The sequence below is a fragment of the Burkholderia sp. ABCPW 14 genome (assembly GCF_001523835.1).
In the GTDB taxonomy this organism is placed as follows: Bacteria; Pseudomonadota; Gammaproteobacteria; order Burkholderiales; family Burkholderiaceae; genus Burkholderia; species Burkholderia mayonis.
This window is the reverse complement of the sequence record NZ_LOVS01000167.1, coordinates 1-55707: the sequence shown is the minus strand read 5'-3', so window position 1 is coordinate 55707 and position 55707 is coordinate 1. Positions and strand designations below refer to the sequence as shown.

Below are 55707 nucleotides of genomic sequence, written 5' to 3'. Positions count from 1 at the left end.
GCTTGCGCGATGCCGAACGCGAACGCGCGGCGTTGGCGATCGGGCGCGCCGAGCCGCGCGCGCGGACGGTCGACCTGTTCGACGCACTGCAGCGGATGCGCTATGACGGCGTGCGGCTGCGTTCGATCCGCTGCGACGGGCGCGAGGCGCGGCTCGAAGCGAGCGCGCTCGATCACGCGTCGGCCGAGCGCTGGCTGCGCGAGCTCGAGGCTGCGCAGCGCGGCTGGACGATGGAGGTCGCGGGCCTGCAGGCCGCGCGGACAGTATGGGGGCGCGAAGCGGACGGTGGCCGGTCGCTTACTTTCTCGGTGCGGATTCGCTGGTCCGGGGGCCGGCAGGGCCGTGTCGCTGGCGTCGCGGCACGCGCGCGGGCGGGCGTATGGGAGGGCGCGTGAATATGCCGGATGGACGATCGGCGGCCTGGCTCGCCTGGATGCGACTCGCTGATTTTCGCCGGATCTCGGGTGCCGGTTGGCGGGCCGCGGCGGGCGCGGCGCTCGCCGGCGGCGTGTTCGCGTGCGGTGTGCACGCGGGCCGCGACGCGGACTGGGGCGGCGTCGAGCAAAGCAGAATGGCGCTCGAGGCCGTTGCTTCGCGCGAAGCCCGTGCGCGGCGACTCCTTGCCGCGCCGCCGGCATCGTTTGCAGGCCACGGCCGCTCGCTGGACGAACGGCAGACGCCCGCGGATCTCGCGCTGCGAATTGCCGGCCACGCGGACGCGAGCGGGCTGCGGATGCGCAAGCTCGAACGGCTCGAAGGCGAGCGCACCGACGATCGGCGTGACGACGGCGGTGTTTACGCGTTCGCAATGAGTGCGGAAGGCGACTTGGGTGCGCTGTACCGCTTTTTATCGGGGCTTGCTGCGTTGCCTGCGCTCATCGTGCCTATCGCGACGAACGTGAAGCGCGACGGCGGCGCCACCGTGCTCGACGCCCGGCTCGATGTGTGGCCGGCGCTGCCGGCCGGTGCAGGACAGCGGCCCGCGAGCGTGCGCGAGGCGCCGTTCGCCGATCCTTTTTCAACGATACCGATGCTTGCCGTCGAAGACGCCGCCGACGGGGCGCGGCTCGTCGGCGTGCTGCGCGACCGGCGCAGTGGGCTCGCGCTGTTCGAGCGCGGCGACGACGCATGGTCCGCCGCGCCGGGGCAAATGATCGGCGGCGATCGCCTCGCGCGGATCGAAGCCGGCGGCGTCACGCTCGCGACGCACGACGGCGGGCGTCGCGTAATGACATTGGGGGGAGCGACAGGATGATGCGCGGATTCGCTCGATTATTGATAGGGTGCGCGATGGGGGCGGCGGGCGGGGCCGCGGCGTCGCTGCCGCCTTTGCCCGCGGGGGCGCCCGTCGGGTGGGCGGCGGGCGCATCGGTCGGGGCGGCGGGCCGCGCGCCACTGCCGGCAGTGGCTTGGCGAGCCGATTCCGCGCGCGCTTCGGTTGCGGAACGGCTGCAAGACGCGGGCGACGAGGGCGGTGCAGCCGAACACGCAGGCGACGTGGCACAGGCGGCGAACGGCGTGGCGGCGGCAGCCGGGGTGTCTGTCGATTCGGCGTCGGCCGGCGTCGCATCGGCAGGCGGCATGGCGTCGGGGCTCGCGCAAGCGGCGAACGCCGCGCTGGAAGGGCCGCCCGTCCCGCTCGCGCCTGAGCAGCGAATGAGCGACGAGCCTCGCTCGCTGCCGCCGGACACCGTCTCCGACACCGCCACGGCCATCGCCCCCGCCACCGTCGCCGAATCCGACGACGACCGCCCGATCTCCCTCAACCTGCAGCAGGCGAGCCTCGCCGCGGTCTTCGACGCGTTCGCGCGCTTCACGGGCCTCAATATAGTTGTCAGCGAGCGCGTGCACGGCACCGTGTCGTTGCGTCTGAACCATGTTCGCTGGCGCAGCGCATTCGACGCGCTGCTGGAAGCGCACGGTCTCGCGATGGCGCGGCGCGGCAGCGTGATTTGGATCGCGCCCGTCGCCGAACTTGCGGAGCGCGAGCGCCTGCGTTTCGACGCGCACGCACGCGCAGCGGAGCTCGAGCCGCTCGCGAGCCGCAGCTTCATGCTCCGCTACGCGCGTGCGGCCGACGTGCAGCGCCTCCTCGCCGGCTCGGCCGGACAGCGGACCCTGTCGAAGCGCGGCTCGGTGCTCGCCGATCCTCGGACGAATCTGCTGTTCGTCACCGACCTGTCCGGGCGTCTTGCTCAGATCGCCGATCTGATCGGCAAGCTCGATACGCCGTCACGGCAAGTGTTGATCGAAGCGCGGATCGTCGAGGGCGACCGCGGGTTCTCGCGCAATCTCGGCGCGCGCCTCGCGCTGCGTGCGCCCGATGCGGGCGACCGCGCGACGGGCGTCGTCGCCGGCCGCAACGGCACGCTGGCCGACCTCACCGCACGGCCGATCGGCGGCTTCGACGCGGCGACCGCCGGTCTGACGCTGTTTGCCGCGCGTGCGAGCCGCTTGCTCGACGTCGAGCTGAGCGCGCTCGAGTCGGAGGGCCGGGGACAGATCGTGTCGAGCCCGCGGGTCGTGACGGCTGACCGGACGAAGGCCGTCGTCGAGCAGGGCGCCGAGCTGCCGTATCAGGCGAAGGTCGGCAACGGCGTATCCGGCGTCCAGTTCCGACGCGCAACCCTCAAGCTCGAAGTCGAGCCGCAGATCACGCCCGACGGGCGCGTGATTCTCGATCTCGATGTCGCGAAGGACAGCGTCGGCGAGGAAACCGCATCCGGCCCCGCGATCCATACGAAGCACGTGCAGACGCGCGTCGAGGTCGAAAACGGCGGAACCGTGTCGATCGGCGGGATTTTCGAGAGCGACGACCGCGACGATGTGACTCGCGTGCCGCTCTTGGGCAAAATACCAGTGTTGGGCGCGCTTTTCAGGCACCGGGCGTTGCGCGCGCAGCGCAGCGAACTCGTCGTCTACATCACGCCGACCGTCGTGATCGGGCCCTGAACCCCGTGGGAGCCAGGCTCGACAAGGCGGGCGCTTTGCCAGTAAGCTGCGCGACACACTCACTGAAGCAGAGGAAGCCGTTGCAAGCGCGGGACCCACACGTGAACGTAATTTTCGTCGGACTCATGGGGGCGGGTAAAACCACCGTGGGCCGGGCGGTCGCGCGCCGGCTCGACAGACCGTTCTTCGATTCGGATCACGAGATCGAGGCGCGCACGGGTGCGCGCATTCCGGTCATCTTCGAACTCGAAGGCGAGGCCGGCTTCCGCGACCGCGAGGCGCAGATGATCGCCGAGCTCACGCAGCGCGAGAACATCGTGCTGGCGACGGGCGGCGGCGCGATCCTGCGTCCCGAAAACCGCGAACGCCTGCATTCGCGCGGCCTTGTCGTCTATCTGCGCGCGAATCCGCACGACCTCTGGCTGCGCACGCGCAAGGACAAGAACCGCCCGCTGTTGCAAACCGACGATCCGAAAGCCAAGCTCGAAGCGCTGTACGAGGCGCGCGATCCGCTCTATCGCGAATGCGCGCACTTCGTCATCGAGACCGGCCGGCCGTCCGTCAACGGGCTCGTCAACATGGTGCTGATGCAGCTCGAGATGGCGGGCATCGTCGCCAAGCCAATACAAGCATGATTACCGTCAACGTCGACCTGGGCGAGCGCGCCTATCCGATTCACATCGGCGCCGATCTGATCGGCCGCACCGAACGCTTCGCGCCGCATATCGCGGGTGCGTCCGTCACGATCGTCACGAACACGACCGTCGATCCGCTCTACGGCGACAAGCTGCGCGCGGCACTCGCGCCGCTCGGCAAGCGTGTGTCGACCGTCGTCTTGCCCGACGGCGAAGCGTACAAGAATTGGGAAACCCTCAATCTGATCTTCGACGGCCTGCTCGAGCAGCACGCCGATCGCAAGACGACGCTGATCGCGCTCGGCGGCGGCGTGATCGGTGACATGACGGGCTTTGCCGCCGCGTGCTACATGCGCGGCGTGCCGTTCATCCAGGTGCCGACGACGCTCCTGTCGCAGGTCGATTCGTCGGTCGGCGGCAAGACGGGCATCAACCACCCGCTCGGCAAGAACATGATCGGCGCGTTTTACCAGCCGCAAGCGGTGATCGCCGATATCGGCGCGCTGTCGACGCTGCCCGATCGCGAGCTCGCGGCGGGTGTCGCCGAGATCATCAAGACGGGCGCGATCGCCGACGCCGAATTCTTCGACTGGATCGAAGCGAACGTCGATTCGCTGAATCGCCGCGATCCGGGTGCGCTCGCGCACGCGGTCAAGCGCTCGTGCGAGATCAAGGCGAGCGTCGTCGCCGCGGACGAGCGCGAAGGCGGCCTGCGCGCGATCCTGAACTTCGGCCATACGTTCGGGCACGCAATCGAAGCGGGTCTCGGCTACGGCGAATGGCTGCACGGCGAAGCGGTCGGCTGCGGGATGGTGATGGCGGCCGATTTGTCGGTGCGCGTCGGCCATCTCGACGAAGCGTCGCGCGCGCGGCTGCGCAAGGTCGTCGAGGCCGCGCATCTGCCGACGCGCGCGCCGAGCCTGGGCGATGCGCGCTACGTCGAGCTGATGCGCGTCGACAAGAAGGCGGAAGCGGGCGCAATCAAGTTCATTTTGCTAAAACGCTTCGGCGAGACGATCATTAGCCAGGCGCCGGACGACGCCGTTTTCGCGACGCTGGCGGCAAGCACCCAGTAACGCGACGCGGGCCGATCCGGCGCATTTGACGTGGAGGACACGACACGGTGAGCGAAATACCCGGCGGCATCCCACGCGAAACGCGCGACGCGCAACCCGCGCGCGCGCGCGGCGAGCAGACGATCCCTGTCGCTGCGCCGACCACCGCCGCGCTCGAAGCGCATCTTGCGCCGTATGCGGCGCACGCGTCGCAATCGCGCGGCCGGCGCTATCCCGAGGCGCCGCCCGCCGCGCGCACCGAGTTCCAGCGCGATCGCGACCGCATCGTGCACTCAACCGCGTTCAGACGACTCGAATACAAGACGCAGGTCTTTGTGAACCACGAAGGCGATCTGTTCCGCACGCGTCTCACGCACAGTCTCGAAGTCGCGCAGATCGCCCGCTCCGTCGCGCGCAACCTGCGCCTGAACGAAGATCTCGTCGAAGCAATCTCGCTCGCGCACGATCTCGGCCACACACCGTTCGGCCACGCGGGGCAGGACGCGCTCAACGCGTGCATGCGCGACTACGGCGGCTTCGAGCACAATCTGCAGAGCCTTGCCGTCGTCGACGAGCTCGAGGAGCACTACGGCGCGTTCAACGGGCTGAATCTGTGCTTCGAGACCCGCGAAGGGATTCTCAAGCACTGCTCGCGCGAGAACGCGCGCAAGCTCGGCGAACTCGGCGAGCGGTTCCTGCAGGGCTGGCAGCCGTCGCTCGAAGCGCAGCTCGCGAACATCGCGGACGAAATCGCGTACAACAATCACGACGTCGACGACGGCCTGCGCTCGGGTCTCATCACGATCGAGCAACTCGCGGAAGTCGAGCTGTGGCAAGGCCATTACGAGGCGGCGCTCGCCGAGTACCCGCATCTCGAAGGCCGCCGCCTCGTGCACGAGACGGTGCGCCGGATCATCAACACGCTGATCGTCGATCTGATCGACGCGACGACGCACAATCTCGCGCGCCACGCCCCGGCGTCGCTCGACGACGTGCGCGCGGCGCCGCCCCTCGTCGCGCACGGCGAGCGGATCGCCGCGCAGGCGGCGGCGCTCAAGCGCTTCCTGTTCAAGAACCTGTACCGTCACTACCGCGTGATGCGGATGGCGAGCAAGGCGCAACGGGTCGTCACCGGCCTCTTCAACGCGTTCACCGGCGACCCGCGCCTGCTGCCGCCCGACTATCAGGCGGCGGACGCCGCGCAGCAGCCGCGCCTCGTCGCGCACTACATCGCCGGCATGACCGATCGCTTTGCGCTGAAAGAGTATCAACGCTTGTTTGTCATGGACGAAAACTAAACTGTCCGGCTCGCCGCGTCCGGCGCGGACGGGCGGCGGTGCGGCGCGTGTTGCCCGGACCGAGGAGAAAAGGAGAGAGGTCGATGAAATACAAGACGCTGGTTCGTTCGCTCGCGCTCGGGAGCGTGCTTTGGTTCGGCGCGCAGCAGGCGGCGTGCGCTGCCACCGAGATCCAGTTCTGGCATGCGATGGAGGCGGCGCTCGGCGAGCGCGTGAACGACATCGCCGCGCAATTCAACGCATCGCAAACTGACTACAAGATCGTGCCGGTCTTCAAGGGAGCCTACGACCAGGCGCTCGCGGCGGGCATCGCCGCATATCGCAGCGGCAACGCGCCGGCGATCCTGCAGGTGTACGAAGTGGGCACGGCGACGATGATGCAGGCGAAGAAGGCGGTGCTGCCCGTGTCCGACGTGTTTCGCCAGGCGGGTGTGCCGCTCGACGAAAAGGCGTTCGTGCCGACCGTCGCGAGCTATTACAGCGATGCGACGACGGGGCATCTCGTGTCGATGCCGTTCAACAGCTCGACGCCCGTGTTGTATTACAACAAGGACGCGTTCAAGAAGGCGGGGCTCGATCCGAACCAGCCGCCGAAGACGTGGGCCGACGTGAAGGCCGACGCGGAAAAGCTGAAGAAAGCGGGCTACGCGTGCGGCTACACGACGGGCTGGCAGGGCTGGATTCAGCTCGAGAACTACAGCGCGTGGCACGGCCTGCCGTTCGCGACGCGCAACAACGGCTTCGACGGCGCCGACGCGACGCTTGACTTCAACAAGCCGCAGCAGATCGCGCACATCCAGTTCCTGCAGGACATGGCGAAGGACGGCACGTTCACGTACGTCGGCCGTAAGGACGAGGCGACCGCGAAGTTCTACAGCGGCGACTGCGCGATCATGACGACGTCGTCGGGCGCGCTCGCGACGATCCACAAGTACGCGAAGTTCGACTTCGGCACTGGGATGATGCCGTACGACGCGAACGTGAAGGGCGCGCCGCAGAACGCGATCATCGGCGGCGCGAGCCTGTGGGTGCTTGCGGGCAAGGACCCGGCCACGTACAAGGGCGTCGCGAAATTTCTCGCGTATCTGAGCTCGCCCGCCGTCGCCGCGAAGTGGCACGAAGACACGGGCTACCTGCCCGTGACGACCGCCGCGTACGATCTCGCGCGCGAGCAGGGCTTCTACGCGAAGCATCCGGGCGCGGACACCGCGATCAAGCAGATGATGAACAAGCCGCCGCTGCCGTACACGAAGGGGCTGCGGCTCGGCAACATGCCGCAGATCCGCACGATCGTCGACGAGGAGCTCGAGCAGGTGTGGGCGCAGAAGAAGACGCCGAAGGCGGCGCTCGATTCGGCCGCCGCGCGCGGCGACGAGCTGCTGCGCCGCTTCGAGAAGTCGGGCGGTTGAGCGCCCGCCGCCGCGCGTCGCGGCCGCCGTCGCAGTCCGCCCGCCCCGCTTCGCGCGCGAGCGGGCCGCGCTGGCGGCCGCGGGCGGCGGCATTCGTCTGACATCTGTTCGGAATCCTGTCGATGACACCTCGTTCCCGTTTCGGCGCGAGCGCCTTGCCGTACATGCTCGTCGCGCCGCAGCTCGCGATCACCGCGATCTTTTTCCTATGGCCGGCGGGCGTCGCGCTCTGGCAGTCGACGCAGATGCAGGATGCGTTCGGCACGTCGAGCGCGTTCGTCGGCTTCGGCAACTTCGCGCACCTGTTCGCCGATCCGCTCTACGTCGAGTCGTTCAAGACGACGCTCGCGTTCAGCGCGAGCGTGACCGTCTGCGGGCTCGTCGTGGCGCTGCTGCTTGCCGCGTGCGCCGATCGCGTGATTCGCGGCGGGCGCGCGTACCGGACGCTCCTCATCTGGCCGTACGCGGTCGCGCCGATGATCGCCGCCGTGCTGTGGGCGTTCCTGTTCAACCCGAGCATCGGCGTGATCACGTATGCGCTCGCGTACTTCGGCGTCGTCTGGAATCACGCGCTGAACGGCGGCCAGGCGATGCTGCTCGTCGTGATCGCGTCGGTGTGGAAGCAGGTCAGCTACAACTTCCTGTTCTTCTACGCAGGACTGCAGGCGATTCCGCGCTCGCTGATCGAGGCGGCGGCGATCGACGGCGCGGGCCCCGTGCGGCGCTTCTTCCACATCGCGCTGCCGCTGCTGTCGCCGACGAGCTTTTTCCTGCTCGTCGTCAATCTCGTCTACGCGTTCTTCGACACGTTCCCGGTGATCGACGCCGCCACCGCGGGCGGCCCGGGGCAGAGCACGAAGACGCTGATCTACAAGATCTACGCGGAAGGTTTTCAGGGGCTCGACATCGGCAGCTCGGGTGCGCAATCGGTCGTGCTGATGGCGATCGTCGTCGTGCTGACGGTCGTCCAGTTCCGCTTCGTCGAGCGCAGGGTGCAATACGCATGATCGAGAATCGCAAGGGCTTCGACCTGTTCTGCCACGCGGTGCTGATCGCCGGGATCGCGGTCATCGTGTTCCCGGTGTACGTCGGCTTCTGCGCGGCGACGATGAACGCGCACGAAGTGTTCACGGTGCCGCTGCGGCTCGTGCCGAGCACGCATCTCGTCGAGAACGTCGCCGCCGTCTGGCAGCGCGGCAGCGGCGGGATGACGACGCCGTTCGGCACGCTGCTCATGAACAGCATCGTGATGGCGCTCGTGATCGCGGTAGGCAAGATCGCGGTATCGATCCTGTCCGCGTACGCGATCGTCTATTTTCGCTTTCCGCTGCGCAATGCCGCGTTCTGGCTGATCTTCGTCACGCTGATGCTGCCCGTCGAGGTGCGGATCTTTCCGACCGTGCAGGTCGTATCGACGCTGCATCTGACGAACAGCTACGCGGGCCTGACGCTGCCCCTCATCGCATCGGCGACGGCGACGTTCCTGTTCCGGCAGTTCTTCATGACGCTGCCGGACGAGCTCGTCGATGCCGCGCGCATCGACGGCGCGGGGCCGCTGCGTTTCTTCTGGGACGTCGTGCTGCCGCTGTCGAAGACGAGCATCGCGGCGCTTTTCGTGATCACGTTCATTTATGGCTGGAATCAATATCTGTGGCCGATCCTGATCACGACCGACGCGTCGCTGACGACGGCCGTCGTCGGCATCAAATCGATGATCGCGAGCGGAGACGCCGCGACCGAGTGGCATCTCGTGATGGCGGCGACGCTCGTCGCGATGCTGCCGCCGCTCGTCGTCGTGCTCGCGATGCAGCGCTGGTTCGTGCGCGGTCTCGTCGATTCGGAAAAATGAAACGCAATCTGGAGGATGTCGAAGCATGGCCGCGCTGAGCTTGAAGGGCGTCAGGAAAAGTTACGACGGCGCGCAATACGTGCTGCACGGGATCGACGTCGACATCGCCGACGGCGAGTTCGTCGTGCTCGTCGGGCCGTCGGGCTGCGGGAAGTCGACGCTGCTGCGGATGATCGCCGGCCTCGAGACGGTGACGGAAGGCGAGATCGAGATCGGCGGCCGCGTCGTCAACGCGCTCGAGCCGAAGGATCGCGACATCGCGATGGTGTTCCAGAACTACGCGCTGTATCCGCATATGACGGTCACGCAGAACATGGGCTACGGGCTCAAGATCCGCGGCGTCGACCGCGCGCTGATCGACGCGCGCGTTCAGGCGGCCGCGCAGATTCTCGAGCTCGGGCCGCTCTTGTCGCGGCGGCCGCGCGAGCTGTCGGGCGGGCAGCGGCAGCGCGTCGCGATGGGGCGCGCAATCGTGCGCGAGCCGTCGGTGTTCCTGTTCGACGAGCCGCTGTCGAACCTCGACGCGAAGCTGCGGGTGCAGATGCGTCTCGAGATCCAGCGCCTGCACGCGCGCCTCGCGACGACGAGCGTCTACGTGACGCACGACCAGATCGAAGCGATGACGCTCGCGCAGCGTGTGATTGTGATGAATCGCGGCAATGCGGAGCAGATCGGCGCGCCCGTCGACGTGTACGAGAAACCGGCGACGACGTTCGTCGCGAGCTTCATCGGCTCGCCGGCGATGAACCTGCTGCACGGGCTGCTGTCCGAAGACGGCGCGACGTTCGACGTCGCGGACGGCGGCCCCAGGCTGCCGGTCGCGGGCGCGGCGGGCGTCGGCCGCGAGATCGCGCGCGGGTGCGAATGGATACTCGGCGTGCGCCCAGAGCACATGACGCCGCAGCCGGGCGCGGCGCCCGCGTCGCTCGCGGTCGATTCGTGCGAACTGCTTGGCGCGGACAACCTCGCGCACGGCCGCTGGGGCACGCACGACGTCGCGGTGCGGCTGCCGCACGCGATGCGTCCGGCGCGCGGCGAGACGCTGCCCGTTGCGCTGCCCGCGCAGCATCTGCATTTCTTCGATCCGGCGACGGGCAAGCGCGCCGGTTGATTCGACCCACCGCTTCCGACGAGACTGCGATGACGATCCTGCAAACCTGGCCTTATCCGCGCGTGGTCGCGCACCGCGGCGGCGGCGCGCTCGCGCCGGAAAACACGCTGGCCGCGCTCGACGCGGGCGCGCGCTACGGACATACGATGGTCGAATTCGACGCGAAGCTGTCGGCGGACGGCGTCGCGTTCCTGCTGCACGACGACACGGTCGAGCGCACGTCGAGCGGAACGGGGCTCGCGCGCGAGATGCGCTACGCGGCACTCGAGGCGCTCGACGCCGGCGCGTGGTTCGACGCGCGCTTTTCGGGCGAGCGGATGCCGACGCTTGCGCAGGCGGCGGCGCGCTGCCTTGCGCTCGGGCTGGCGGTGAACGTCGAGATCAAGCCGTGCCCGGAGCGCGACGAAGAAACGGGCCGCGTCGTCGCGGCGGAAGCGGCCGCGCTGTGGCGCGCCGCCGCCGTGCCGCCGCTGCTGTCGTCGTTCTCGGCGGCGGCGCTCGGCGCTGCGCGCGCGGCGGCGCCGGACCTGCCGCGCGGGATGCTGTACGAGGAGATTCCGGCCGATTGGTTGGAGGAGACACAAAGGCTCGGCTGCGTGTCGCTGCACGCGCATCACGCGCAATTCAACGAGGCGCTCGTGCGCGACGTGAAAGCGGCGGGGCTGCGCATTCTCGCGTACACGGTGAACGACCTTGCACGGGCCCGCGAGCTCGTGCAGTGGGGCGTGGACGTCATTTGCACGGACCGGATCGACCTGATCGGGCCGGGCTTCGCCGATCGCGAAGGATGAAATCGGCGGTTTGCGTGCAATGCGCGAACGAAACCGCTCCGACGGAACCCCGCTGGAGCAAGAGGCGATGGCCGCCTCGTAACCTCAAGAAAATTCCGCTACAAATTGCAGCGGAATTAACCATTCCCCAAATATTCGACTACGCTTAGAAACGGTAGCCGATGTTCAGGTAGGTCACGATCGGATTCAGCGTGATCTTCGCTTGCGAGGTCTGCGTGAGCGTGCCGATCGGCGTCGGGCGCTGCGTCGTCAGCGTGGCCGTCAGGCTGACGGGGATGTACGACACCGACAGCCCGCCGAACCAGCGATCGGTGAAATTGTAAGTAAAGCCTGCATTGATGACGGGCGCCCACTGATTGCTGGTCGTCACGCTCGTCGGACCGCCGAGCGCGCCACGCTCGAATGCAGTGTTGGTGATCTTCGCGCCGGTGAACCAGATGTACGAAGCGCCGATGCCGACGTAAGGCCGGAACTTCGCCTTCGCGTCGTTGAAGTAATACTTGAGGAGGATTGCCGGGCTCCATTGGTAAGCATGACCGAGCACGCCGAACTGTTCGAGCGAGCCTTTGCCGTTCAGATTGAACCTTGGCGGGATCCCGGCGACCAATTCAGTGACGATATGATCCGTCACGAAGTAGCCGGCGGCCAAGCCGATGGTATCGGCATTATCGATGCCGGCTCCCGTGTTGGGCACCGATTGGTTGACGGGCGTGCCGCCGACGTTCATGACTTTCAGCGGATCGCTGCTGTCCTGAGGGGCAAGGTGGAACCAGCCGGTCGTGACGTAGAAGCTACCTGCGGATTGTGCGTGCGCTGCGGTCGTGGCTGCCGCGAAAGCGAGCGCAACGGCCCCCGTAATGGCCATTTTTTGTTTCATCCTTTGTCTCCTCCGATAAAAGGGCGTGCTCATTATGACGACGGCGTTTCAAACAGAACAGAGTTGTAAGCTAGAGCATTTTCCCTAGAATTCGCACGACCGTGCGCATTCCCGCACCGCGACGGGCTTTGACGCGGACGCACTTATACGAGCCTTCGGGTATTTCCTAACGCGATCAAACGGACATTCAGCATGGCACGGCTAGCACGACTTTACGTTCCCGATCAGCCGCAGCACGTGATTCTACGCGGCCTGGATCAGCAACCGGCGTTCGTCGACGACCAGGATTACGAATTATTCATCGATTGCCTGAAGGCGGCGGCGCGCGATCATCATCTGGCGGTGCATGCATACGTGCTGCTGCCGCGCCAGGTCCAGCTTCTTGTCACGCCGAGCGACGAGGCCAGCCTGCCGAAAGCGATGCAGGCGGTCGGCCGCCGCTACGTCGCGCATTTCAACCGGCGCTACTCGCGGCGCGGCACGTTGTGGGAAGGGCGCTATCGCGCGACCGTGATCGAGGGCGAGCGCTACTTCCTGCTCGCGAGCCGCGTCGTCGAGATGAGCCCCCTGCGCGCGCAGCTCGTGACGAGCCCCGAAGCGTACCGCTGGTCGAGCTATCGGCATCACGTCGGCCTCACCGTCGACAGCCTGATCACCGACCATCCGCTGTACTGGGCGCTCGGCAACACGCCGTTCGAGCGGCAGCGCGCGTACAAGGAGCTGTGCGAGCAGCCGCTCGACGAGCGCCAGGCCGATCAGCTTCAGCAGGCGACGTTGAAGGGCTGGGTGCTGGGCGGCGAGACCTACCGCGAATGGGCGGCGCGCACGGCGAACCGGCGCGTGTCGCCGCTGCCGCGCGGGCGGCCCCGCAAGGTGCGCGAGAATACGCCGCCCATCCAGCAGTGAGCGCGTTGGCGGTGGCGCGCGAGGCGGCACCCGAGGGTGCCGCTTATTTTTGCCCCATTTTAATGCGGCCCTAATAAAACAGCGTGATCGCGCACCAAGATGATAATTGGGGGCGTATCATCGGCATTAATTTGCTATTCCATTGATTCGTCGCGTATATTCCGAATTCCGGCGGTCCGGGCGCGCTGCGCTCTGTCCCGGCCGGCCGCGTTGCGCTCCACCGGGAGGCGGGGGCGACGGGCAACAAGCAAATGGTTCAACGGCCGTTAGGCCCATTACAGACGGTGTCCCCATGATCGACCACCAGCAGCCGCAGAGCGCGATTCCCGCCGCGCAAGGTCTGTACGACCCGCAAAACGAGCACGATGCCTGTGGCGTCGGCTTCGTCGCTCACATCAAGGGCAAGAAGACCCACGAAATCGTCGAGCAGGGTCTGAAGATCCTCGAGAATCTCGATCACCGCGGCGCGGTCGGTGCCGATCCGCTGATGGGCGACGGCGCGGGCATCCTGATCCAGATCCCGAACGCGTTCTATCGCGAGGAGATGGCGAAGCAGAGCGTGACGCTGCCGCCCGCCGGCGAATATGGGGTAGGCATGATCTTCCTGCCGAAGGAGAGCGCGTCGCGGATCGCGTGCGAGCAGGAGCTCGAGCGCACGGTGAAGGCGGAAGGCCAGGTCGTGCTCGGCTGGCGCGATGTGCCGGTCGATCATGCGATGCCGATCTCGCCCGCGGTGAAGGCGAGCGAGCCCGTGATCCGCCAGATCTTCATCGGCCGCGGCAAGGACGTGATGGTGACGGACGCGCTCGAGCGCAAGCTCTACGTGATCCGCAAGACCGCGAGCCACCGGATCCAGGCGCTCAAGCTCAAGCACGGCAAGGAGTACTTCGTGCCGTCGATGTCCGCGCGCACGGTCGTCTACAAGGGCCTGCTGCTCGCCGGCCAGGTCGGCGTGTACTACCGCGATCTGCAGGACGAGCGCGTCGTCTCCGCGCTCGCGCTCGTGCACCAGCGCTTCTCGACGAACACGTTCCCCGCGTGGGAGCTGGCCCACCCGTACCGGATGATCGCGCACAACGGCGAAATCAACACGGTGAAGGGCAACGTCAACTGGCTGAATGCGCGTACCGGCGCGATCGCGTCGCACGTGCTCGGCGACGATCTGCCGAAGCTTTGGCCGCTGATCTATCCGGGCCAGTCGGATACGGCTTCGTTCGACAACTGCCTCGAACTGCTCGTGATGGCCGGCTATCCGCTCGTGCACGCGGTGATGATGATGATTCCGGAAGCGTGGGAACAGCACACGCTGATGGACGACAACCGCCGCGCGTTCTACGAATACCACGCCGCGATGATGGAGCCGTGGGACGGTCCCGCCGCGATCGCGTTCACCGACGGCCGCCAGATCGGCGCGACGCTCGACCGCAACGGCCTGCGTCCGGCCCGCTACATCATCACCGACGACGATCTCGTGATCATGGCGTCGGAATCGGGCGTGCTGCCGATTCCCGAATCGAAGATCGTCAAGAAGTGGCGTCTGCAGCCGGGCAAGATGTTCCTGATCGACATGGAGCACGGCCGGATCATCGACGACAAGGAGCTGAAGGACAACCTCGCGAACGCGAAGCCGTACAAGAGCTGGATCGACGCGGTCCGCATCAAGCTCGACGAGATCGAGCCGGAGGACGCGGACGTCGCGGCCGAGCGCCGCGCGTCGGCTGTGCTGCTCGATCGCCAGCAGGCGTTCGGCTACACGCAGGAAGACCTCAAGTTCCTGATGGCCCCGATGGCGCAGCAGGGCGAGGAAGCGGTCGGCTCGATGGGCAACGATTCGCCGTTGGCCGTCATGTCGAACAAGAACAAGACGCTCTATCACTACTTCAAGCAACTGTTCGCGCAGGTCACGAACCCGCCGATCGACCCGATCCGCGAGAACATGGTGATGTCGCTCGTGTCGTTCATCGGCCCGAAGCCGAACCTGCTCGACACGAACAACATCAACCCGCCGATGCGCCTCGAAGTGTCGCAGCCCGTGCTCGACTTCAAGGACATCGCGAAGATCCGCTCGATCGATCGCTACACGGGCGGCAAGTTCAGCGCGTACGAGCTGAACATCTGCTATCCGGTCGCGTGGGACAAGGAAGGCATCGAGGCGCGCCTCGCGTCGCTGTGCGCGGAGGCCGTCGACGCGGTGAAGTCGGGCTACAACATCCTCATCGTGTCGGACCGCAAGACGGACGCCGAGAACGTCGCGATCCCGGCGCTCCTCGCGACGTCGGCGATCCACACGCACCTCGTGCAGCAGGGGCTGCGCACGAGCACGGGCCTCGTCGTCGAGACGGGCTCCGCGCGCGAGACGCACCACTTCGCGCTGCTGGCCGGCTACGGCGCGGAAGCCGTGCACCCGTACCTCGCGATGGAAACGCTCGCGAAGATGGCGCAAGGCCTGCCGGGCGACCTGTCGCCGGAGAAGGCGATCTACAACTTCACGAAGGCGGTCGGCAAGGGCCTGCAGAAGGTGATGTCGAAGATGGGCATCTCCACCTACATGTCGTACACCGGCGCGCAGATCTTCGAGGCCCTCGGCCTGTCGACCGATCTCGTCGAGAAGTACTTCAAGGGCACGGCGTCGAAGGTGGGCGGCATCGGCCTGTTCGACGTGGCCGACGAGGCGATCCGCATGCACCGCGACGCGTTCGGCGACAACCCGGTGCTCGCCGACATGCTTGACGCGGGCGGCGAGTACGCGTTCCGCGTGCGCGGCGAAGACCACATGTGGACGCCCGATTCGATCGCGAAGCTGCAGCACGCGACGCGCGGCAACTCGTACCAGACGTACAAGGAATATGCGCACCTCATCAACGATCAGACCAAGCGCCACATGACGCTGCGCGGCCTGTTCGAGTTCAAGGTCGATCCGATGAAGGCGATTCCGATCGACGAAGTCGAGTCGGCGAAGGACATCGTCAAGCGCTTCGCGACGGGCGCGATGTCGCTCGGCTCGATCAGCACGGAAGCGCACACGACGCTCGCGATCGCGATGAACCGGATCGGCGGCAAGTCGAACACCGGCGAAGGCGGCGAGGACGAGCACCGCTATCGCAACGAGCTGCGCGGCATTCCGATCAAGGTCGGCGACACGCTGAAGTCGGTGATCGGCGACGAAATCGTCCGCGACATTCCGCTCAAGGAAGGCGATTCGCTGCGCTCGAAGATCAAGCAGGTCGCATCGGGCCGCTTCGGCGTGACGGCCGAGTACCTCGCGTCGGCGGACCAGATCCAGATCAAGATGGCGCAGGGCGCGAAGCCGGGCGAAGGCGGCCAGTTGCCGGGCCACAAGGTGTCCGAGTACATCGGCAAGCTGCGCTATTCGGTGCCGGGCGTCGGTCTCATCTCGCCGCCGCCGCACCACGACATCTATTCGATCGAAGATCTCGCGCAACTGATCCACGACCTGAAGAACGTCAATCCGGTCGCGAGCATCTCGGTGAAGCTCGTGTCGGAAGTGGGCGTCGGCACGGTCGCGGCGGGCGTCGCGAAGGCGAAGGCCGATCACGTCGTGATCGCGGGGCATGACGGCGGCACGGGCGCCTCGCCGCTGTCGTCGATCAAGCACGCGGGCACGCCGTGGGAGCTCGGCCTCGCCGAGACGCAGCAGACGCTCGTGCTGAACCGCCTGCGCGGCCGCATCCGCGTGCAGGCCGACGGCCAGATGAAGACGGGGCGCGACATCGTGATCGGCGCGCTCCTCGGCGCGGACGAATTCGGCTTCGCGACGGCGCCGCTCGTCGTCGAAGGCTGCATCATGATGCGCAAGTGCCATCTGAACACGTGCCCGGTCGGCGTCGCGACGCAGGACCCCGTGCTGCGCGCGAAGTTCTCGGGCCAGCCCGAGCACGTCGTCAACTACTTCTTCTTCGTCGCCGAGGAAGCGCGCGAGATCATGGCGCAGCTCGGCATCGCGAAGTTCGACGATCTCGTCGGCCGCGCCGATCTGCTCGACATGCGCCGCGGCGTCGAGCACTGGAAGGCGAAGGGCCTCGACTTCACGCGCGTGTTCTATCAGCCGGAAGGCTGCGAGGGCATTGCGCGCCGCCACCTCGAGTCGCAGGACCACGGCCTCGAGCGCTCGCTCGACCACACGCTGATCGAGAAAGCGAAGGCCGCGATCGAGAACGGCGAGCACGTGTCGTTCATCCAGCCGGTGCGCAACGTGAACCGCACGGTCGGCGCGATGCTGTCCGGCGCGATCGCGAAGAAGCACGGTCACGACGGCCTCGCCGACGACGCGGTCCACATCCAGTTGAAGGGCACGGCGGGCCAGAGCTTCGGCGCGTTTCTCGCGAAGGGCGTGACGCTCGACCTCGTCGGCGACGGCAACGATTACGTCGGCAAGGGCCTGTCGGGCGGCCGGATCATCATCCGTCCGACCAACGACTTCCGCGGCAAGTCCGAGGAGAACATCATCTGCGGCAACACGGTGATGTACGGCGCGCTCGAAGGCGAAGCGTTCTTCCGCGGCGTCGCGGGCGAGCGCTTCTGCGTGCGCAACTCGGGCGCGACGGCGGTCGTCGAAGGTACGGGCGATCACGGCTGCGAATACATGACGGGCGGCACGGTCGTCGTGCTCGGCGAGACCGGGCGCAACTTCGCCGCGGGCATGTCGGGCGGCGTCGCATACGTGTACGACCCGGACGGCACGTTCGCCGCGAAGTGCAACAAGGCGATGGTCGCGCTCGATCCGGTGCTGCAGCAGGCCGAGCAGGAGCGCACGGTCGATCCCGCACTCTGGCACGTCGGCGTGACGGACGAAGCGCTCCTCAAGGGGCTCGTCGAGCGTCACTTCCAGTTCACCGGCTCGCCGCGCGCGAAGTCGCTGCTCGAGAACTGGGATGCGGCGCGCCGCCAGTTCGTGAAGGTGTTCCCGCACGAATACAAGCGCGCGCTCGGCGAAATCGGCGCGAAGAAGAAAGCCAACGAGGTGCTCGCCGCCTGATGCAGGGCGGCTCGACGACATAGCGAACGCGCCCGTCCGATGGACGGGTGCGGGTCCCCCTTACTCGATTCAACAGATTCAGAAGAGAACCTTATGGGCAAGGCAACCGGTTTTCTGGAGTTCGAACGCCGCCACGAGGCGTACGAAGCACCGCTCACGCGCGTGAAGCACTACAAGGAATTCGTCGCGGCACTCACCGATGAGGACGCGAAGATCCAGGGCGCGCGCTGCATGGATTGCGGCATCCCGTTCTGCAACAGCGGGTGCCCCGTCAACAACATCATTCCGGATTTCAACGATCTCGTGTATCGCCACGATTGGCGGCAGGCGATCGAAGTGCTGCACTCGACGAACAACTTCCCCGAGTTCACGGGCCGCATCTGTCCGGCGCCGTGCGAAGCGGCGTGCACGCTCGGGATCAACGACGATCCCGTCGGCATCAAGTCGATCGAGCACGCGATCATCGACAAGGCGTGGTCGGAAGGCTGGGTCGAGCCGCAGCCGGCCGCGCACAAGACGGGCAAGAAGGTCGCGGTCGTCGGCTCGGGCCCCGCGGGCCTCGCCGCCGCGCAGCAGCTCGCGCGCGCGGGCCACGAGGTGACGGTGTTCGAGAAGAGCGACCGGATCGGCGGCCTGCTGCGCTACGGAATCCCCGACTTCAAGCTCGAGAAGTGGCTGATCGACCGCCGGATGCGCCAGATGGAGGCGGAAGGCGTGACGTTCCGCTCGAGCGTGTTCATCGGCCGCGAGCCGCTGCCCGAATCGATCGGCAACATGGCGAAGGAAACGATCTCGCCCGACACGCTGAAGGACGCGTTCGACGCGGTCGTGATCGCGGGCGGCTCGGAAACGCCGCGCGATCTGCCGGTGCCGGGCCGCGAGCTCGCGGGCATCCATTACGCGATGGATTTCCTGCCGCAGCAGAACAAGGTGAACGCGGGCGACAAGGTGCCCGATCAACTGCTCGCGAAGGGCAAGCACGTCGTCGTGATCGGCGGCGGCGATACGGGCTCGGACTGCGTCGGCACGTCGAACCGCCACGGCGCGAAGCACATCACGCAGTTCGAGCTGCTGCCGCAGCCGCCCGAAGCGGAGAACAAGCCGCTCGTGTGGCCGTACTGGCCGATCAAGCTGCGCACGTCATCGTCGCACGACGAAGGCTGCGAGCGCGACTGGGCGGTCGCGACGAAGCGCTTCGAAGGCAAGAACGGCAAGGTCGAGAAGCTGATCGCGGTGCGCGTCGCGTGGGTCGACGGCAAGATGCAGGAAGTGCCGAATTCCGAGTTCGAGATCAAGGCCGATCTCGTGCTGCTCGCGATGGGCTTCACGCAGCCGGCCGCGCCCGTGCTCGACGCGTTCGGCGTCGCGAAGGACGCGCGCGGCAACGCGCGTGCGGGCACCGAAGGCGATCGCGCGTACTACACGTCGGTCGACAAGGTGTTCGCCGCGGGCGACATGCGCCGGGGCCAGTCGCTCGTCGTCTGGGCGATCCGCGAAGGCCGACAGTGCGCGCGCTCGGTCGATGCGTACCTGACGGGCAGCTCGGAACTGCCGCGCTGAGCGAGCATCGTTCGCCAAAGCGTCGTTTCGACGAACCGGGCGTCCATTAGGGCGCCCGGTTTTTTTATGCGCGATCGCTCGGCGGCGCGCGCGTCGCACGGATCGCGAAGGCGTCGTCGATGGGCGCCGCGCATCGTGCACATCCTTTCATCTTTCTCTACAAAAATTTCATTTTGTAAGTGTCGGCGAAACCTGTCATATCATGTCGGCCCTCGGCCGGCTATGACCGGAATCAAGAATAATCCGCCCCCAAATCAGGAGATGATGGATGGAAGGCTTTGTGCATACGTTGATCGACGGGATCAACGGCATTCTCTGGAACTACGTGCTGATTGCGCTGCTGCTCGGCGCCGGCGTGTGGTTCACGCTGCGCTTCAGGATGATCCAGCTGCGCGCGCTGTTCCTCAGCATGCGCCTCGTCGGCAGCAAGGGCGAGCCGGGCAGCATCTCGTCGTTCCAGGCGTTCGCGACCGGGCTCGCGAGCCGCGTCGGCACGGGCAACATCGCGGGCGTCGCGGTCGCGATGACGGTGGGCGGCCCGGGCGCGATCTTCTGGATGTGGATGACGGCGCTCGTCGGGATGTCGTCCGCGTTCGTCGAAGCGACGCTCGCGCAAATCTTCAAGGTGTCGCATCATGACGGCACGTATCGCGGCGGTCCCGCGTACTACATCCAGATCGGGCTGCGCTCGCGCGGCTTCGGCGTGCTGTTCTCGCTGTCGCTGATCCTCGCGTTCGGCTTCGTGTTCAACGCGGTGCAGGCGAATGCGATCGCCGAGGCGTTCAACACGTCGTTCGGCTTCAGCCGCGCCGCGGTCGGGCTCGGGCTCGTCGCGCTGACGGCGCCGATCATCTTCGGCGGCATTCGCCGGATCGCGCACGTCGCGCAGGTGATCGTGCCCGTGATGGCGATCGGCTATCTCGCGCTCGCCGTCTACGCGGTCGCGACGCATGTCGCGCTCGTGCCGGAGATGATCGTGCTCATCGTGAAGAGCGCGTTCGGCCTCGATCAGGCGGCGGGCGGCTTCGCCGGCTATGCGGTGAGCCAGGCGGTGTCGATCGGCGTGAAGCGCGGCCTGTTCTCGAACGAAGCCGGGATGGGCAGCGCGCCGAACGCGGCCGCGACCGCGAGCACGCGGCATCCGGTCACGCAGGGCCTGATCCAGATGCTCGGCGTGTTCGTCGACACGATCGTGATCTGCAGCGCGACCGCGTTCGTGATCCTGTTGTCGGGGCAGTACGAGCCGGGCACGTCGATGGAAGGCGCGGCGCTCACGCAGCGCGCGATCTCGAGCCACGTCGGCGACTGGGGAGGCATCTACATGGCGGTGGCGATCTTCTTCCTCGCGTTCTCGTCGGTGATCGGCAACTACGCGTATGCGGAAGGCAACGTCGAGTTCGTCACGCGGCGCCGCGGCGCGCTGCTGATTTTCCGTCTCGCGGTGCTCGGGATGGTGATGTTCGGCAGCGTCGGCCAACTGCCGCTCGTGTGGGCGATGGCCGACACGAGCATGGGCCTGATGGCGCTCATCAACCTGCTCGCGATTCTCGCGCTCGGCAAGTACGCGCTTGCAGCGTGGCGCGATTACCAGCGCCAGCGCGCGGCGGGCGTGGCCGATCCGGTGTTCACGCGCAAGACGATTCCCGCGCTCGCCAAGGTGCTCCCGGAAGACGTGTGGGGCGACCACGGGCCGCTGCCGCAGGGCGACAAGCTCGCGGCGGCGCGCGGCGCGGGTGTCGCGGGCGCGGCTCAGGCCGCGGAGCCGCTCGGCTCCGCGCGGTGACGATGGCGGGCGACCGGCTGCGCTGCTTCGTCGCGCTCACGCTCGATCGGGCGTCGCGCGACGCGCTCGCGGCTTTGCCCGTCGCCGCCGGCGCGCGGCGTACGTCGCGCGATCAATTGCACGTGACGATCGCGTTCCTCGGCGCAGTCGAGCGGACGAAGAGCGAGCGGCTCGGCGCACGCCTTGCCGAACTCGCGGCGCTCGACGCGGTGCCGCCCGTCGACGTCGAGCGCGTCGTCTGCTGGCCGAGCACCGCGCATGCGCGGCTCGTCGTTGCGGAGCTCGCGCCGCAGCCTCAATTGCTCGCGCTCGGCGAGCGGGTGGGCGGCACGTTGCGCGAGCTCGGCTTGCCGCCCGACAGCCGCGCGTTCAAGCCGCACGTGACGATCGCGCGGTTTCCGCGCGACGCGCATCGCGTGGCGGTCGACAGCGCGAACGATGCCGCGAGCGGCATGCCGCTCGCGTTGCGGTTCGAAGCGCTCACGCTCTACGAGAGCATTCTCACGCGCCCGGGCGCCGAGCATCGGGTGCTCGCGTCGGCGGCGCTGCGTGGATGACGGTGGGGCTAGCGTAGCGCGGGGCGTTGTCGTTGATCGGCATTTCGCTGAATGCTCAGGCTCCCGAAGCGATCGCGGCGTTGGCCGCTTGTCGTTCGATAGCCTTTCTTTTGCTCATCTAACGAAATGACCGGCTGTGTCGCCGACCGGCGTTCGGCGACACTACCTGGCCTCGGTGCTTCTCAGTGCCGTTTCCGCTTGCAGTTCTTTTGTTGTCCGCAGCTCGCGTCATCCGCCAGGCGGGTGGGCAATCAATCTTCGATGGGCGTCAACTCGTCGAGATCGATCTCCGGCTCGTGCCCGGCGACGAGATCCGCGGCGAACGTCGCGCATGCGGCGCCCGCCGCGCGGCATCGATCGGCCACCGCGGCGAGCCGCACGCGCGCGGCTTCGCCCGCACCGTGCGCACGGCCGCATCAGCGCGACGCCGGGCGCCGCGCCGATCCCCGAGCCCCGATCCCCGATCCCCGATCCCGCGATCAGCACGACGCGAGAACGCGCAACGCTCACGCGGCGACCCTCGCTTCATCGCGGCGCACGTCGAGCGTCTGCTCGTGGAACGACGCGACCGATTCGCGGTGCGCGATGCTGACGATCGCCGCCTTCGGCAGCCGCTCGTCGAAGAGCCGGTAGAGGCGCGCTTCGTTGTCGGCGTCGAGCGCGCTCGTCGCTTCGTCGAGGAACAGATAGTCGGGCTTGTGCAGCAGCACGCGCGCGCCCGCGAGACGCTGCTGCTCGCCGGGCGACAGGATGCGCGTCCAGTGGCCGGTCTCGCCGAGCCGCTCTGCGTAGTCGCCGAGGCTGCATGCGCGCAGCGCGTCGCGGCATGCGTCGTCGCTGAACGTGTCGACGGCCGACGGATACGCGAGCGCCGCCTTCAGCGTGCCGATCGGCAGGTAGCTCTGCTGCGGGACGAACATCATCCGCGCGTCGACGGGCGCATCGATCGCGCCGTCGCCGAACGGCCAGAGGCCCGCGAGCGCGCGCATCAGCGTGCTCTTGCCGGAGCCGGACGGCCCGCGCACGAGCCAGCGCGAGCCGGGCTGGATCGCGACGTCGCCAATCGACGCGAGCGCCGCGCCATTCGGCAGCGCGAGCTTCAGGCCCGACGTCGTGATTTCGGCCGTGTCGACGTAGTGCAGGTTGATGCCGCCGTGCTCGGTCGCGGGCGACATCGCTTCCTTCAGGTGCGACGCGCCCATCACACGCTTGAATTCGCGCAGACGGTTGACGGTCGCGCGCCACTCGGCGAGCGTGCCGTAACTGTTGATGAACCATGAGAACGAGTCGCTGACGGTGCTGAACGCACGGCTGATCTGTATCAGCACGCCGAACGTGAACGCGCCCGCGAAGTAGCGGGGCGCGGCGACCGCGATCGGAAAGAGGCTCGCGAGCTGCGCGTAGAAGTTCAGCACGAACGTGAGACGCTTCGTGTAGCGCATCACGCGCCACCAGTTCTCGCGGATCCGCTGGAACAGGTTCTGCTCGTGCGCGGTCTCGACGGGCTCGCCGTCGTAGAACGCGATCTGCTCGGCGTTCTCGCGGATGCGGATCAGACTGAAGCGGAAGTCCGCCTCGACGCGCTGCTGCTGGTAGTTGATCGACACGAGCGGATGGCCGAAGCGGTGCATTACGTACGAGCCGGCGATCGCGTAGATCATCGCGACCCACACCATGTAGCCGGGGATCGTGATCGCATGGCCGCCGAGCGTGATCGTCGCCGCGCCGGCGATCGACCAGAGGATCGTCGCGAACGAGATCAGCGTGACGACCGTCGACAGCAGATCGAGCGACAGCGACAGCGTCGTCGACGCGAGCGACTGCAGGTCGTCTGCGATCCGCTGGTCGGGGTTGTCGGCGAGCCGGTCGCGCTCGATCCGGTAGAAGTTGCGGTCGCCGAGCCATTCGTGCAGGAAGCGCGTCGTCAGCCACTGGCGCCAGCGGAAGCCGAGCATCTGCCGCAGGTAGAGGCTGTATACCGCGAGGATGATGAACGCGAACGCGAGCACCGCGAACGTGATCAGCAGGCTCGGGAAGTCGCGCACGTCCTTCGATTGCAGCGCGTTGTAGAACGATGCGCTCCACGAGTTGATCCGCACGTTGATCCACACGAGCGTCAGGTTGATCGCGACGATCGTGACGAGCAGTCCCCACGCGACCTTCCACTCTTCGGAGACCCAATAGGGCTTGATGAGGCTCCACGTGGATATCGGAGACGGATGTCGCGACGGGTCGTCCGGAACGGGGGCGAGGGCTTGCATCGATTGAGTCATGAGCTTCCTGATGTGAGGCCGGCGACGCCGGGCGGACGGCTGCGCCGCGCCCGGCGCGCCCGTTCGGCGCCGCCGCGCGGCGGGCGTGCCGCGGATTCTGGCGAGCATGCCTTAAACGGCGCTTAACGCCGGGAGCGACATCGGCACGCCGCCGCCGCGATGCCGCTCGCGCGCCGTGCCCAGCGGGCATTGTGCCAGCGCCGCAGTGCGGCGGGCGAATTTGCCGCACTGCGAGGTTTGCGGCCGTTTCCGCTTTTATGGTCTAATGGCCGTCGACGAAACAGGGGTGCTTCGCGCGCCTCGGCCCTGCCGATCGGCACGGCCGGATGCGCGGCGAGGCTGAGAGAGACCCTTCGCACTCGATCCGGGTAATACCGGCGCGGGAAGTTTCCGATCCCGCCGGGCCGCGCCCGCCGCCGTCGCTTTGTCGAGCTGCGCGTCGCATGGTTCCGGCCGGCCTCAGTCGCCGGTTTCGTCCTTTTGGGTGCGCATCTTCGCGCGTGACGGAAGGTATCGATGACCGTGCAATCTTCAGTTCTTTTGCTTCGCTGCGAGCCGTCGGCCGCGGCGGCTTCCCCGGCCCGCCTTTCGGGCCGTCTCTTGGTGACGAACACGACGGGCGGATGCGATGAACCTGCACGCGTCTGAACCCGATTTCGCGGTGCTGGGCGGCGGCCTCGTCGGCCGCCTGATCGCGTGGCGCTTCGCGGGCGCGGGTCACCGCGTCGCGCTCTACGAGCGCGGCGACGCGGCGGGCTCGGGTTCCGCCGCGTGGGTCGCGGCGGCGATGCTCGCGCCGCTCGCCGAAGCGGCGAGCGCCGAGCGCTTCATCACCGATCTCGGCGTCGCATCGTTCGACCTCTGGCCGCGCTGGCTCGCCGAGCTGCCCGAGCCCGTGTTCTTCCAGCGCAACGGCACGCTTGTCGTCTGGCATCACGCGGATCGCGCGGAAGCGCCGCTCTTCGAGCGCCGCGTGCGCGCGAACGCGAGCGCCGAGCTGCTCGACGGCGGCCTCGTCGCGCTCGCGGGCGCACAGGTCGACGCGGCCGAGCCGGCGCTCGCCGGGCGCTTCGCGCACGGCCTCCTGCTGCCGCGCGAAGGCCAGCTCGACAACCGCCAGGTGCTGCACGCGCTCGCCGCGGGCCTTGCCGAGCGCGGCGTCGACGCGCACTGGAACGCCGCAATCGAGCCGCAGGCGGCGCCCGCCGCGCGCATCACGATCGATTGCCGCGGGCTCGGCGCGAAGGCGCAGATGCCGACGCTGCGCGGGATTCGCGGCGAGGTCGCGCGCGTGCACGCGCCGGGCATCGGCCTCACGCGCCCCGTGCGGCTTCTGCATCCGCGCTATCCGCTCTACGTCGCGCCGAAGGAGAACGATCTCTACGTGATCGGCGCGACCGAGATCGAAGGCGAGGACATGTCGCCCGTCAGCGTGCGCTCGGCGCTCGAGCTGCTGAGCGCCGCGTTCTCGGTGCATCCGGCGTTCGGCGAGGCGCGCATTCTCGAGCTGAATTCGCAATGCCGGCCGACGCTGCCCGACCATCGCCCGGCGCTCGTCTGGGACGGCGGCGCGACGCTCGCGGTCAACGGTCTGTACCGGCACGGCTTCATGATCGCGCCGGAACTCGCCGACACCGCGGCCCGCTTCGCACGGGCGCTGATCGAGCGTACGGTGAAGGATGCCGACACGTTCGCCGCGTGGCGCGACGACGCGCGCTGGCCGGCGCTGCTGCAGCACGGCGCGGCGCACGCGCCCGCGTGAGCGCGGCCCGCGATCCGATCAATCGATATCGACAGCATCATGGACATCCAGATCAATCAACAGACGCTCACGCTGCCCGACGGCGCGACGCTCGCCGACGCGCTCGCCGCATACGGCGCGCGGCCGCCGTTCGCGGTCGCGATCAACGGCGCGTTCGTCGCGCGCACGCAGCACGCGGCACGCGCGCTCGCCGCGGGCGACAAGCTCGACATCGTGCATCCGGTCGCAGGCGGCTGACGCGTTGGCGCGCCAGCTTCGTCCCTGCAACCCGCCCCCACAGGATCTTCCGATGACGCCCCTTTCTTCCGCCGACACGCTCACGCTGCACGGCACAACCTTCGCGAGCCGCGTGCTGCTCGGCACGTCGCGCTATCCGTCGCTGCAGTCGCTGTCCGATTCGATCGCCGCCGCGCGGCCGGGCATGGTGACGGTCGCGCTGCGGCGCCAGATGAACGCCGGCGCGGCCGAGGCCGGCTTCTTCGATCTGCTCAAGCGCCACAACGTGCCGCTGTTGCCGAACACGGCGGGCTGCCAGACGGTCGCCGAGGCGGTGACGACCGCGCAGATGGCGCGCGAAGTGTTCGAGACCGACTGGATCAAGCTCGAGCTGATCGGCGACGATTACACGCTGCAGCCGGACCCGGTCGGCCTCATCGAAGCGGCAACGCTGCTCGTGAAGGATGGCTTCAAGGTGCTGCCGTACTGCACCGAGGATCTCGTGATCGGCCGGCGCCTGCTCGATGCGGGCTGCGAGGCGCTGATGCCGTGGGGCGCGCCGATCGGCACCGGCAAGGGCGTCGTGAACCCGTACGGGCTGCGCGTGCTGCGCGAGCGGTTGCCGGACGTGCCGCTCATCGTCGACGCGGGGCTCGGCGTGCCGTCGCACGCGTGCCAGGTGATGGAGTGGGGCTTCGACGGCGTGCTGCTCAACACCGCCGTGTCGCAGGCGACGCATCCGGAGATCATGGCGCGCGCGTTCGCGCAGGGCGTCGAGGCGGGGCGCGCCGCGTACCTGGCCGGGCCGATGGACGCGCGCGAGACCGCGCACGCGAGCACGCCCGTCGTCGGGATGCCGTTCTGGCACCAGGACGGGAGCCACGCATGAGCGCCGCGCTGCACGACGCGTTCTGGCCGCCCGCCGACGAGCTCACCGAGGCCGCCGAGCGAATTCGCGCGACGCTCGGCGTGTGGCCGCAGCCCGCGGCGCGCTCGCGGATCTGCCTCGCGCCGCCCGAGCATCCGCGCGCGGGCGACCTGTGGGTCGCGACCGCGGGCGACGCCGATGCCGACGCCGCCCATCTCGCGCGGCTGACCGCGGCGGGCGCGCAGGCGATCGTCATCGACGACACGTCGGCGACGCTGTACGCCGGCGCGGCGCGCCATGCGCTCGCCGCGCGCGCGCCGCTCGCCGAAGACTGGATCGCCGCGCTCGCCGCGTTCCTCGATTGCGGCTTTCCGGCGACTGACGCGCTCGTGCTCGCGCTCGCGTGGCGCGACGGCGACGAGGCGCGCGGCGACGATCCCTGGCCGGTCGATCCGGTACGCTTTCCGCGCGCGCTCGATGTGGCCGCGTCGCCCGAGCGCGCGTTCCCGGCGTGCCCGCAGCGGCTCGGCCTGTATCCGGTGCTGCCGAGCGCCGAATGGGTCGAGCGGGTGCTCGACTGCGGCGTGAAGACGGTGCAACTGCGCGTGAAGGATGCGTCGCCCGACGCGCTGCGCGCCCAGATCGGGCGGGCCGTCGCCGCGGGCCGCCGTCATCCGGACGCGCGCGTGTTCATCAACGATCACTGGCGGCTCGCGCTCGACGCGGGCGCGTACGGCATCCACCTCGGCCAGGAAGACCTCGAAACAGCCGATCTCGCGGCGATCGCGCAGGCCGGCGTGCGGCTCGGGCTGTCGAGCCACGGGTATTACGAAATGCTCGTCGCGCTGCAGGTGAGACCGAGCTACCTCGCGCTCGGCCCGGTGTTCGCGACCGCGACGAAGGCGGTCGCCGCGCCGCCGCAGGGGTTGGCGCGGCTCGCGCGCTATGCGCGCTTCGCGGGGCCGCAGGCGCCGCTCGTCGCGATCGGCGGCATCACCGTCGACACGCTCGGCGCCGTGCTGGCGGCGGGCGTCGGCAGCGCGGCCGTCGTCAGCGCGGTCACGGCCGCTGCCGACTATCGAGCGGCGATCATTGCGATGCAGCAAATATTCGGACGATAATTTGACAATCTCTGACTGGAACGCCTGAGAGGCCTTCACGACATCATTCGAATGCAGGCCCTATAATTCGGCGTTCTGCGTATAAGGATTGTCAGCTCCGTGAGCTTCTCCTCCGAGTCCCTGCTAGCGCTTCACGACGTCGATTTCGGCTACGGCGATCGTCTCGTCCTGTCGAACCTGAACATGCGCTTCGCGCGCGGCCAGGTGGTCGCGGTGATGGGCGGTTCCGGCTGCGGCAAGACCACCGTGCTGCGCCTGATCGGCGGCCTCGTGCGTGCGCGCCGCGGCCAGGTGCTGTTCGACGGCGCCGACGTCGGCGCGCAGACGCGCGACGGCCTGTACGCGCTGCGCCGAAAGATGGGCATGCTGTTCCAGTTCGGCGCGCTCTTCACCGACATGTCGGTGTTCGACAACGTCGCATTCGCGCTTCGCGAGCACACGAACCTGCCAGAAGACCTGATCCGCGATCTCGTGCTGATGAAGCTCAACGCGGTGGGCCTGCGCGGCGCGCGCAACCTGATGCCGTCCGAAGTATCAGGCGGGATGGCGCGGCGCATCGCGCTCGCGCGCGCGATCGCGCTCGATCCGCAACTCATCATGTACGACGAGCCGTTCGCGGGGCTTGACCCGATTTCACTCGGCATCACAGCGAACCTGATCCGCACGCTGAACCACGCGCTCGGCGCGACGTCGATCCTCGTCACGCACGACGTGCCGGAATCGTTCGCGATCGCCGACTACGTCTACTTCCTCGCGAACGGCGGCGTCCTCGCCGAGGGCACGCCCGACGCGCTTCGCGCGTCGACCGATCCGAGCGTGCGCCAGTTCATCGACGGCGCGCCGGACGGCCCGTTCAAATTTCACTACATGAGCCAGCCGCTCGCGGCGGATTTCGGCCTTGGCGGAGGGCGCAGATGATTAGCGCGATCGGACGTTTCGTGCTCGGCGGACTCGAGCGCGCGGGCTACGCGACCCGGATGTTCGTGCGCGTCGTGCTCGAGTTCTTCTCGCTGCTGAGGCGGCCGCGGCTCGTCACGAAGCAGATCCACTTCCTCGGCAATTATTCGTTCGTGATCATCGCCGTGTCGGGCCTCTTCGTCGGCTTCGTGCTCGGCCTGCAGGGCTACTACACGCTGAACCGCTACGGCTCCGAGCAGGCGCTCGGCCTGCTCGTCGCGCTGTCGCTCGTGCGCGAGCTCGGCCCCGTCGTGTCGGCGCTCCTGTTCGCGGGCCGCGCGGGCACATCGCTCACGGCCGAGATCGGCCTCATGAAGGCGGGCGAGCAGCTCACCGCGCTCGAGATGATGGCGGTCGACCCGCTCAAGAATGTGATCGCACCGCGGATGTGGGCGGGCGTCATCGCGATGCCGCTCCTCGCCGCGATCTTCAGCGCGGTCGGCGTGCTCGGCGGCTATATCGTCGGCGTGCTGCTGATCGGCGTCGACCCCGGCGCGTTCTGGTCGCAGATGCAAGGCGGCGTCGAAGTGTGGGCCGACATCGGCAACGGCGTGCTGAAGAGCATCGTGTTCGGTTTCGCCGTCACGTTTATTGCACTGTTTCAGGGTTACGAAGCGAAGCCGACGCCCGAGGGCGTGTCGCGCGCGACGACCAAGACTGTCGTGTACGCATCGCTCGCCGTACTCGGCCTCGATTTCCTGCTGACCGCGTTGATGTTCAGCTAAGCCTTTTCTGGGATGACGATGAAAAAGATTGCTCTCGACTTCTGGGTCGGCCTCTTCGTAGTGTTGGGCTTTCTCGCGTTGCTGTTCCTCGCGCTGAAAGTCGGCAACATGAGTTCGCTGTCGTTTCAGCCGACTTACGCGGTCAAGCTGAAGTTCGACAACATCGGCGGCCTGAAGCCGCGCGCCGCCGTGAAGAGCGCGGGCGTCGTCGTCGGCCGCGTCGGCTCGATCGGCTTCGACACGAACACCTACCAGGCGCTCGTCACGATCGATCTCGACAAGCAGTATCAGTTTCCGAAGGATTCGTCGGCGAAGATCCTGACGTCGGGCCTGCTCGGCGAGCAGTACATCGGCCTCGAGCCGGGCGGCGACACGGAAATGCTGAAGGCGGGCGATACGATCGCGATGACGCAGTCTGCGATCGTGCTCGAGAACCTGATCGGCCAATTCCTGTACAGCAAGGCCGCGGACGCGGGCGGCGCGAAGCCGGCCGCCGCGGCGTCGGGCGCGCCGGCGCCGGCTGCATCGGGCGCGGCGGCGCATTGAACGTCGCGCAAGCGGAACACGACAGAAGAAACGAGGGGAAGAACATCATGCAGACGATCCGCATCAGCCAAGCGGTGCTGGCGATCACGGCGGCCGCGGCATTCAGCGGTTGCGCGACCGTGCAGACGCCGACGAAGGGCGATCCGCTGGAAGGCTTCAACCGGACGATGTACACGTTCAACGACACGGTCGACCAATACGCGCTCAAGCCCGTCGCGCGCGGCTACCAATGGGCGGTGCCGCAGCCGATGCGCGACAGCGTGACGAACTTCTTCTCGAACATCGGCGACGTCTATATCGCGGCGAACAACCTCGTGCAGCTGAAGATCGCCGACGGCGTTGGCGACATCATGCGGGTTGTGATCAACACGGTGTTCGGCGTCGGCGGCCTGTTCGACGTCGCGACGCTCGCGAACCTGCCGAAGCATGCGAACGACTTCGGCATCACGCTCGGCCACTACGGCGTGCCGAGCGGCCCGTACCTCGTGCTGCCGCTGCTCGGCCCGAGCACCGTGCGCGACACGGCGGGCCTTGCCGTCGACTATGCCGGCAATCCGCTCACCTACGTGCGGCCCGACAGCGTGAGCTGGGGTCTGTTCGGCCTGAACCTCGTCAACACGCGCGCGAACCTGCTCGGCGCGGGCGACGTGCTCGAGGCGGCCGCGATCGACAAGTATTCGTTCGTGCGCAACGCATACCTGCAGCGCCGTCAGGCGCTGATCGGCGGCGGCACGGCCGCGCAGGCGAACCTGCCGGATTACGGCAACGAAGCGCCGCCGCCGAATTACGAGATGCCGGAAGAGGGCGCCGCGGCGCCCGCGAGCGGCGCGGCGGCGGCTTCCGCACCACCTGCGGCGGCTTCCGGCGCAGCGCCCGCATCGGCGCCGGCATCGGCATCGGCGCCTGCATCGGCCGTGGCACCGAACCCGAGCAGCGCGACCAACGTGCCCGCGCAGCAGGTCGTGCCGCCGTCGCCGGGCGGCATCCGCTTCCCGAGCATCCGGCTGCACTGATCCGGCACTTACATTCGTTACAGCCGGAAACGATTCTGACGGCGGCCGGCGCGAACTTGCGCCGCCGTCGACGGTTCCAAGGTTGGCGTCGACTCACATAAGCAGGTCATACCTATGAAGAAACTGTTTCTGATCCCCGTCTTTGCTGCGCTGTTCTCGTTCGGCGCGGCAACCGCGCACGCGGAAGTCGACCAGTCGAATCCGCAGGCGCTCATCAAGTCCGCGACGCAGCAGGTGCTCGACGAAGTGCGCGCGCAGACGATCAAGCAGGGCGATACCGCCCGCATCATCACGATCGTCAACAAGGACATCCTGCCGTACACCGATTTCCGCCGCACGACGCAGCTCGCGATGGGCCGCAACTGGCGCACCGCGACGCCCGCGCAGCAGCAGCAGGTGATCGAGCAGTTCAAGCAACTGCTGATCCGCACGTATTCGGGCGCGCTCGCTCAACTGAAGCCGGATCAGCAGATCCAGTACCCGCCGTTCCGCGCCGATGCGGATGCGACCGACGTAGTCGTGCGCACGGTTGCGATGAACAATGGCCAGCCGGTGCAGATCGACTATCGCCTGTACAAGACGGCGCAGGGCTGGCGCGTGTATGACCTGAACGTGCTGGGCGCATGGCTGATCCAGACCTACCAGCAGCAGTTCAACGAGAAGATCCAGCAAAGCGGCGTCGACGGTCTGATCCAGTTCCTGACCGAGCGCAACCAGCAGCTTGCCTCGGGCAAGCAGGCGTCGTGAGCCGCTTCGACTCCGGTGCGACGCTGACTCACGCGAGCGCGACGGCCGCGCTCGCGGAGGGGCTCGCGCGCATCGACGCGGGCGCGACGGCCGTCGATTGCGGGGCGCTCGCGCAATTCGATTCGTCGGCGCTTGCGGTGCTGCTCGCATGGCAGCGCGCCGCGCGTGCGCGCGGCGTGACGCTCGACATCCTCAATCTGCCGCCGAAGCTTGCGAGTCTCGCGCAGGCGTACGGCATCGACACGCTTCTCTCCGGGCGACATTGACGCTCGCGTCCGGGCCCGCCGCCGGCTGCCATGCCGCCCGCGGGCCTATGGCCTGTTCACGCCGTCAATGGGCTTGCGCTTCAGGGTTCCGGCTCCGGGTTCCCCGCGCCGGCCGGCCTCGCCGGTTTGCCCTATAATCAACCGTTTTGCGGGACTGCCGAACGGTCCCCATTTCCCCATTCGCATCGAGCATAAAGAAGGCGTCGCGGCCGTCGTGCCGCGCTCAGTCATGTCAGCCATAGAAATCCGTCACGTCAAGAAGCGCTACAAGTCGCTTCAGGCGCTCAAGGGCGTCAGCCTGTCGGTCGAGGAAGGCGAGTTTTTCGGTCTGCTCGGCCCGAACGGCGCAGGCAAGACCACACTCATCAGCATTCTCGCCGGCCTCGCGCGCGCCGACGAAGGCACCGTCACCGTGCGCGGCCACGACGTCGTCAAGGATTTTCGGGCGGCGCGGCGCGCGCTCGGCGTCGTTCCGCAGGAACTGGTGTTCGATCCGTTCTTCACGGTTCGCGAGACGCTGCGGATCCAGTCCGGCTATTTCGGACTTCACCGCAACGACGACTGGATCGACGAAGTAATGGCGAACCTCGATCTCACCGAAAAGGCCGACGCGAACATGCGCGCGCTGTCGGGCGGGATGAAGCGGCGCGTGCTCGTCGCGCAGGCGCTCGTGCACCGGCCGCCCGTGATCGTGCTCGACGAGCCGACGGCGGGCGTCGACGTCGAACTGCGCCAGACGCTGTGGAAGTTCATCTCGCGGCTGAACCGCGAGGGCCACACGATCGTGCTGACGACCCACTACCTCGAAGAGGCGGAATCGCTCTGCGATCGCATCGCGATGCTCAGGCGCGGCGAAGTCGTCGCGCTCGACCGCACGCGCGCGCTGCTGCAGCGCTTCTCGGGGCTGCAACTGTTCGTGCGGCTGTCGCACGGCGCGCTGCCCGCCGAGCTGCGCGCGCTCGAAGCCGAGTCCGCGCCGGCTGCCGCGCCCGAGCACCTGCTGCGGCTCACCGGTTACGACGAGGTCGAGCGAATCCTGTCGCTGTGCCGCGCGGCCGGCTGCGGCTTCGACGAGATCGAGATCCGCAAGGCCGATCTGGAGGATGTGTTCGTGCAGGTGATGAACGGCGCCGATGTGATCGAGGGGTTGGCATGAGCGGGTTTCGCACGCTGTTCTACAAGGAAATTCTGCGGTTTTGGAAGGTGTCGTTCCAGACGGTGCTCGCGCCCGTCGTCACGGCGCTCCTCTATCTGACGATCTTCGGCCACGCGCTCACGGGCCGCGTCGAGGTGTATCCGGGCGTCGCGTACGTGAGCTTCCTCGTGCCCGGCCTCGTGATGATGAGCGTGCTGCAGAACGCGTTCGCGAACAGCTCGTCGTCGCTGATCCAGTCGAAGATCACGGGCAACCTCGTGTTCATGCTGCTGCCGCCGCTGTCGCACGCGGACATCTTCGGCGCGTACGTGCTCGCGTCCGTCGTGCGCGGGCTCGCGGTCGGCGCGGGCGTGTTCGTCGTCACGGTCTGGTTCATTCCGATGAGCTTCGCCGCGCCGTTCTACATCCTCGCGTTCGCGCTGTTCGGCTCGGCGATCCTCGGCACGCTCGGCTTGATCGCGGGGATCTGGGCCGAGAAGTTCGATCAGCTCGCCGCGTTCCAGAACTTCCTCATCATGCCGCTCACGTTCCTGTCGGGCGTGTTCTATTCGACGCACTCGCTGCCGCCCGTGTGGCGCGAGGTGTCGCGGCTCAATCCGTTTTTCTACATGATCGACGGCTTTCGCTACGGGTTCTTCGGCGTCGCCGACGTGGATCCGCTCGCCAGCCTCGCGGTCGTCGCCGGGTTCTTCGTGCTGCTCGCGCTGATCGCGATGCGGCTCCTCGCCACCGGCTACAAACTGCGTCATTGATATGAAACGAGCGCCGCTCGCTGCGTTCGCCGCCGCCCGTGGGCGCGCGTCGATTCGCGTCGGGCGGCCCGGCGCGTACTGACAGGAGCATTTCATGTTGCCGACTCCCGAACTGGTCAAGCAATACATCGAGGCGGGTCTTGCCTGCACTCATCTGGAAGTCGAAGGCGACGGCCAGCATTTCTTCGCGACGATCGTCTCGCCCGCATTCGAGGGCAAGCGGCCGATCCAGCGGCATCAGCTCGTCTATGCGGCGCTCGGCGACCGCATGAAGCAGGAAATCCACGCGCTCAGCATGAAGACGCTGACGCCCGCCGAATGGCAGAACGCATAACCGGAAACAGTCAGTGCAAGTCACCGTCAACGAACATGACGCCGTCGAGCGCGTCGCCACGGCAACCCCGGCCGGCAATCGGGATGCGCACGCGCATGCAACGGACAAGCTCGTGATCGAGGGCGGCCGCCGCTTGGCGGGCGAGATCGCCGTGTCGGGCGCGAAGAACGCCGCGCTGCCGATCCTCTGCGCGGGTCTCTTGACCGCCGAGCCGGTCCATCTCGACAACGTGCCGAACCTGAAGGACGTGCGCACGACGCTCAAGCTGCTCGACCAGATGGGCATGCGCGAAGAGACGGACGGCGCGCGCGTCGTGCTCGACGCGTCGCGTGTCGACAATCCGGTCGCGCCGTACGAACTCGTGAAGACGATGCGCGCGTCGATCCTCGTGCTCGGCCCGCTGCTTGCGCGCTTCGGCTATGCGAAGGTGTCGCTGCCGGGCGGCTGCGCGATCGGCGCGCGGCCCGTCGACCAGCACATCAAGGGCTTGCAGGCGATGGGCGCGGAGATCCACATCGAGCACGGCTACATCGAGGCGCGCGCGAAGCGCCTGAAGGGCGCGCGGATCGTCACCGACATGATCACCGTGACGGGCACCGAGAACCTGCTGATGGCGGCGACGCTCGCGGACGGCGAGACGGTGATCGAGAACGCCGCGCGCGAGCCTGAAGTGTCGGATCTCGCGCACCTGCTCGTCGCGATGGGCGCGAGGATCGACGGGATCGGCACCGACCGGCTCGTGATCCAGGGTGTCGACAGGCTGCACGGCGCGACGCACGCGGTGATCCCGGACCGGATCGAGGCGGGCACGTTTCTGTGCGCGGTCGCGGCGGCGGGCGGCGACGTGACGCTGACCGGCATGCGCGCGCAGATTCTCGACGCGGTGATCGACAAGCTGCGCGAAGCGGGCGTGACGATCGAGGAAGGCGGCGACCGGCTGCGCGTGAAGATGGACCGCCGCCCGGGCGCGGTTGCGATCCGCACGTCCGAATACCCGGCGTTCCCGACCGACATGCAGGCGCAGTTCATGGCGCTGAACGCGGTCGCGGACGGCTCCGCGCAGGTGATCGAGACGATCTTCGAGAACCGCTTCATGCACGTGCAGGAACTGAACCGCCTCGGCGCGAGCATCACGGTCGATGGCAGCACGGCGCTCGTCACGGGCGTGCCGAAGCTCTCGGGCGCGAACGTGATGGCGACCGACCTGCGCGCGTCGGCGAGCCTCGTGATCGCCGGCCTTTGCGCGGAAGGCGAGACGCTCGTCGACCGCATCTATCATTTGGACCGCGGCTACGACCGGATGGAAACGAAGCTGACGGCCGTCGGCGCGAACGTGCGCCGTATTTCAGGGAGCGAAGCATGACCGCACCGCTGACGCTGGCGCTGTCGAAAGGGCGTATCTTCGAGGAAACCGTGCCGCTCCTCGCGGCGGCGGGCGTGACGGTCGCCGAGGATCCGGAAACGTCGCGCAAGCTGATCCTGCCGACCACCGACCCGAACCTGCGCGTGATCGTCGTGCGTGCGACCGACGTGCCGACCTACGTCGAGTATGGCGCGGCCGATTTCGGCGTCGCCGGCAAGGACGTGCTGCTCGAGCACGGCGGCGGCGGGCTGTATCAGCCGATCGATCTGAACATCGCGTGCTGCCGGATGTCGGTTGCCGTGCCGGCGGGCTTCGACTACGCGAACGCGGTGCGCCAGGGCGCGCGGCTGCGCGTCGCGACGAAGTACGTCGAGACCGCCCGCGAGCACTTCGCCGCGAAGGGCGTGCATGTCGACCTGATCAAGCTGTACGGCTCGATGGAGCTTGCGCCGCTCGTGGGCCTGGCCGACGCGATCGTCGACCTCGTCAGCTCGGGCGGCACACTGAAGGCGAACAATCTGGTCGAGGTCGAGGAGATCATGCCGATCTCGTCGCGCCTCGTCGTGAACCAGGCCGCGCTGAAACTGAAGCGCGCCGCGCTGAAGCCGTTCCTCGACGCGTTCGAACGAGCGTCGCTGGGGAGCGGCGCCTGACCCTTGCGGTTTTCGGCGCATTACCGGAACGGATGACAGCATGGCTATCAAGATTCGCAAACTCGATTCGGCAAGCGGAGGATTCGCGGCCGAATTGCGCGCGGTGCTCGCGTTCGAGGCGAGCGAAGACGACGCGATCGAGCGCTCGGTCGCGCAGATCCTCGCGGACGTGAGGGCGCGCGGCGACGCCGCGGTGCTCGACTACACGAACCGCTTCGACCGCCTGAACGCGGAAAGCGTCGCGGCGCTCGAGCTGCCGCAGGACGCGCTGGAGGCGGCGCTCGAAAGCCTCGAGCCGAAGCGCCGCGCGGCGCTCGAGGCGGCGGCCGCGCGCGTGCGCGGCTACCACGAGAAGCAGAAGATCGAGTGCGGCAGCCATAGCTGGCAGTACACAGAATCCGACGGCACCGTGCTCGGCCAGAAGGTGACGCCGCTCGACCGCGTCGGCCTGTACGTGCCGGGCGGCAAGGCGGCGTATCCGTCGTCGGTGCTGATGAATGCGATTCCCGCGCGCGTCGCGGGCGTCGGCGAGATCGTGATGGTCGTGCCGACGCCGGACGGCGTGAAGAACGACCTCGTGCTCGCCGCCGCGTTCCTGGGCGGCGTCGACCGCGTGTTCACGATCGGCGGCGCGCAGGCGGTGGCCGCGCTCGCGTACGGCACGGCGACGGTGCCCGCCGTCGACAAGATCTGCGGCCCGGGTAACGCGTACGTCGCGTCGGCGAAGCGCCGCGTGTTCGGCACGGTCGGCATCGACATGATCGCCGGGCCGTCCGAGATCCTCGTGCTGTGCGACGGCACGACCGATCCGTCGTGGGTCGCGATGGACCTGTTCTCGCAGGCCGAGCACGACGAGCTCGCGCAGTCGATCCTGCTGTGCCCGGACGATGCGTTTATCGAGCGCGTCGAGAAGGCGATCGACGAGCTGCTGCCGACGATGCCGCGCCAGGATGTGATCCGCGTATCGCTCGAAGGCCGCGGCGCGCTCGTCAAGGTGCGCGACATGAGCGAGGCGTGCAAGATCGCGAACGACATCGCGCCCGAGCACCTCGAAATCTCCGCGCTCGATCCGCAGCAATGGGGCAAGCGGATCCGCCACGCGGGCGCGATCTTCCTCGGCCGCTACACGAGCGAGAGCCTCGGCGACTACTGCGCGGGCCCGAACCACGTGCTGCCGACGTCGCGCACCGCGCGCTTCTCGTCGCCGCTCGGCGTCTACGATTTCTTCAAGCGCTCGAGCCTGATCGAAGTGAGCGCCGAAGGCGCGCATACGCTCGGCGAGATCGCGTCCGAGCTCGCCTATGGGGAAGGATTGCAGGCGCACGCGAAGAGCGCCGAGTACCGGATGAAGGGGGCGGGCGACCGCCAGAAAGGCTAAAGGTAAGCCCAGCGCGTCGGAAGCGCGAGACGAGACCAGCCAAAAAAGACGACAACCCGAGACCGCCCGGCGAAGCGGCTCCCGCGCGACGCATGCGTCGCGCGAGGGCGCTTGGGCCGAGACCATGCAGGCGCCGTGCGCCATTGCCACCATGACTACGCCAGAAGACATCATCCGCCGCGACGTGCTCGCGATGACGAGCTACCCGGTGCCGGATGCGGCGGGCTTCGTGAAGCTCGATGCGATGGAGAACCCGTATTCGCTGCCCGCGCAGCTCGCGGCCGAGCTCGGCGAGCGGCTCGCGCATGTCGCGCTGAACCGCTATCCGGCGCCGCGTCCCGCCGTGCTGATCGACAAGCTGCGCGCCGCGATGGGCGTGCCCGCCGCGTGCGACGTGCTGCTCGGCAACGGCTCGGACGAGATCATCGGCATGCTCGCGATGGCGTGCGCGAGGCCGGGCGCGAAGGTGCTCGCGCCGGTGCCGGGCTTCGTGATGTACGAGCTGTCGGCGAAGTTCGCGCAGCTCGAGTTCGTCGGCGTGCCGCTCGCGGCCGACCTGACACTCGACATCGACGCAATGCTCGCGGCGATCGCCGAGCACCGGCCGGCGCTCGTCTATCTCGCCTATCCGAACAACCCGACGGGCACGCTGTATCCGGACGAGGGCATCGAGCGGATCATTGCGGCCGCGGAGGCGAGCCTCGTCGTGATCGACGAGGCGTACCAGCCGTTCGCGCAGCGCAGTTGGCTGCCGCGCGCGGCGGAGTTCGACAATGTCGTCGTGATGCGCACGATGTCCAAGCTCGGCCTGGCCGGCATCCGCCTGGGCTACCTCGTCGGGCTGCCCGCGTGGCTCGCGCAGTTCGACAAGGTGCGCCCGCCGTACAACGTGAACGTGCTGACGCAGGCGGCGGCCGAGTTCCTGCTCGAGCGCCTCGACGTGCTCGACGCGCAGGCCGCGCAGTTGCGCGACGCGCGCACCGGGCTCGCGCACGCGATCGGCGCGCTGCCGGGCGCGACGGTGTTCCCGAGCGCCGGCAATTTCCTGCTCGTGCGGGTGCCGGACGCGGCCGCCGTGTTCGACGTACTGTTGACCGAGCGGGTTTTGATCAAAAACGTGAGTAAAATGCACCCATTGCTCGCCAATTGCGTGCGCGTAACGGTTGGGTCTCCCGAAGAAAACGCGCGTCTTCTGGCTGCACTGAAGCTGGCGCTGCCCTGACGGGCCACCCCGGGGCGCCGCCTTTCTCGTCCCCATTTACATCAGTCAATTCAAGGAATCACCATGCGCGTGGCGGAAGTCGTTCGCAACACCAGCGAAACGCAGATCCGTGTGAAGATCGATCTCGACGGCGCCGGCAAGCAAAAACTCGCGACCGGCGTCCCGTTCCTCGACCATATGCTCGACCAGATCGCGCGCCATGGTCTCGTCGATCTCGACATCGAAGCGCATGGGGACACGCATATCGACGACCACCATACGGTCGAGGACGTCGGCATCTCGCTCGGCCAGGCCGTCGCGAAGGCGATCGGCGACAAGAAGGGCATCCGCCGCTACGGCCATTCGTACGTGCCGCTCGACGAGGCGCTGTCGCGCGTCGTGATCGACTTCTCCGGGCGGCCGGGCCTCGAATTCCACGTGCCGTTCACGCGCGCGCGGATCGGCACGTTCGACGTCGACCTGTCGATCGAATTCTTCCGCGGCTTCGTCAATCATGCGGGCGTGACGCTGCATATCGACAACCTGCGCGGCGTCAATGCGCACCATCAGCTCGAGACGGTGTTCAAGGCGTTCGGCCGCGCGCTGCGGATGGCGGTGGAGCTCGACGAGCGTGCGGCGGGGCAGATCCCGTCGACGAAGGGCAGCCTCTGATTCCTGGCGGGAGCGAAAACGACCCCACTGGCCGCGGCGGCTGCGCCGGCTTGCGATGGATCTGCTCAAATCGTTCATCTCCCTGCTCGCGCTGATCAATCCGCTCGGCGCGGTGCCGTTTTTTCTGAGCCTGACGGCCCAGCAGACGGAAACCGAGCGGCGGCACACGATCCGCATCGCGGCGATCTCCGTGTTCTGCGTGATCGCGGTGACGACGCTGCTCGGCCAGCAGATCATCGATTTCTTCGGGATCACGGTGGGTTCGCTGGAGGTCGGCGGCGGGATCATCATGCTGCTGATGGCGATCTCGATGCTGAACGCGCAGATCGGCAACACGCGCTCGACGCCCGAGGAGCGCGACGAGGCGGAGTCGAAGAACAGCGTCGCCGTCGTGCCGCTCGCGATTCCGCTCCTGACGGGGCCGGGCTCGATCAGCACGGTGATCGTCTACGCGGCGAACGCCCGGCACTGGTACGACCGGCTCGGGCTCGTCGCGATCGGCGCGGCGCTCGCGCTCATCTGTTTCATTGCGATGCGGCTCGCCGAGCCGATCGCGCACTGGATCGGCCGCACCGGCATCAACATCGTCACGCGTCTGATGGGATTGATGCTGTCGGCGCTGGCGGTGGAATTCATCGTCGATGGACTGAAGACATTGTTGCCTGCACTGACATGAAAACTTCGATTGCGATTGTGGATTATGGAATGGGCAACCTGCGCTCGGTCGCGCAGGCGCTCATGAAGGCGGAACCCGCCGCCGACGTGAAGATCGTCGACCGGCCCGAGGCGATCCGCGCGGCGGACCGCGTCGTGCTGCCGGGCCAGGGCGCGATGCCCGACTGCATGCGCTGCCTCGGCGAGTCCGGGTTGCAGGAGGCGGTGATCGAGGCGTCGCGCGCGAAGCCGCTCCTCGGCGTGTGCGTCGGCGAGCAGATGCTGTTCGACTGGAGCGCGGAAGGCGACACGAAGGGCCTCGGCCTGCTGCCGGGCAAGGTGCTGCGCTTCGAGCTCGAAGGCCGGCTGCAGGACGACGGCTCGCGCTTCAAGGTGCCGCAGATGGGCTGGAACCGTGTGCGCCAGGCGCGGCCGCACCCGCTGTGGGAGGGGGTGCCGGACAACGCATGTTTCTATTTCGTGCATAGTTATTACGTGGTGCCGGACAATTCGGCGCACACCGCGGGCGAGACCGAATACGGCGGCGTCTTCACGTCCGCGGTCGCGCGCGACAACCTCTTCGCGACCCAATTTCACCCGGAAAAGAGCGCGGAAGTGGGGTTGCGGCTATACCGGAATTTTGTCCATTGGAACCCCTGAACGTGGCGCAAGAGCCACACCCGGCGTGCGCAAGTCGCCCGCCGCACGGGCCTTGCGAGCGGATACGCAGAAAGAGTTGTACTAAACTAGCGAGACGGCATCGCGCCGGATGGGCCGGCGCGCGCCTCTTGATCTCTTCATTTTTCCCTGACAACACCCGATTGCTATGCTGCTGATTCCGGCCATCGATCTTAAAGACGGTCAGTGTGTGCGCCTCAAACAAGGCGATATGGACCAGGCGACGATTTTTTCCGAGGATCCTGCGGCGATGGCCCGTAAATGGGTCGATCTCGGCGCGCGGCGTTTGCATCTCGTCGACCTGAACGGCGCTTTCGCCGGCAAGCCGAAGAATCTCGAGGCGATCGAGGCGATTCTCGACGAGGTCGGCGACGAGATTCCCGTGCAGCTCGGCGGCGGCATCCGCAGCCTCGAGACGATCGAGAAGTACCTCGACGCGGGGCTGTCGTACGTGATCATCGGCACGGCGGCCGTGAAGGATCCGGGCTTCCTGCAGGACGCGTGCACCGCGTTCGCGGGCAGCATCATCGTCGGCCTCGACGCGAAGGACGGCAAGGTCGCGACCGACGGCTGGAGCAAGCTCACGGGCCACGAAGTGATCGATCTCGCGCGAAAGTTCGAGGACTACGGCGTCGAGTCGATCGTCTATACCGACATCGGCCGCGACGGAATGCTGCAAGGCATCAACATCGAGGCGACGGTGAAGCTCGCGCAGGCGGTCGGCATTCCGGTGATCGCGAGCGGCGGCCTGTCGAATATCGGCGACATCGAGAAGCTCTGCAAAGTGGAAGACGAAGGTGTCGAAGGCGTGATCTGCGGCCGGGCGATCTACTCGGGCGACCTCGATTTCGCCGTCGCGCAGAAACGCGCGGACGAACTGAACGGCGAGCTCGACGACGCCTGACGCGCCACCTCGGCACTCCGCCTTTTCGCCAAGCCGTCCGCCGCGTGCGGGCGGCATTACCCGCGGCATGCCGCGCAACATCATGGCTCTAGCTAAACGCATCATCCCCTGTCTCGACGTGACCGCCGGGCGCGTCGTCAAGGGCGTCAATTTCGTCGAACTGCGCGACGCGGGCGATCCCGTCGAGATCGCGCGGCGCTACGACGAGCAGGGCGCCGACGAACTCACGTTCCTCGACATCACCGCGACGTCGGACGGCCGCGACCTGATCCTGCCGATCATCGAGGCGGTCGCGTCGCAGGTGTTCATTCCGCTCACGGTGGGTGGCGGCGTGCGCGCGGTCGAGGACGTGCGGCGTCTCCTGAACGCCGGCGCGGACAAGGTCGGCATGAACTCGTCGGCGGTCGCGAATCCGCAACTCGTGCGCGACGCGGCCGACAAGTACGGCTCGCAGTGCATCGTCGTCGCGATCGACGCGAAGCGCGTGTCGGGCGAAGGCGAGGCGCCGCGCTGGGAAGTGTTCACGCACGGCGGCCGCAAGGGCACGGGCCTCGATGCCGTCGAATGGGCGCGCAAGATGGCCGAGCTCGGCGCGGGCGAGATCCTGCTCACGAGCATGGACCGCGACGGCACGAAGGCGGGCTTCGATCTCGCGTTGACGCGCGCGGTGTCGGACGCGGTGTCCGTGCCGGTGATCGCGTCGGGCGGCGTCGGCTCGCTCGAGCACCTCGCGGCGGGCATCACCGAAGGCCGCGCGGACGCAGTGCTGGCCGCGAGCATCTTCCACTACGGCGAGCACACGGTCGGCGAGGCGAAGCGCTTCATGGCCGAGCGCGGCATTCCGGTGAGGTTGTGATGAACGAAACAGTGACGCCGGGCGACTGGCTCGACAAGGTCCGCTGGGACGCGAACGGCCTCGTGCCGGTGATCGCGCAGGACGCGGCGACGAACGACGTGCTGATGTTCGCGTGGATGAACCGCGAAGCGTTGGCGAAGACGATCGAATTGAAGCGCGCGGTGTACTACTCGCGCTCGCGGCAGCGCCTGTGGTTCAAGGGCGAGGAGTCGGGCCACGTGCAGCACGTGCACGAAGTGCGGATCGACTGCGACGAGGACGTCGTGCTGCTGAAGGTCGAGCAGGTCGAGGGCATCGCGTGCCACACCGGCCGGCGCTCGTGTTTTTTCCAGAAATTCGAGGGCACCGTCGATGACGGCGAATGGGTCGCGGTCGATCCGGTACTTAAAGATCCCGAACACATCTACAAATGACGCAATCGACGATCGAAGACACGCTGCTGCGCCTGGCCGCCGTGATCGACAGCCGCAAGGGCGGCGATCCCGAGCAATCGTACGTGTCGCGCCTCTTCCATAAGGGCGACGACGCGGTCCTGAAGAAGATCGGCGAGGAAGCGACCGAAGTGGTGCTCGCAGCGAAGGATGTGCGCCAGGGCGGCGCGCCGTCCGCGCTCGTCGGCGAAGTCGCGGACCTGTGGTTCCACTGCCTCGTCGCGCTGTCGCACTTCGACCTGAGCCCCGCCGACGTGATCGCCGAGCTCGAGCGGCGCGAAGGGTTGTCGGGCATCGAGGAAAAAGCGCTGCGCAAGCGGCGCGAGCGCGAAGAAAACGGCGGATGAGCCGATGCGGCCACACGCCGCGTAAGATTTGTCATCAAAGGGGAATAGCATCATGTCAGAGTCGCCGAACCAATTTCCGCCGTCATACCAGAACGCGACCGAGAGCGAACGCCAGCAATCGTTGCGCACGCTGACGCACATCCTTTACCTGCTGTACGCGATTCACTGGCTGACGGGCGGCATCACGGGCATCGTCGCGATCATCATCAACTACGTGAAGCGCGACGATACGCTCGGCACCGCGTATCAGGCCCATTTCGAATGGCAGATCCGCACCTTCTGGCGCGCGCTGATCGCGTATCTGATCGGCTTTGCGCTGCTGTTTGTCGGGGTCGGCTTCATCGTGCTGGGCGCGGTGTGGATCTGGACGCTGTACCGTATCATCAAAGGCTGGCTGTACTTGAACGACAACAAGACGCTCGATCCGCAGGCATGGTTCTGACGCCTTGCGGGACGCGTCGGGGAACACGATGAGTCACGATCCGAACTGCCTGTTCTGCAAGATCGCGGCAGGCGAGATTCCGAGCACGAGGGTGCACGAGGACGACGAGTTCGTCGCCTTCAGGGACATCCGGCCCGCAGCCGATACGCACGTGCTCGTCATTCCGCGCAAGCACGTGCCGACGCTGTCCGCCGTCACCGAGGAAGACGCGCCGCTGCTTGGTAGAATGATGGTTCTCGTCGCGCGGCTCGCCGAGCAGCTGGGCTGCGCGTATACGGGCGGCGAAACCGGGTTCCGGACCGTGATCAATACCGGGCCGGGCGGCGGGCAGGAGGTCTATCACCTGCACGCGCATATTCTGGCCGGGCCGCGTCCGTGGCGCCGGATGGGATGAGATGACGGGTGCCGCCCGTCATCCGAACGAAGCCGGCGCGGGGCCGGCGATTTGCGCCGCGAGACCGGCGAGGTTTAGGAGAGTTTCATCATGGGCGGATTGAGTATTTGGCATTGGCTGATCGTGTTGCTGATCGTCGCGCTGGTGTTCGGCACGAAGAAGCTGCGCAACATCGGCAACGATCTCGGCAGTGCGGTCAAGGGCTTCAAGGATGGCATGAAGGAGAGCGAAACCCCCGCTGACGCGCAGCAGTTGCCGCGCTCGGGATCGGTCGACGTCGACGCGAAGGAAGCCGCGTCGCGCTCGTCCGATTCGCACAAAGCATAAGACGCGCTGACGGACTGCCGCGATGCTCGATCTCGGTCTTTCGAAGATGGCGCTGATCGGCGTCGTCGCGCTCGTCGTGCTCGGCCCCGAGCGGCTGCCGCGCGTCGCGCGGACGGCCGGCGCGCTCTTCGGGCGCGCGCAGCGCTACATCAACGACGTGAAGGCGGAAGTCTCGCGCGAGATCGAGCTCGATGCGCTGCGCTCGATGAAGAGCGATTTCGAGCAGGCCGCGCGCAACGTCGAGAACACGATCCACGACAACCTGCGCGAGCACGAGCGCGATCTCAACGCCGCGTGGAACTCGACGGTGTCGTCGGGCGATCCGGCGGCCGCCGACGCGTCGGACGGCTCGGCTGCGCCGTTCGGCAAGCCGTCGTGGCGCGGCGTCGCCGCCGCGTCGGCGAAGCGCCGCAACTGGCGGGTAAGGAAGACGGCGACGCCCGTCTGGTACAAGCGCGCAACGATGCGCCGCACGCAGGTGCTGTCGGGCGCCGCGCGCGTCGCGCGGCACCAGCCGGCGAGCCTGCGCCGTCCCGCGCGTTTCTTCTGAGCGATGATTCGCGCTAGTCATTTCAACCGAGGGCCGGTGTGAGCGACCCCCAGCACAATCCGGATGAAGTTCCGGAAGAAACCTTCATCTCCCATCTCGTCGAACTGCGTGACCGCATCATCCGGGCGGGCGTGGCGGTGATCGTCGTGTTTCTCGGGCTCGTCTACTGGGCGCCCGACATCTTCCGGCTGCTCGCGCGGCCGCTGATGCAGAACCTGCCGAAGGGCGGCAAGATGATCGTGACCGACGTCACCGGCTCGTTCTTCGTGCCGATGAAGGTGACGATGCTCGTCGCACTCGTGATCGCGCTGCCGATCGTGCTGTACCAGATCTGGGCGTTTGTCGCGCCCGGGCTCTACCAGCATGAGAAGAAGCTCGTCGTGCCGCTCGTCGGCAGCAGCTACGTGCTGTTCCTGTGCGGGATGGCGTTCGCGTACTTCATCGTGTTCCCGACGATCTTCCGCGTGATGGCGCACTACAACGCGCCGCTCGGCGCCGAGATGTCGACCGATATCGACAATTACCTGAGCTTCGTGCTCGGCATGTTCGTTGCGTTCGGGGTGACGTTCGAGGTGCCGGTCGTCGTCGTGCTGCTCGTGCGGATGGGCGTGCTGACCGTGCAGAAGCTCAAGGAGATCCGGCCGTACGTGATCGTCGGCGCGTTCGTCGTCGCGGCCGTCGTGACGCCGCCCGACGTGTTCTCGCAACTGATGCTCGCGCTGCCGCTCGTGCTGTTGTACGAGGCGGGGATCATCGCGGCGCGGCTCTTCGTCAAGCCGCGGCCGAAGGAAGAAGACCAAGGCAAAACCGCAGCGAGCTGAGCGGCGGCGGCCAGGGCGGCGGGGCCGGGCTTGCCGGCGCGTAGCTGGGGCGCTGCAAGGCCATGGACGGCCCGGTGGCCCGTACGAGCGGCGGCAAGCGCCGGCTTTTGCTCAGAGCCGCTTCGCGTCGGGCGGTCGGTTCGATCAGGCCCGGCAGAAGCAAGAAGCAAAAAAGCAACCATCTTTGAACCGACCCCAGGACGTTGGACACCGATCCAACTTTTGGGGGCAAGTTCACTTGGGTTGCTTTTTTTGTTTGCCGTCACGCCGGAAGGCGGCGAAGCGTGCGTCGCGGGCGTTGTCTCGGCCGCCCCGACGCCTTGCTTACTCTTCCTCGTCGCTGTTCTGCTCGTCGAGCGCCTGCTTCGGCGGCGGCGGCCGCTTGCCGATCACGACCGTCACGTCGAGCTCCTTGCCCTTGCGCACGACGTGCACCTTGGTCGGCGTGCCCGGCTTGATCTGCGCGACGACGTTCAGGAGCTTCGTCGTATCGGTGATTTCCTCGCCGTCGACCGATACGAGGATGTCGCCCGGCTTGATCCCCGCCTTGTCGGCCGGGCCGCCCTGCAGCACGCCCGCAACGATCGCGCCCGATTTTTGCGCGAGGCTGAACGACTCGGCGATCTCGGGCGTCACGTCCTGCGGCTCGACGCCAATCCAGCCGCGCGTGACGGCGCCTGTCGTGATGATGCTCTCGAGTACGTTGCGCGCGGTCGAGACGGGGATCGCGAAGCCGATCCCGAGCGAGCCGCCCGAGCGCGAGTAGATCGCCGTGTTGATGCCGAGCAGGTTGCCGTTCACGTCGACGAGCGCGCCGCCCGAGTTACCCGGGTTGATCGGCGCGTCGGTCTGGATGAAGTTCTCGAACGTGTTGATGCCGAGATGATTGCGCCCGAGCGCGCTGATGATTCCCATCGTGACCGTCTGGCCGACGCCGAACGGATTGCCGATCGCGAGCACGACATCGCCGACGCGCGCCTGGTCCGACCGGCCGAGCGTGATCGTCGGCAGGTTCGTCATGTTGATCTTGAGCACCGCGAGATCGGTCTCGGGATCGCTGCCGATCACCTTCGCGGTCGCGGTGCGGCCGTCGGCGAGCGCGACCTCGATCTGGTCCGCGCCGTCGACGACGTGCTGGTTCGTTAGAATGTAACCCTCCGAGCTTACGATGACGCCCGACCCCAGATTGGCCGCGGGCTCATCCTGCTGCCGCCGCGCGTTGCGATCGCCGAAGAAATAGCGAAAGAGCGGATCCTTCGCACGCGGATCGGGCGGCAGCGAACCGTCCTTGCTGGAGAATACGTTGACGACCGCGGGCATCGCCTTCTGCGCGGCGTCCGCATACGAGGATTGAGCGGGCGCGCCGCCGACGCCGGGCGCGACTTCCCGCAGCGCGACGATCGGCGCCGCGAGCTGTTTGCCGAGTTGTCCCTGCCGTTGGAGCCATTGCGGCTTGAGCGTCGCCACGATGAACATCAGTGCGAGCAGCACCGTCACCGCTTGGGCGAAGAACAGCCAGAAGCGTCTAAGCATTTGAAGATATTAGAGGTTTATATGGATCGGATCGAACTTGAATTGTACTTGAACAATACCCTCGAAATTGAGCGGTTCAAGGACTACAGTCCGAACGGCCTCCAGGTGGAAGGCCGCCGCAAGATTGAAAAAATCGCCACCGGCGTGACGGCTTCGCTCGCGTTCCTCGATCGCGCACTCGAATGGGGCGCGGACGCGGTGCTCGTCCATCACGGCTACTTCTGGCGCAACGAGGCGCCGCAAATCACGGGCCGCAAGTACCAGCGCCTGAAGCGCCTGCTCGCGAACGACCTGAACCTGTTCGCGTTCCATCTGCCGCTCGATGCGCACCCCGAGTTCGGCAACAACGCGCAGCTCGGCGAACGCCTCGGCCTGATCGGCGACGCCCATTTCGGCGACCAGGGCCTCGGCTGGCTCGCGACGCTGCCGATGCCCGTCACGCTCGAGCACTTCACCGCGAAGGTCGAGAACACGCTGGGCCGCACGCCGCTCGTGCTCGGCGATGCGGACCAGCAGCTCCGCCGCGTCGCATGGTGCACGGGCGGCGCACAAAGCTATTTTGACGCGGCAATCGACGCGGGCGCCGACGTGTTCCTGACGGGCGAAGTGTCCGAGTACGTGACGCACGCGTCGGCCGAAAGCGGCGTCGCGTTCGTTGCGGCGGGGCACCATGCGACCGAGCGCTTCGGCATCCAGGCGCTCGGCCAGCATTTATCGGAACGATTCGATCTCGAGCATATTTTTATCGACATTCATAACCCGGTTTAACGGCACAAATTGTCGCACCGCATCCAAAGAAAAACATGACGCGTTGCGCATTCCGTCGATTATCGGCACGGAAATTTCGATAGCCCGGGGAAACCCTTGATTAATAATGGCTTCCGGAGGTATTTAACATCCGGGTCTTGTAAATGCCGACTCCATTCGAGCAAACTAGCGGCGGTGTGAAATGTCGTGACGGAAATCCAACTCGTAATTGGGGCGTGTAATGCGAGACAAAGAAGAGGAACACGTCGACAGCGGCCGCCGGACATGGCTGATTGCGACATCCGTAGCAGGTGGCGTAGGAGGCGTCGCCACCGTAGTACCTTTCGCAGCGTCTTTGGCGCCGTCTGCGAGGGCCAAGGCGGCGGGCGCGCCCATCGAGGTCGATATCAGCGCGCTCAAGCCGGGCGAAATGCTTACGGTCGCCTGGCGCGGCAAGCCGGTCTGGGTGCTGAACCGCACCGACTCGATGCTCGCCGACGTCGTCAAGGCCGACAAGGAAGTCGCCGATCCGCAGTCGAAATCCCCGTACTCGATGCCGTTGCCCGCATATTGCGCGAACGAGTACCGGTCGAGGGCCGACCGCAAGAACATTCTCGTCGTGATGGCGGTGTGCACGCACCTCGGCTGCACGCCGAGCCAGCGCTTCACGCCCGGGCCGCAGCCGAACCTGCCCGACGACTGGCCGGGCGGCTTCCTGTGCCCGTGCCACGGCTCGACTTACGACCTCGCCGGACGGGTCTTCAAGAACAAGCCGGCGCCGCAAAATCTGGACGTCCCGCCTTACATGTTCACGTCGGCCACGACGCTCGTGATCGGCAAGGACGAGAAAGGAGAAGCGTAAATGGCGACCGATAACAAAGAGATCTCCACAACAGGCTTGCTCGGCTGGGTCGACCGGCGCTTTCCCCTGACTTCCACCTGGAAGCAGCATCTTTCCGAGTACTACGCGCCTAAGAACTTCAACGTCTGGTATTTCTTTGGGTCGCTTGCGCTGCTCGTGCTCGTCAACCAGATCGTCACGGGCATCTTCCTGACGATGAACTACAAGCCCGACTCGACGCTCGCGTTCGCGTCGGTCGAGTACATCATGCGCGAGGTGCCGTGGGGCTGGCTGATCCGCTACATGCACTCGACGGGCGCGTCGATGTTCTTCGTCGTCGTCTACCTGCACATGTTCCGCGGCCTGCTGTACGGCTCGTACCGCAAGCCGCGCGAACTCGTGTGGATCTTCGGCTGCGCGATCTTCCTGTGCCTGATGGCCGAGGCGTTCTTCGGCTACCTGCTGCCATGGGGTCAGATGTCGTTCTGGGGCGCGCAGGTGATCGTGAACCTGTTCTCGGCGATTCCGCTCATCGGTCCGGACCTGTCGCTGTGGATTCGCGGCGACTACGTCGTGTCCGACGTCACGCTGAACCGCTTCTTCGCGTTCCACGTGATCGCGATTCCGCTCGTTCTGCTCGGGCTCGTCGTCGCGCACCTGATCGCGCTGCACGAAGTGGGGTCGAACAACCCGGACGGCATCGAAATCAAGGAGAAGAAGGACGAGAAGGGTGTGCCGCTCGACGGCATTCCGTTCCACCCGTACTACTCGGTGCACGATTTCTTTGGCGTCTGCGTGTTCCTGATGGTGTTCGCGGCGATCCTGTTCTTCATGCCGGAGATGGGCGGCTACTTCCTCGAGGCGAACAACTTCATCCCGGCGAATCCGCTGCAGACGCCGCCGGAGATCGCGCCCGTATGGTACTTCACCGCGTTTTACGCGATGCTGCGTGCGACGACCGACCCGTTCAAGATCGTGCTGATGATCGTGCTCGTGGCGTCCGGCCTCTTTGCGCTCGTGCGCGCGCGCGGCAAGTGGAAGATCGCGCTGCCCGCGCTCGCCGCGGCGCTCGTCGTCTTCATGTACTTTACCGAGTCGAAGTTCTGGGGCGTCGTCGTGATGGGTGGGGCCGTCGTCACGCTGTTTTTCCTGCCGTGGCTCGACCGCAGCCCGGTGAAGTCGATCCGCTACCGACCGTTCTTCCACAAGGTGTTCTTCGGGATCTTCGTCGCCGTGTTCCTGACGCTCGCGTTCCTCGGCACGCGGCCGCCTTCGCCCGCCGCAACGCTGATCGCGCAGGTGTGCGCGCTCGTGTATTTCGCGTTCTTCCTCGGCATGCCGTTCTGGACGCCGCTCGGCAAATTCAAGCAGCCGCCCGAACGCGTGCGGTTCAAATCCCATTGACGTGAGCGAGGAGGAATAAGTATGAAGAAATTGCTTTCGACGCTCGCAATGTTTATTGTGTCGGCATGTCTGCTGACGAGCGTATCCGTGCGGGCCGAGGAGGGCGAATTTCCGCTCGACCGTGCGCCCGACAACACGGAGAATCTCGTCTCCTTGCAGCATGGCGCGCAGTTGTTTGTAAACTATTGCCTGAATTGCCATAGTGCGAACCTGATGCGCTACAACCGGCTGACGGATCTCGGTATCTCGCAGAAGGAGATCGAGGCGAATCTCCTGTTCACGACCGACAAGGTCGGCAACACGATGAGTGTCGCGATGCGGCCGGAAGACGCGAAGACCTGGCTCGGCGCCGCGCCGCCGGATCTGTCCGTCGAAGCGCGCGCCCGCAGCCGTGATTGGCTCTACACGTATCTGCGCACGTTCTACCGCGACGATACGCGGCCGACGGGCTGGAACAACGCCGTGTTCCCGAACGTCGGCATGCCTCACGTGCTGTGGCAGCTTCAAGGGGAGCGCATTGCAAAATTCGAGGAAAAGAAGGACGAGGAAACGGGCGAGAAGGTGCACAAGCTCGTCGGGTTTCAGCAGGTGACGCCCGGGACGCTTTCGCCGGTGGATTATGATGCTGCCGTCGGTGACCTGGTCGCGTACCTGAGCTGGATGTCCGAGCCGGCGCAACAGACCCGCAAACGCCTCGGCGTGTGGGTCTTGCTGTTCCTCGGTGTCCTGACCTTTTTCGCCTGGCGGCTCAACGCCGCCTACTGGAAAGATATCAAGTAATCACGCCGTGACTGGCGTGGGGCCAGCGCAAGGAAGAGCCTGTGGGTGGCTTTTCCGCGCGCTGGCCCTCAGCTTTTTGAGGAAACGCAAACATGATGGTTCTGTATTCCGGCACGACTTGTCCGTTCTCCCAGCGTTGCCGGCTGGTGTTGTTCGAAAAGGGCATGGATTTCGAGATTCGCGACGTCGACCTGTTCAACAAGCCGGAAGACATCGCGGTGATGAATCCGTACGGACAGGTGCCGATTCTCGTCGAACGCGATTTGATCCTGTACGAATCGAACATCATCAACGAGTACATCGACGAGCGCTTCCCGCATCCGCAACTGATGCCGGCCGACCCGGTGCAGCGCGCGCGCGCGCGCCTGTTCCTGCTCAACTTCGAGAAGGAACTGTTCGTGCACGTGAGCACGCTCGAAAACGAGAAGGGCAAGGCGGCGGAGAAGAGCCACGAGAAGGCGCGCCTCGCGATCCGCGATCGCCTGACGCAACTCGCGCCGATCTTCCTGAAGAACAAGTACATGCTCGGCGAAGAGTTCTCGATGCTCGACGTCGCGATCGCGCCGCTGTTGTGGCGTCTCGATCACTACGGGATCGATCTGTCGAAGAACGCCGCGCCGCTGATGAAGTATGCAGAGCGGATCTTCAGCCGTCCTGCCTATATCGAAGCGCTGACGCCGTCCGAAAAGGTCATGCGTCGTTAAGCTGTAAGTGACTGGGGGGCAGATGCGGCGGCGCGACGTCGCCGCATCCGCTTCCGTTCGAGGATGGCGATGCAAGAGATTTCCACGAAGCCGTATTTGCTGCGCGCGCTGTACGAGTGGTGCACGGATAACGGATATACGCCGCACATCGCGGTGCGGGTCGACAAGTCGACGCGCGTGCCGCGCCAGTTCGTGCGCGACGGCGAGATCGTGTTGAACATCAGCTTCGAGGCGACGAGCCAGTTGCAGATGGGCAACGATTGGATCGAGTTCACTGCGCGGTTCTCGGGCAAGGCGCACAAGATCGAGGTGCCGATTGCGAATGTGCTCGCGATCTATGCGCGCGAGAACGGTCAGGGGATGGCGTTTCAGGTCGACGTCGTCGCGGAGGCTGGCGACGATGACGGCGGCGAGGCGCTTGCTGCTGCGGGCGATGGTGACGACGTCGGTGGGCAGGCCGCGGCGGCCGATGGCGCGCGGGGCGCAGCGGAAGCGGCGCCGGAACCAGGCAATCGCGTGGACGAACCGCCGAAGTCCGATGGCGACGGCGATGGCGCGAAAGGCAGTCGGCCTCGCCTCAAGATCGTGAAATGATGTAGAATTTCTAGTTCAACGCCGGCTTAGCTCATCTGGTAGAGCAGTTGATTTGTAATCATCAGGTGGCGGGTTCGAGTCCTGCAGCCGGCACCAAACACCCATCCGAGGGAATCCTCGGAAATCCAGAAACCCGTGATAGCATAAGGCTTCACGGGTTTTTTTATTCCAGCGTTGTCCAGCGATGCCCGTCTGAATCCGGGGGCATGTGGGGGCACCTCCGGGGGAATCTTCGCAGTCTGGCAAATGCCCCCGGGAAAAGTGCCCCCTAGCGCTGTAAGGTAGATGCCTTATGCCGTTGACCGACGTCGCGATTCGTAAAGCTGCTCCACGCGAAAAGTCGTACCGCCTTGCTGATAGCGGCGGTATGTACCTCGAGGTCTCGCCGCCCGGCGGGAAATACTGGCGGCTCAAATACCGTTTCCTGGGCAAGGAGAAGCGGCTTGCGTTGGGTGTCTACCCGGACGTGTCGTTAGCTGCTGCTCGCGAAAAGCGTGACGACGCCCGAAAGAAGCTTGCCGCTGGTGTCGATCCCAGCGAGGCGAAGAAGGCTGATAAGCGTGCTGCACGCCTCGCCGCAACTAATTCGTTCGAGGCCGTTGCTCTTAGCTGGATGGATGAACTCAAGCCGTACGTTACAGCTGGGTCGATGGCGAAGACCAAGGCTCGCTTCGAGAAGGATGTTTTCCCGTGGATAGGCAAGCGGCCGGTAGCGGAAATCGATGCGCCCGAAATCTTAACGGTTCTCAAGCGGATCGACAGTCGCGGCGCTCGTTTCACAGCCCACAAGGTCCGCGGCGAGATCAGCCGCGCATTCCGCTACGGAATCAAGGAAGGCTATTGTGAGTTTGATCCGGCTCGCGATCTGGTCAATGCCATTCCGCCGGCGCAGACGACCCACTTTGCTTCGATTACGGAGCCGGCGAAGGTTGGCGCCATGCTCCGGGCCTTCGATGGGTTTTCCGGCACGTTTCCTGTCCTCTGCGCGCTCAAGCTCGCGCCCATGTTGTTCACGCGACCCGGCGAATTGCGCAAGGCTGAGTGGGCTCAGTTCGATCTTGATAAGGGCGAGTGGCGGTACCTTGTCACGAAAACCTCGACTGAGCATCTGGTTCCGCTCGCGACGCAAGCTGTTCAGATCTTGCGAGAGCTCCACGCACTGACCGGGCACGGTCGTTATGTGTTTCCGGGAGCGCGGTCGGCGCAGCGCCCGATGAGCGACGCCGCAATCAATGCTGCCCTCCGTCGCCTTGGCTTCGATACGAGAACCGAAATTACCGGCCATGGCTTCCGGGCAATGGCGCGGACGATCCTGCACGAGGAACTGGAACAGAAGCCCGAAGTGATCGAGCATCAGCTTGCTCATGCCGTGCCCGACACGCTCGGCAAGGCCTATAACCGCACGAAGTTCATTAAGGAACGTAAGGCGATGATGCAGAAGTGGGCTGATTACCTGGAGCGGTTGAAAGCGGATTTGAAGGTTGAGTTACGCTGATTCTCCGATGGATAAAATGAAAAATAGAATCAATGATTACTTCGTGGCGGCGGAGGGTGCGTTTAAAAAGATTGGACGTATCCTGCATGACAAGCGGTTTGTGTCGTTCGAGTTGTCAATAAAATTGTGGGGAAAATCTGGAAAGCCGAAGCAGTTTTCTATAGAGGGACGGCGATCCGCTGATGGTAGTTGGGTTCAACACGAGCCGTATCTGAGCGTGCCCCAATCCGATGAAGCTCTGAAGGAGCGATTTGCGCAAATTGAAAATCGCGTGCGCAACTACATTGCTACTAATACGCTAGACGCACAATGGAGCAAGTTGGAAGGGTTGATTAAAACGGCTTTGCATTCGGGGCAATATGTGGACGATCTCGTGAACAGCGAAGGCTTACCGGTGCTAGCTTGCTCAGGATCTGGTTACGAAGCACATTTCGCTGCTCCAGTCATAGCAACTGCATACGCGATAGCGGGAGTCAAGGCCCTAGACAATGCCGACCTGAATCATGCATCGTATTGTTTAGACCAGGGTCTACATTGGTCCAGTCCAAAGATGCTGATTCCCAATCCTCGCGAGCGCTATAAGGCGCGCGCCAGTGCGGGAGGAAAGGAAAAGGCTCTCAATTACGAACCTGTCAAAGACAAGGTCGCAGAATTGCTGGAGACCTTGGCCCCAACTGAAGGATGGAAATCTTTGGAGCAAGCGATTGGCAGGGTTGCCGACGAGTTGGCGGAGAACTATTCCGAACTTACCAAAAAATGTAAGCTAACGTCTGAGGACCTTTCGGATACTGTCCGTCGATGGATTCGGAAAGATCCAAAACGCTTCGTATGTCGCATCAAATCCCGAGCCTGATACACCCGCTAATGCCCGAATTGCCGTCTCCGTCGGGCAGTGCCGTACGCGGTCGCCCGGACTTGATCTTCTTCGGAATCTTTCCCATGTCGAACGTGTGCATGTGCTCAATGCTGCGGCTTATTAGGTATTGATCGGCTTTCGCGAGATACACGAGATTCCTGCGCAGTGCATCACGCTTCTCGCGCTCGTTCCAGTTGATCTCTCCCACACCGACGCCATGTTTCGTCGCATACCGACGTTTTAGCCAGGCTTGATTGCTGTTCCAGGCTTCGCCCTTGTTTTCGGTCACGACATCGGACCAATATTCACCGATACGCTCCGCGATAAACTCGTCATGGTTATGCTTTCTTGCATCGTAGAAAAGGATCGCGTGCAGATGCAGGCCGGATTTTTCGCCTTGCTCAATGGCCCAGACGTAATTTACGATGCCTTTCATCAGCTGTCGATGGCGGTCAAAATCCGCGCTTTTCCGGCGGCGTCACGTAACGGCGGCATGACACAAGTTTCAAAATCGACGTTGCAGGAGCGACGAACCTGTCGGAAGCGGGATATTGACGCGGGGCGCGA

Annotated in this window: 57 protein-coding genes, 1 tRNA gene and 1 riboswitch (1 of these 59 only partly in view); of the genes, 54 read left to right on the top strand and 4 right to left on the bottom strand. The window is 66.1% G+C overall.

All coding sequences use genetic code 11. The annotated features are described in order from the left end of the window. The 11 genes from WS62_RS26500 to ugpQ form a co-directional block, all read left to right on the top strand. Positions 1 to 395 carry the 3' portion of a fimbrial protein gene (locus WS62_RS26500; protein ID WP_066577214.1) on the top strand. It extends 286 nt beyond the left edge of the window, so the window shows 395 of its 681 coding nt (coding positions 287–681); the start codon falls outside the window, past its left edge; the stop codon is at positions 393 to 395. A gap of 62 nt (positions 396 to 457) precedes the next feature. Further along, complete coding sequence (locus tag WS62_RS26495; protein ID WP_066577249.1) at positions 458 to 1255, top strand: hypothetical protein; 798 nt, start codon at positions 458 to 460, stop codon at positions 1253 to 1255. Further along, entirely contained in the window at positions 1252 to 2952 is a 1701-nt protein-coding gene (locus WS62_RS26490) for a type IV pilus secretin PilQ (protein ID WP_066577212.1), read from the top strand. Before WS62_RS26495 ends, WS62_RS26490 begins: the two co-directional genes overlap by 4 nt. 80 nt (positions 2953 to 3032) lie before the next feature. Further along, positions 3033 to 3587 carry a shikimate kinase gene (locus tag WS62_RS26485; RefSeq protein WP_059472205.1) on the top strand — a complete coding sequence of 185 codons (555 nt, stop codon included), beginning with the start codon at positions 3033 to 3035 and terminating at the stop codon, positions 3585 to 3587. Further along, positions 3584 to 4663, top strand: a complete 1080-nt coding sequence (gene aroB, locus WS62_RS26480; protein ID WP_059472206.1) for a 3-dehydroquinate synthase — start codon at positions 3584 to 3586, stop codon at positions 4661 to 4663. Before WS62_RS26485 ends, aroB begins: the two co-directional genes overlap by 4 nt. A gap of 47 nt (positions 4664 to 4710) precedes the next feature. After that, the gene (locus WS62_RS26475) at positions 4711 to 5940 is read left to right on the top strand and encodes a deoxyguanosinetriphosphate triphosphohydrolase (RefSeq protein WP_059472207.1); all 1230 of its coding nucleotides are present in this window, start codon (positions 4711 to 4713) and stop codon (positions 5938 to 5940) included. Positions 5941 to 6023: 83 nt separating this feature from the next. Further along, on the top strand, positions 6024 to 7349 hold the full coding sequence (gene ugpB / locus WS62_RS26470) for a sn-glycerol-3-phosphate ABC transporter substrate-binding protein UgpB (protein WP_066577207.1): 1326 nt from the start codon (positions 6024 to 6026) through the stop codon (positions 7347 to 7349). Positions 7350 to 7471: 122 nt separating this feature from the next. Further along, positions 7472 to 8356, top strand: coding sequence for a sn-glycerol-3-phosphate ABC transporter permease UgpA (gene ugpA / locus WS62_RS26465; protein WP_066577204.1), 885 nt, complete (start codon positions 7472 to 7474; stop codon positions 8354 to 8356). Continuing rightward, positions 8353 to 9198, top strand: coding sequence for a sn-glycerol-3-phosphate ABC transporter permease UgpE (gene ugpE, locus WS62_RS26460; RefSeq protein ID WP_066577201.1), 846 nt, complete (start codon positions 8353 to 8355; stop codon positions 9196 to 9198). The genes ugpA and ugpE overlap by 4 nt, the downstream gene beginning before the upstream one ends. A 25-nt stretch (positions 9199 to 9223) precedes the next feature. Continuing rightward, on the top strand, positions 9224 to 10309 hold the full coding sequence (locus WS62_RS26455) for a sn-glycerol-3-phosphate import ATP-binding protein UgpC (RefSeq protein WP_066577199.1): 1086 nt from the start codon (positions 9224 to 9226) through the stop codon (positions 10307 to 10309). Positions 10310 to 10338: 29 nt separating this feature from the next. Next, complete coding sequence (gene ugpQ / locus WS62_RS26450; RefSeq protein ID WP_066577197.1) at positions 10339 to 11100, top strand: glycerophosphodiester phosphodiesterase; 762 nt, start codon at positions 10339 to 10341, stop codon at positions 11098 to 11100. Between the two features lie 145 nt (positions 11101 to 11245). On the opposite strand, the gene WS62_RS26445 is transcribed toward ugpQ, so the two are convergent. Next, positions 11246 to 11977 carry an OmpW/AlkL family protein gene (locus WS62_RS26445; protein ID WP_066577195.1) on the bottom strand — a complete coding sequence of 244 codons (732 nt, stop codon included), beginning with the start codon at positions 11975 to 11977 and terminating at the stop codon, positions 11246 to 11248. A 192-nt stretch (positions 11978 to 12169) separates the two neighbouring features. Here WS62_RS26445 and WS62_RS26440 point away from each other — a divergent pair, with 192 nt between their 5' ends. The 5 genes from WS62_RS26440 (at position 12170) to thpR (ending at position 21779) form a co-directional block, all read left to right on the top strand. Next, positions 12170 to 12883, top strand: coding sequence for a transposase (locus WS62_RS26440; RefSeq protein ID WP_066493971.1), 714 nt, complete (start codon positions 12170 to 12172; stop codon positions 12881 to 12883). Between the two features lie 292 nt (positions 12884 to 13175). Then, positions 13176 to 17879: a glutamate synthase-related protein gene (locus tag WS62_RS26435; protein ID WP_066577193.1), complete on the top strand. Its 4704-nt coding sequence runs from the start codon at positions 13176 to 13178 to the stop codon at positions 17877 to 17879. 93 nt (positions 17880 to 17972) lie between these two features. Further along, positions 17973 to 19439: a glutamate synthase subunit beta gene (locus tag WS62_RS26430; protein WP_066577190.1), complete on the top strand. Its 1467-nt coding sequence runs from the start codon at positions 17973 to 17975 to the stop codon at positions 19437 to 19439. A 268-nt stretch (positions 19440 to 19707) separates the two neighbouring features. Then, a complete protein-coding gene (locus WS62_RS26425) occupies positions 19708 to 21222 on the top strand; it encodes an alanine/glycine:cation symporter family protein (protein WP_066577184.1) in 1515 nt (504 codons plus the stop codon). Continuing rightward, positions 21219 to 21779 carry an RNA 2',3'-cyclic phosphodiesterase gene (gene thpR / locus WS62_RS26420; protein ID WP_066577181.1) on the top strand — a complete coding sequence of 187 codons (561 nt, stop codon included), beginning with the start codon at positions 21219 to 21221 and terminating at the stop codon, positions 21777 to 21779. Before WS62_RS26425 ends, thpR begins: the two co-directional genes overlap by 4 nt. Positions 21780 to 22285: 506 nt before the next feature. Here thpR and WS62_RS26415 read toward each other — a convergent pair. Beyond that, positions 22286 to 24052 carry an ABC transporter ATP-binding protein/permease gene (locus WS62_RS26415; RefSeq protein WP_066577246.1) on the bottom strand — a complete coding sequence of 589 codons (1767 nt, stop codon included), beginning with the start codon at positions 24050 to 24052 and terminating at the stop codon, positions 22286 to 22288. 272 nt (positions 24053 to 24324) lie between these two features. Continuing rightward, positions 24325 to 24455: riboswitch (TPP riboswitch) on the top strand. Between the two features lie 225 nt (positions 24456 to 24680). Between WS62_RS26415 and WS62_RS26410 the strand changes: the two genes are divergently transcribed. From WS62_RS26410 to tatC, 29 genes are all read left to right on the top strand, one after another. After that, on the top strand, positions 24681 to 25814 hold the full coding sequence (locus WS62_RS26410) for an FAD-dependent oxidoreductase (protein ID WP_066577179.1): 1134 nt from the start codon (positions 24681 to 24683) through the stop codon (positions 25812 to 25814). Between the two features lie 39 nt (positions 25815 to 25853). After that, positions 25854 to 26051 (top strand): sulfur carrier protein ThiS, encoded by a 198-nt coding sequence (thiS, locus tag WS62_RS26405; RefSeq protein WP_066577176.1) that lies wholly within the window; start codon positions 25854 to 25856, stop codon positions 26049 to 26051. A gap of 52 nt (positions 26052 to 26103) precedes the next feature. Further along, a complete protein-coding gene (locus WS62_RS26400) occupies positions 26104 to 26919 on the top strand; it encodes a thiazole synthase (protein ID WP_059472219.1) in 816 nt (271 codons plus the stop codon). After that, positions 26916 to 28019, top strand: coding sequence for a thiamine phosphate synthase (gene thiE / locus WS62_RS35025; RefSeq protein ID WP_082721304.1), 1104 nt, complete (start codon positions 26916 to 26918; stop codon positions 28017 to 28019). Before WS62_RS26400 ends, thiE begins: the two co-directional genes overlap by 4 nt. Positions 28020 to 28118: 99 nt before the next feature. Beyond that, positions 28119 to 28937, top strand: a complete 819-nt coding sequence (locus WS62_RS26390) for an ABC transporter ATP-binding protein (protein ID WP_066577173.1) — start codon at positions 28119 to 28121, stop codon at positions 28935 to 28937. Next, entirely contained in the window at positions 28934 to 29701 is a 768-nt protein-coding gene (gene mlaE / locus WS62_RS26385; protein WP_066577170.1) for a lipid asymmetry maintenance ABC transporter permease subunit MlaE, read from the top strand. The genes WS62_RS26390 and mlaE overlap by 4 nt, the downstream gene beginning before the upstream one ends. A gap of 12 nt (positions 29702 to 29713) precedes the next feature. Further along, positions 29714 to 30247 carry an outer membrane lipid asymmetry maintenance protein MlaD gene (gene mlaD / locus WS62_RS26380; RefSeq protein WP_066577168.1) on the top strand — a complete coding sequence of 178 codons (534 nt, stop codon included), beginning with the start codon at positions 29714 to 29716 and terminating at the stop codon, positions 30245 to 30247. Positions 30248 to 30294: 47 nt separating this feature from the next. After that, on the top strand, positions 30295 to 31260 hold the full coding sequence (locus WS62_RS26375; protein ID WP_066577240.1) for an MlaA family lipoprotein: 966 nt from the start codon (positions 30295 to 30297) through the stop codon (positions 31258 to 31260). 114 nt (positions 31261 to 31374) lie between these two features. Next, a complete protein-coding gene (locus WS62_RS26370) occupies positions 31375 to 32007 on the top strand; it encodes an MlaC/ttg2D family ABC transporter substrate-binding protein (RefSeq protein WP_066493960.1) in 633 nt (210 codons plus the stop codon). Then, the gene (locus WS62_RS26365; RefSeq protein ID WP_066493959.1) at positions 32004 to 32273 is read left to right on the top strand and encodes an STAS domain-containing protein; all 270 of its coding nucleotides are present in this window, start codon (positions 32004 to 32006) and stop codon (positions 32271 to 32273) included. Before WS62_RS26370 ends, WS62_RS26365 begins: the two co-directional genes overlap by 4 nt. A gap of 229 nt (positions 32274 to 32502) precedes the next feature. Further along, positions 32503 to 33429 (top strand): ABC transporter ATP-binding protein, encoded by a 927-nt coding sequence (locus tag WS62_RS26360; protein ID WP_066493958.1) that lies wholly within the window; start codon positions 32503 to 32505, stop codon positions 33427 to 33429. Then, complete coding sequence (locus WS62_RS26355; RefSeq protein WP_066493957.1) at positions 33426 to 34181, top strand: ABC transporter permease; 756 nt, start codon at positions 33426 to 33428, stop codon at positions 34179 to 34181. Before WS62_RS26360 ends, WS62_RS26355 begins: the two co-directional genes overlap by 4 nt. A gap of 94 nt (positions 34182 to 34275) precedes the next feature. Continuing rightward, positions 34276 to 34515, top strand: coding sequence for a BolA family protein (locus WS62_RS26350; RefSeq protein ID WP_006029348.1), 240 nt, complete (start codon positions 34276 to 34278; stop codon positions 34513 to 34515). 13 nt (positions 34516 to 34528) lie between these two features. Further along, entirely contained in the window at positions 34529 to 35878 is a 1350-nt protein-coding gene (gene murA / locus WS62_RS26345; protein ID WP_066577165.1) for a UDP-N-acetylglucosamine 1-carboxyvinyltransferase, read from the top strand. After that, complete coding sequence (gene hisG, locus WS62_RS26340) at positions 35875 to 36531, top strand: ATP phosphoribosyltransferase (RefSeq protein WP_066493955.1); 657 nt, start codon at positions 35875 to 35877, stop codon at positions 36529 to 36531. Before murA ends, hisG begins: the two co-directional genes overlap by 4 nt. Before the next feature lie 40 nt (positions 36532 to 36571). Further along, positions 36572 to 37909, top strand: a complete 1338-nt coding sequence (hisD, locus tag WS62_RS26335; RefSeq protein ID WP_066577163.1) for a histidinol dehydrogenase — start codon at positions 36572 to 36574, stop codon at positions 37907 to 37909. A gap of 151 nt (positions 37910 to 38060) precedes the next feature. Beyond that, the gene (hisC, locus tag WS62_RS26330; protein WP_066577161.1) at positions 38061 to 39131 is read left to right on the top strand and encodes a histidinol-phosphate transaminase; all 1071 of its coding nucleotides are present in this window, start codon (positions 38061 to 38063) and stop codon (positions 39129 to 39131) included. Positions 39132 to 39194: 63 nt separating this feature from the next. Then, on the top strand, positions 39195 to 39782 hold the full coding sequence (gene hisB, locus WS62_RS26325) for an imidazoleglycerol-phosphate dehydratase HisB (protein ID WP_066577159.1): 588 nt from the start codon (positions 39195 to 39197) through the stop codon (positions 39780 to 39782). Positions 39783 to 39837: 55 nt separating this feature from the next. Next, positions 39838 to 40458, top strand: coding sequence for a YchE family NAAT transporter (locus WS62_RS26320; RefSeq protein ID WP_066493951.1), 621 nt, complete (start codon positions 39838 to 39840; stop codon positions 40456 to 40458). Further along, positions 40455 to 41096, top strand: a complete 642-nt coding sequence (hisH, locus tag WS62_RS26315; protein WP_066577158.1) for an imidazole glycerol phosphate synthase subunit HisH — start codon at positions 40455 to 40457, stop codon at positions 41094 to 41096. Before WS62_RS26320 ends, hisH begins: the two co-directional genes overlap by 4 nt. A gap of 166 nt (positions 41097 to 41262) precedes the next feature. Next, positions 41263 to 42018, top strand: a complete 756-nt coding sequence (gene hisA, locus WS62_RS26310; protein WP_066493949.1) for a 1-(5-phosphoribosyl)-5-[(5-phosphoribosylamino)methylideneamino]imidazole-4-carboxamide isomerase — start codon at positions 41263 to 41265, stop codon at positions 42016 to 42018. 82 nt (positions 42019 to 42100) lie between these two features. Then, positions 42101 to 42874, top strand: a complete 774-nt coding sequence (gene hisF / locus WS62_RS26305; RefSeq protein ID WP_066577238.1) for an imidazole glycerol phosphate synthase subunit HisF — start codon at positions 42101 to 42103, stop codon at positions 42872 to 42874. Further along, a complete protein-coding gene (gene hisI, locus WS62_RS26300; RefSeq protein WP_066493948.1) occupies positions 42874 to 43287 on the top strand; it encodes a phosphoribosyl-AMP cyclohydrolase in 414 nt (137 codons plus the stop codon). The genes hisF and hisI overlap by 1 nt, the downstream gene beginning before the upstream one ends. Beyond that, the gene (locus WS62_RS26295) at positions 43284 to 43652 is read left to right on the top strand and encodes a phosphoribosyl-ATP diphosphatase (RefSeq protein WP_059472237.1); all 369 of its coding nucleotides are present in this window, start codon (positions 43284 to 43286) and stop codon (positions 43650 to 43652) included. Before hisI ends, WS62_RS26295 begins: the two co-directional genes overlap by 4 nt. A gap of 52 nt (positions 43653 to 43704) precedes the next feature. Beyond that, positions 43705 to 44094: a DUF4870 family protein gene (locus tag WS62_RS26290; RefSeq protein WP_066493947.1), complete on the top strand. Its 390-nt coding sequence runs from the start codon at positions 43705 to 43707 to the stop codon at positions 44092 to 44094. A 28-nt stretch (positions 44095 to 44122) separates the two neighbouring features. Continuing rightward, on the top strand, positions 44123 to 44488 hold the full coding sequence (locus tag WS62_RS26285) for a histidine triad nucleotide-binding protein (RefSeq protein WP_010106855.1): 366 nt from the start codon (positions 44123 to 44125) through the stop codon (positions 44486 to 44488). A 90-nt stretch (positions 44489 to 44578) separates the two neighbouring features. Further along, a complete protein-coding gene (tatA, locus tag WS62_RS26280) occupies positions 44579 to 44815 on the top strand; it encodes a Sec-independent protein translocase subunit TatA (protein ID WP_059472239.1) in 237 nt (78 codons plus the stop codon). Between the two features lie 22 nt (positions 44816 to 44837). Next, positions 44838 to 45365, top strand: a complete 528-nt coding sequence (gene tatB, locus WS62_RS26275; protein ID WP_066577156.1) for a Sec-independent protein translocase protein TatB — start codon at positions 44838 to 44840, stop codon at positions 45363 to 45365. Between the two features lie 38 nt (positions 45366 to 45403). Further along, the gene (gene tatC / locus WS62_RS26270; protein ID WP_066577154.1) at positions 45404 to 46186 is read left to right on the top strand and encodes a twin-arginine translocase subunit TatC; all 783 of its coding nucleotides are present in this window, start codon (positions 45404 to 45406) and stop codon (positions 46184 to 46186) included. A gap of 324 nt (positions 46187 to 46510) precedes the next feature. Here tatC and WS62_RS26265 read toward each other — a convergent pair whose 3' ends face one another. After that, the gene (locus WS62_RS26265) at positions 46511 to 47719 is read right to left on the bottom strand and encodes a Do family serine endopeptidase (protein WP_066577151.1); all 1209 of its coding nucleotides are present in this window, start codon (positions 47717 to 47719) and stop codon (positions 46511 to 46513) included. Between the two features lie 21 nt (positions 47720 to 47740). On the opposite strand from WS62_RS26265, the gene WS62_RS26260 reads away from it, so the two are divergent. From WS62_RS26260 to WS62_RS36985, 9 genes are all read left to right on the top strand, one after another. Next, positions 47741 to 48487, top strand: a complete 747-nt coding sequence (locus WS62_RS26260) for a Nif3-like dinuclear metal center hexameric protein (protein WP_066577149.1) — start codon at positions 47741 to 47743, stop codon at positions 48485 to 48487. A 220-nt stretch (positions 48488 to 48707) separates the two neighbouring features. Beyond that, the gene (gene petA / locus WS62_RS26255) at positions 48708 to 49328 is read left to right on the top strand and encodes a ubiquinol-cytochrome c reductase iron-sulfur subunit (protein ID WP_066493942.1); all 621 of its coding nucleotides are present in this window, start codon (positions 48708 to 48710) and stop codon (positions 49326 to 49328) included. After that, complete coding sequence (locus tag WS62_RS26250) at positions 49329 to 50711, top strand: cytochrome b (RefSeq protein WP_066577147.1); 1383 nt, start codon at positions 49329 to 49331, stop codon at positions 50709 to 50711. A gap of 21 nt (positions 50712 to 50732) precedes the next feature. Further along, positions 50733 to 51491: a cytochrome c1 gene (locus WS62_RS26245; RefSeq protein ID WP_066493940.1), complete on the top strand. Its 759-nt coding sequence runs from the start codon at positions 50733 to 50735 to the stop codon at positions 51489 to 51491. A gap of 92 nt (positions 51492 to 51583) precedes the next feature. Then, complete coding sequence (locus WS62_RS26240) at positions 51584 to 52195, top strand: glutathione S-transferase N-terminal domain-containing protein (RefSeq protein ID WP_010106845.1); 612 nt, start codon at positions 51584 to 51586, stop codon at positions 52193 to 52195. Positions 52196 to 52264: 69 nt separating this feature from the next. Then, entirely contained in the window at positions 52265 to 52789 is a 525-nt protein-coding gene (locus WS62_RS26235) for a ClpXP protease specificity-enhancing factor (RefSeq protein WP_066577235.1), read from the top strand. A 20-nt stretch (positions 52790 to 52809) separates the two neighbouring features. Then, a tRNA-Thr gene (locus tag WS62_RS26230) sits at positions 52810 to 52885 on the top strand. A 196-nt stretch (positions 52886 to 53081) separates the two neighbouring features. Next, entirely contained in the window at positions 53082 to 54284 is a 1203-nt protein-coding gene (locus tag WS62_RS26225; RefSeq protein WP_066577144.1) for a tyrosine-type recombinase/integrase, read from the top strand. Positions 54285 to 54291: 7 nt separating this feature from the next. Continuing rightward, the gene (locus WS62_RS36985; RefSeq protein ID WP_156441150.1) at positions 54292 to 55137 is read left to right on the top strand and encodes a hypothetical protein; all 846 of its coding nucleotides are present in this window, start codon (positions 54292 to 54294) and stop codon (positions 55135 to 55137) included. On the opposite strand, the gene WS62_RS26220 is transcribed toward WS62_RS36985, so the two are convergent. Then, the gene (locus tag WS62_RS26220; RefSeq protein ID WP_066577141.1) at positions 55121 to 55576 is read right to left on the bottom strand and encodes an inovirus-type Gp2 protein; all 456 of its coding nucleotides are present in this window, start codon (positions 55574 to 55576) and stop codon (positions 55121 to 55123) included. The genes WS62_RS36985 and WS62_RS26220 overlap by 17 nt on opposite strands. Positions 55577 to 55707 lie beyond the last annotated feature (131 nt).

Bases quoted from the DNA above. Each gene is read 5' to 3' on its own strand.
- WS62_RS26490 (WP_066577212.1), top strand. From the start codon at position 1,252: ATGATGCGCGGATTCGCTCGATTATTGATAGGGTGCGCGATGGGGGCG.
- aroB (WP_059472206.1), top strand. From the start codon at position 3,584: ATGATTACCGTCAACGTCGACCTGGGCGAGCGCGCCTATCCGATTCAC.
- ugpB (WP_066577207.1), top strand. From the start codon at position 6,024: ATGAAATACAAGACGCTGGTTCGTTCGCTCGCGCTCGGGAGCGTGCTT.
- ugpA (WP_066577204.1), top strand. From the start codon at position 7,472: ATGACACCTCGTTCCCGTTTCGGCGCGAGCGCCTTGCCGTACATGCTC.
- ugpE (WP_066577201.1), top strand. From the start codon at position 8,353: ATGATCGAGAATCGCAAGGGCTTCGACCTGTTCTGCCACGCGGTGCTG.
- WS62_RS26455 (WP_066577199.1), top strand. From the start codon at position 9,224: ATGGCCGCGCTGAGCTTGAAGGGCGTCAGGAAAAGTTACGACGGCGCG.
- ugpQ (WP_066577197.1), top strand. From the start codon at position 10,339: ATGACGATCCTGCAAACCTGGCCTTATCCGCGCGTGGTCGCGCACCGC.
- WS62_RS26445 (WP_066577195.1), bottom strand. From the start codon at position 11,977: ATGAAACAAAAAATGGCCATTACGGGGGCCGTTGCGCTCGCTTTCGCG.
- WS62_RS26440 (WP_066493971.1), top strand. From the start codon at position 12,170: ATGGCACGGCTAGCACGACTTTACGTTCCCGATCAGCCGCAGCACGTG.
- WS62_RS26435 (WP_066577193.1), top strand. From the start codon at position 13,176: ATGATCGACCACCAGCAGCCGCAGAGCGCGATTCCCGCCGCGCAAGGT.
- WS62_RS26430 (WP_066577190.1), top strand. From the start codon at position 17,973: ATGGGCAAGGCAACCGGTTTTCTGGAGTTCGAACGCCGCCACGAGGCG.
- WS62_RS26425 (WP_066577184.1), top strand. From the start codon at position 19,708: ATGGAAGGCTTTGTGCATACGTTGATCGACGGGATCAACGGCATTCTC.
- WS62_RS26415 (WP_066577246.1), bottom strand. From the start codon at position 24,052: ATGACTCAATCGATGCAAGCCCTCGCCCCCGTTCCGGACGACCCGTCG.
- WS62_RS26410 (WP_066577179.1), top strand. From the start codon at position 24,681: ATGAACCTGCACGCGTCTGAACCCGATTTCGCGGTGCTGGGCGGCGGC.
- thiS (WP_066577176.1), top strand. From the start codon at position 25,854: ATGGACATCCAGATCAATCAACAGACGCTCACGCTGCCCGACGGCGCG.
- WS62_RS26400 (WP_059472219.1), top strand. From the start codon at position 26,104: ATGACGCCCCTTTCTTCCGCCGACACGCTCACGCTGCACGGCACAACC.
- thiE (WP_082721304.1), top strand. From the start codon at position 26,916: ATGAGCGCCGCGCTGCACGACGCGTTCTGGCCGCCCGCCGACGAGCTC.
- mlaE (WP_066577170.1), top strand. From the start codon at position 28,934: ATGATTAGCGCGATCGGACGTTTCGTGCTCGGCGGACTCGAGCGCGCG.
- mlaD (WP_066577168.1), top strand. From the start codon at position 29,714: ATGACGATGAAAAAGATTGCTCTCGACTTCTGGGTCGGCCTCTTCGTA.
- WS62_RS26375 (WP_066577240.1), top strand. From the start codon at position 30,295: ATGCAGACGATCCGCATCAGCCAAGCGGTGCTGGCGATCACGGCGGCC.
- WS62_RS26370 (WP_066493960.1), top strand. From the start codon at position 31,375: ATGAAGAAACTGTTTCTGATCCCCGTCTTTGCTGCGCTGTTCTCGTTC.
- WS62_RS26360 (WP_066493958.1), top strand. From the start codon at position 32,503: ATGTCAGCCATAGAAATCCGTCACGTCAAGAAGCGCTACAAGTCGCTT.
- WS62_RS26355 (WP_066493957.1), top strand. From the start codon at position 33,426: ATGAGCGGGTTTCGCACGCTGTTCTACAAGGAAATTCTGCGGTTTTGG.
- WS62_RS26350 (WP_006029348.1), top strand. From the start codon at position 34,276: ATGTTGCCGACTCCCGAACTGGTCAAGCAATACATCGAGGCGGGTCTT.
- hisG (WP_066493955.1), top strand. From the start codon at position 35,875: ATGACCGCACCGCTGACGCTGGCGCTGTCGAAAGGGCGTATCTTCGAG.
- hisD (WP_066577163.1), top strand. From the start codon at position 36,572: ATGGCTATCAAGATTCGCAAACTCGATTCGGCAAGCGGAGGATTCGCG.
- hisC (WP_066577161.1), top strand. From the start codon at position 38,061: ATGACTACGCCAGAAGACATCATCCGCCGCGACGTGCTCGCGATGACG.
- hisB (WP_066577159.1), top strand. From the start codon at position 39,195: ATGCGCGTGGCGGAAGTCGTTCGCAACACCAGCGAAACGCAGATCCGT.
- WS62_RS26320 (WP_066493951.1), top strand. From the start codon at position 39,838: ATGGATCTGCTCAAATCGTTCATCTCCCTGCTCGCGCTGATCAATCCG.
- hisH (WP_066577158.1), top strand. From the start codon at position 40,455: ATGAAAACTTCGATTGCGATTGTGGATTATGGAATGGGCAACCTGCGC.
- hisA (WP_066493949.1), top strand. From the start codon at position 41,263: ATGCTGCTGATTCCGGCCATCGATCTTAAAGACGGTCAGTGTGTGCGC.
- hisF (WP_066577238.1), top strand. From the start codon at position 42,101: ATGGCTCTAGCTAAACGCATCATCCCCTGTCTCGACGTGACCGCCGGG.
- hisI (WP_066493948.1), top strand. From the start codon at position 42,874: ATGAACGAAACAGTGACGCCGGGCGACTGGCTCGACAAGGTCCGCTGG.
- WS62_RS26295 (WP_059472237.1), top strand. From the start codon at position 43,284: ATGACGCAATCGACGATCGAAGACACGCTGCTGCGCCTGGCCGCCGTG.
- WS62_RS26290 (WP_066493947.1), top strand. From the start codon at position 43,705: ATGTCAGAGTCGCCGAACCAATTTCCGCCGTCATACCAGAACGCGACC.
- WS62_RS26285 (WP_010106855.1), top strand. From the start codon at position 44,123: ATGAGTCACGATCCGAACTGCCTGTTCTGCAAGATCGCGGCAGGCGAG.
- tatA (WP_059472239.1), top strand. From the start codon at position 44,579: ATGGGCGGATTGAGTATTTGGCATTGGCTGATCGTGTTGCTGATCGTC.
- tatB (WP_066577156.1), top strand. From the start codon at position 44,838: ATGCTCGATCTCGGTCTTTCGAAGATGGCGCTGATCGGCGTCGTCGCG.
- WS62_RS26265 (WP_066577151.1), bottom strand. From the start codon at position 47,719: ATGCTTAGACGCTTCTGGCTGTTCTTCGCCCAAGCGGTGACGGTGCTG.
- WS62_RS26260 (WP_066577149.1), top strand. From the start codon at position 47,741: ATGGATCGGATCGAACTTGAATTGTACTTGAACAATACCCTCGAAATT.
- petA (WP_066493942.1), top strand. From the start codon at position 48,708: ATGCGAGACAAAGAAGAGGAACACGTCGACAGCGGCCGCCGGACATGG.
- WS62_RS26250 (WP_066577147.1), top strand. From the start codon at position 49,329: ATGGCGACCGATAACAAAGAGATCTCCACAACAGGCTTGCTCGGCTGG.
- WS62_RS26245 (WP_066493940.1), top strand. From the start codon at position 50,733: ATGAAGAAATTGCTTTCGACGCTCGCAATGTTTATTGTGTCGGCATGT.
- WS62_RS26240 (WP_010106845.1), top strand. From the start codon at position 51,584: ATGATGGTTCTGTATTCCGGCACGACTTGTCCGTTCTCCCAGCGTTGC.
- WS62_RS26235 (WP_066577235.1), top strand. From the start codon at position 52,265: ATGCAAGAGATTTCCACGAAGCCGTATTTGCTGCGCGCGCTGTACGAG.
- WS62_RS26225 (WP_066577144.1), top strand. From the start codon at position 53,082: ATGCCGTTGACCGACGTCGCGATTCGTAAAGCTGCTCCACGCGAAAAG.
- WS62_RS36985 (WP_156441150.1), top strand. From the start codon at position 54,292: ATGGATAAAATGAAAAATAGAATCAATGATTACTTCGTGGCGGCGGAG.
- WS62_RS26220 (WP_066577141.1), bottom strand. From the start codon at position 55,576: ATGAAAGGCATCGTAAATTACGTCTGGGCCATTGAGCAAGGCGAAAAA.